This is a genomic window from Stomatobaculum sp., from assembly GCF_057248925.1.
Genome location: NZ_DBHIHF010000016.1, coordinates 1 through 57,671 on the forward strand (window position 1 = coordinate 1; position 57,671 = coordinate 57,671).

Annotated in this window: 52 protein-coding genes and 2 tRNA genes (1 of these 54 running past the window's edge); 3 read left to right on the forward strand and 51 right to left on the reverse strand. The window is 57.1% G+C overall.

The window, feature by feature from the left end; translation table 11 throughout:
• Nucleotides 1–79: 79 nt before the first annotated feature.
• The 7 genes from ACO4XG_RS07010 to ACO4XG_RS07040 form a co-directional block, all read right to left on the reverse strand.
• Nucleotides 80–168 (reverse strand) — tRNA-Ser (locus tag ACO4XG_RS07010).
• 321 nt (nt 169–489) lie between these two features.
• Complete coding sequence (locus ACO4XG_RS07015) at nt 490–1,038, reverse strand: hypothetical protein (RefSeq protein WP_308509278.1); 549 nt, start codon at nt 1,036–1,038, stop codon at nt 490–492.
• Nucleotides 1,039–1,486: 448 nt separating this feature from the next.
• Entirely contained in the window at nt 1,487–3,166 is a 1,680-nt protein-coding gene (gene ptsP, locus ACO4XG_RS07020; RefSeq protein ID WP_308509279.1) for a phosphoenolpyruvate--protein phosphotransferase, read from the reverse strand.
• Nucleotides 3,167–3,182: 16 nt separating this feature from the next.
• The gene (locus tag ACO4XG_RS07025; RefSeq protein WP_009533487.1) at nt 3,183–3,440 is read right to left on the reverse strand and encodes an HPr family phosphocarrier protein; all 258 of its coding nucleotides are present in this window, start codon (nt 3,438–3,440) and stop codon (nt 3,183–3,185) included.
• Nucleotides 3,441–3,479: 39 nt separating this feature from the next.
• The gene (locus ACO4XG_RS07030) at nt 3,480–5,348 is read right to left on the reverse strand and encodes a PTS sucrose transporter subunit IIABC (RefSeq protein ID WP_308509280.1); all 1,869 of its coding nucleotides are present in this window, start codon (nt 5,346–5,348) and stop codon (nt 3,480–3,482) included.
• Nucleotides 5,349–5,560: 212 nt separating this feature from the next.
• Nucleotides 5,561–6,382: an HAD family hydrolase gene (locus tag ACO4XG_RS07035; protein WP_308509281.1), complete on the reverse strand. Its 822-nt coding sequence runs from the start codon at nt 6,380–6,382 to the stop codon at nt 5,561–5,563.
• A complete protein-coding gene (locus ACO4XG_RS07040; RefSeq protein WP_308509282.1) occupies nt 6,379–8,688 on the reverse strand; it encodes an alpha-amylase family protein in 2,310 nt (769 codons plus the stop codon). The genes ACO4XG_RS07035 and ACO4XG_RS07040 overlap by 4 nt, the downstream gene beginning before the upstream one ends.
• A gap of 129 nt (nt 8,689–8,817) precedes the next feature.
• Here ACO4XG_RS07040 and ACO4XG_RS07045 point away from each other — a divergent pair.
• A tRNA-Ser gene (locus ACO4XG_RS07045) sits at nt 8,818–8,903 on the forward strand.
• Between the two features lie 235 nt (nt 8,904–9,138).
• On the opposite strand, the gene ACO4XG_RS07050 is transcribed toward ACO4XG_RS07045, so the two are convergent.
• From ACO4XG_RS07050 to secA, 14 genes are all read right to left on the reverse strand, one after another.
• On the reverse strand, nt 9,139–9,384 hold the full coding sequence (locus ACO4XG_RS07050) for a hypothetical protein (RefSeq protein WP_308509283.1): 246 nt from the start codon (nt 9,382–9,384) through the stop codon (nt 9,139–9,141).
• Between the two features lie 53 nt (nt 9,385–9,437).
• Nucleotides 9,438–9,899 carry a uridine kinase gene (locus ACO4XG_RS07055; RefSeq protein ID WP_308509284.1) on the reverse strand — a complete coding sequence of 154 codons (462 nt, stop codon included), beginning with the start codon at nt 9,897–9,899 and terminating at the stop codon, nt 9,438–9,440.
• 91 nt (nt 9,900–9,990) lie between these two features.
• Nucleotides 9,991–10,557: an ECF transporter S component gene (locus ACO4XG_RS07060; RefSeq protein WP_308509285.1), complete on the reverse strand. Its 567-nt coding sequence runs from the start codon at nt 10,555–10,557 to the stop codon at nt 9,991–9,993.
• 41 nt (nt 10,558–10,598) lie between these two features.
• Nucleotides 10,599–11,735: an aldo/keto reductase gene (locus tag ACO4XG_RS07065; protein WP_308509286.1), complete on the reverse strand. Its 1,137-nt coding sequence runs from the start codon at nt 11,733–11,735 to the stop codon at nt 10,599–10,601.
• The gene (gene ispD / locus ACO4XG_RS07070; RefSeq protein ID WP_308509287.1) at nt 11,732–12,481 is read right to left on the reverse strand and encodes a 2-C-methyl-D-erythritol 4-phosphate cytidylyltransferase; all 750 of its coding nucleotides are present in this window, start codon (nt 12,479–12,481) and stop codon (nt 11,732–11,734) included. The genes ACO4XG_RS07065 and ispD overlap by 4 nt, the downstream gene beginning before the upstream one ends.
• Nucleotide 12,482: 1 nt before the next feature.
• A complete protein-coding gene (gene tsaD, locus ACO4XG_RS07075; RefSeq protein ID WP_308509288.1) occupies nt 12,483–13,523 on the reverse strand; it encodes a tRNA (adenosine(37)-N6)-threonylcarbamoyltransferase complex transferase subunit TsaD in 1,041 nt (346 codons plus the stop codon).
• Between the two features lie 5 nt (nt 13,524–13,528).
• Complete coding sequence (locus ACO4XG_RS07080; protein WP_308509289.1) at nt 13,529–14,443, reverse strand: ribonuclease Z; 915 nt, start codon at nt 14,441–14,443, stop codon at nt 13,529–13,531.
• The gene (gene rimI, locus ACO4XG_RS07085) at nt 14,436–14,915 is read right to left on the reverse strand and encodes a ribosomal protein S18-alanine N-acetyltransferase (RefSeq protein ID WP_308509290.1); all 480 of its coding nucleotides are present in this window, start codon (nt 14,913–14,915) and stop codon (nt 14,436–14,438) included. Before rimI ends, ACO4XG_RS07080 begins: the two co-directional genes overlap by 8 nt.
• Nucleotides 14,912–15,697: a tRNA (adenosine(37)-N6)-threonylcarbamoyltransferase complex dimerization subunit type 1 TsaB gene (tsaB, locus tag ACO4XG_RS07090; RefSeq protein WP_308509291.1), complete on the reverse strand. Its 786-nt coding sequence runs from the start codon at nt 15,695–15,697 to the stop codon at nt 14,912–14,914. Before tsaB ends, rimI begins: the two co-directional genes overlap by 4 nt.
• A complete protein-coding gene (gene tsaE / locus ACO4XG_RS07095; protein WP_308509292.1) occupies nt 15,678–16,145 on the reverse strand; it encodes a tRNA (adenosine(37)-N6)-threonylcarbamoyltransferase complex ATPase subunit type 1 TsaE in 468 nt (155 codons plus the stop codon). The genes tsaB and tsaE overlap by 20 nt, the downstream gene beginning before the upstream one ends.
• Nucleotides 16,142–17,362, reverse strand: a complete 1,221-nt coding sequence (locus ACO4XG_RS07100) for a homoserine dehydrogenase (protein ID WP_308509293.1) — start codon at nt 17,360–17,362, stop codon at nt 16,142–16,144. The genes tsaE and ACO4XG_RS07100 overlap by 4 nt, the downstream gene beginning before the upstream one ends.
• Nucleotides 17,363–17,369: 7 nt before the next feature.
• On the reverse strand, nt 17,370–17,813 hold the full coding sequence (locus tag ACO4XG_RS07105; protein ID WP_009533472.1) for an ACT domain-containing protein: 444 nt from the start codon (nt 17,811–17,813) through the stop codon (nt 17,370–17,372).
• A 134-nt stretch (nt 17,814–17,947) separates the two neighbouring features.
• Nucleotides 17,948–19,087: a peptide chain release factor 2 gene (gene prfB / locus ACO4XG_RS07110; protein ID WP_308509294.1), complete on the reverse strand. Its 1,140-nt coding sequence runs from the start codon at nt 19,085–19,087 to the stop codon at nt 17,948–17,950.
• A 15-nt stretch (nt 19,088–19,102) separates the two neighbouring features.
• Complete coding sequence (secA, locus tag ACO4XG_RS07115; protein WP_308509295.1) at nt 19,103–21,904, reverse strand: preprotein translocase subunit SecA; 2,802 nt, start codon at nt 21,902–21,904, stop codon at nt 19,103–19,105.
• Nucleotides 21,905–22,162: 258 nt separating this feature from the next.
• On the opposite strand from secA, the gene hpf reads away from it, so the two are divergent.
• On the forward strand, nt 22,163–22,693 hold the full coding sequence (gene hpf, locus ACO4XG_RS07120) for a ribosome hibernation-promoting factor, HPF/YfiA family (RefSeq protein WP_308509296.1): 531 nt from the start codon (nt 22,163–22,165) through the stop codon (nt 22,691–22,693).
• Between the two features lie 113 nt (nt 22,694–22,806).
• Here the strand turns inward: hpf and cooS are convergent, their stop codons facing one another.
• The 16 genes from cooS to ACO4XG_RS07200 form a co-directional block, all read right to left on the reverse strand.
• A complete protein-coding gene (gene cooS / locus ACO4XG_RS07125) occupies nt 22,807–25,038 on the reverse strand; it encodes an anaerobic carbon-monoxide dehydrogenase catalytic subunit (protein ID WP_308509297.1) in 2,232 nt (743 codons plus the stop codon).
• A 152-nt stretch (nt 25,039–25,190) separates the two neighbouring features.
• Entirely contained in the window at nt 25,191–26,681 is a 1,491-nt protein-coding gene (thrC, locus tag ACO4XG_RS07130) for a threonine synthase (protein WP_308509298.1), read from the reverse strand.
• A 41-nt stretch (nt 26,682–26,722) separates the two neighbouring features.
• A complete protein-coding gene (locus ACO4XG_RS07135; RefSeq protein ID WP_308509299.1) occupies nt 26,723–27,598 on the reverse strand; it encodes a TPM domain-containing protein in 876 nt (291 codons plus the stop codon).
• A gap of 9 nt (nt 27,599–27,607) precedes the next feature.
• Nucleotides 27,608–28,678: a TFIIB-type zinc ribbon-containing protein gene (locus tag ACO4XG_RS07140; RefSeq protein ID WP_308509300.1), complete on the reverse strand. Its 1,071-nt coding sequence runs from the start codon at nt 28,676–28,678 to the stop codon at nt 27,608–27,610.
• A gap of 15 nt (nt 28,679–28,693) precedes the next feature.
• A complete protein-coding gene (locus ACO4XG_RS07145; RefSeq protein WP_308509301.1) occupies nt 28,694–29,929 on the reverse strand; it encodes an SPFH domain-containing protein in 1,236 nt (411 codons plus the stop codon).
• 50 nt (nt 29,930–29,979) lie between these two features.
• Nucleotides 29,980–30,834, reverse strand: a complete 855-nt coding sequence (locus ACO4XG_RS07150) for an ABC transporter permease (protein WP_308509302.1) — start codon at nt 30,832–30,834, stop codon at nt 29,980–29,982.
• On the reverse strand, nt 30,809–31,771 hold the full coding sequence (locus ACO4XG_RS07155) for an ABC transporter ATP-binding protein (protein ID WP_308509303.1): 963 nt from the start codon (nt 31,769–31,771) through the stop codon (nt 30,809–30,811). The genes ACO4XG_RS07150 and ACO4XG_RS07155 overlap by 26 nt, the downstream gene beginning before the upstream one ends.
• The gene (locus ACO4XG_RS07160; protein WP_308509304.1) at nt 31,771–34,119 is read right to left on the reverse strand and encodes a hypothetical protein; all 2,349 of its coding nucleotides are present in this window, start codon (nt 34,117–34,119) and stop codon (nt 31,771–31,773) included. The genes ACO4XG_RS07155 and ACO4XG_RS07160 overlap by 1 nt, the downstream gene beginning before the upstream one ends.
• Nucleotides 34,106–35,257: a sensor histidine kinase gene (locus tag ACO4XG_RS07165; protein WP_308509305.1), complete on the reverse strand. Its 1,152-nt coding sequence runs from the start codon at nt 35,255–35,257 to the stop codon at nt 34,106–34,108. The genes ACO4XG_RS07160 and ACO4XG_RS07165 overlap by 14 nt, the downstream gene beginning before the upstream one ends.
• A gap of 54 nt (nt 35,258–35,311) precedes the next feature.
• Complete coding sequence (locus tag ACO4XG_RS07170; protein WP_308509306.1) at nt 35,312–35,470, reverse strand: hypothetical protein; 159 nt, start codon at nt 35,468–35,470, stop codon at nt 35,312–35,314.
• Nucleotides 35,471–35,531: 61 nt separating this feature from the next.
• Nucleotides 35,532–36,248 (reverse strand): response regulator transcription factor, encoded by a 717-nt coding sequence (locus tag ACO4XG_RS07175; protein WP_009533458.1) that lies wholly within the window; start codon nt 36,246–36,248, stop codon nt 35,532–35,534.
• A gap of 18 nt (nt 36,249–36,266) precedes the next feature.
• Nucleotides 36,267–36,950, reverse strand: a complete 684-nt coding sequence (locus ACO4XG_RS07180; RefSeq protein ID WP_308509307.1) for a response regulator transcription factor — start codon at nt 36,948–36,950, stop codon at nt 36,267–36,269.
• Entirely contained in the window at nt 36,947–38,002 is a 1,056-nt protein-coding gene (locus ACO4XG_RS07185) for a sensor histidine kinase (protein WP_308509308.1), read from the reverse strand. Before ACO4XG_RS07185 ends, ACO4XG_RS07180 begins: the two co-directional genes overlap by 4 nt.
• A gap of 33 nt (nt 38,003–38,035) precedes the next feature.
• Entirely contained in the window at nt 38,036–39,220 is a 1,185-nt protein-coding gene (metK, locus tag ACO4XG_RS07190; RefSeq protein ID WP_308509309.1) for a methionine adenosyltransferase, read from the reverse strand.
• A 23-nt stretch (nt 39,221–39,243) separates the two neighbouring features.
• Nucleotides 39,244–40,536 carry a UDP-N-acetylglucosamine 1-carboxyvinyltransferase gene (locus ACO4XG_RS07195; RefSeq protein WP_308509310.1) on the reverse strand — a complete coding sequence of 431 codons (1,293 nt, stop codon included), beginning with the start codon at nt 40,534–40,536 and terminating at the stop codon, nt 39,244–39,246.
• A gap of 72 nt (nt 40,537–40,608) precedes the next feature.
• Nucleotides 40,609–43,077: a hypothetical protein gene (locus ACO4XG_RS07200; RefSeq protein WP_308509311.1), complete on the reverse strand. Its 2,469-nt coding sequence runs from the start codon at nt 43,075–43,077 to the stop codon at nt 40,609–40,611.
• Nucleotides 43,078–43,174: 97 nt separating this feature from the next.
• On the opposite strand from ACO4XG_RS07200, the gene ACO4XG_RS07205 reads away from it, so the two are divergent.
• Nucleotides 43,175–43,777, forward strand: coding sequence for a TetR/AcrR family transcriptional regulator (locus ACO4XG_RS07205; protein WP_308509312.1), 603 nt, complete (start codon nt 43,175–43,177; stop codon nt 43,775–43,777).
• A 55-nt stretch (nt 43,778–43,832) separates the two neighbouring features.
• On the opposite strand, the gene yajC is transcribed toward ACO4XG_RS07205, so the two are convergent.
• The 14 genes from yajC to cls form a co-directional block, all read right to left on the reverse strand.
• Nucleotides 43,833–44,138, reverse strand: coding sequence for a preprotein translocase subunit YajC (gene yajC, locus ACO4XG_RS07210; protein ID WP_009533451.1), 306 nt, complete (start codon nt 44,136–44,138; stop codon nt 43,833–43,835).
• Nucleotides 44,135–45,238, reverse strand: a complete 1,104-nt coding sequence (tgt, locus tag ACO4XG_RS07215) for a tRNA guanosine(34) transglycosylase Tgt (protein ID WP_485129674.1) — start codon at nt 45,236–45,238, stop codon at nt 44,135–44,137. The genes yajC and tgt overlap by 4 nt, the downstream gene beginning before the upstream one ends.
• A 134-nt stretch (nt 45,239–45,372) precedes the next feature.
• The gene (gene secD, locus ACO4XG_RS07220; RefSeq protein WP_308509314.1) at nt 45,373–47,568 is read right to left on the reverse strand and encodes a protein translocase subunit SecD; all 2,196 of its coding nucleotides are present in this window, start codon (nt 47,566–47,568) and stop codon (nt 45,373–45,375) included.
• 22 nt (nt 47,569–47,590) lie between these two features.
• Complete coding sequence (scfB, locus tag ACO4XG_RS07225; RefSeq protein WP_308509315.1) at nt 47,591–49,021, reverse strand: thioether cross-link-forming SCIFF peptide maturase; 1,431 nt, start codon at nt 49,019–49,021, stop codon at nt 47,591–47,593.
• Between the two features lie 151 nt (nt 49,022–49,172).
• Nucleotides 49,173–49,319 carry a six-cysteine ranthipeptide SCIFF gene (gene scfA, locus ACO4XG_RS07230; RefSeq protein ID WP_009533447.1) on the reverse strand — a complete coding sequence of 49 codons (147 nt, stop codon included), beginning with the start codon at nt 49,317–49,319 and terminating at the stop codon, nt 49,173–49,175.
• A gap of 51 nt (nt 49,320–49,370) precedes the next feature.
• On the reverse strand, nt 49,371–50,639 hold the full coding sequence (locus tag ACO4XG_RS07235) for an HlyC/CorC family transporter (protein WP_308509316.1): 1,269 nt from the start codon (nt 50,637–50,639) through the stop codon (nt 49,371–49,373).
• A complete protein-coding gene (locus ACO4XG_RS07240; RefSeq protein WP_308509317.1) occupies nt 50,636–51,124 on the reverse strand; it encodes a signal peptidase II in 489 nt (162 codons plus the stop codon). Before ACO4XG_RS07240 ends, ACO4XG_RS07235 begins: the two co-directional genes overlap by 4 nt.
• Entirely contained in the window at nt 51,124–51,984 is an 861-nt protein-coding gene (locus ACO4XG_RS07245; protein WP_308509318.1) for an undecaprenyl-diphosphate phosphatase, read from the reverse strand. The genes ACO4XG_RS07240 and ACO4XG_RS07245 overlap by 1 nt, the downstream gene beginning before the upstream one ends.
• 44 nt (nt 51,985–52,028) lie before the next feature.
• The gene (locus ACO4XG_RS07250) at nt 52,029–52,706 is read right to left on the reverse strand and encodes a uracil-DNA glycosylase (protein WP_308509319.1); all 678 of its coding nucleotides are present in this window, start codon (nt 52,704–52,706) and stop codon (nt 52,029–52,031) included.
• Between the two features lie 122 nt (nt 52,707–52,828).
• A complete protein-coding gene (gene rpmG, locus ACO4XG_RS07255; protein ID WP_009533442.1) occupies nt 52,829–52,990 on the reverse strand; it encodes a 50S ribosomal protein L33 in 162 nt (53 codons plus the stop codon).
• 158 nt (nt 52,991–53,148) lie between these two features.
• A complete protein-coding gene (locus ACO4XG_RS07260; RefSeq protein ID WP_308509320.1) occupies nt 53,149–54,351 on the reverse strand; it encodes a class I SAM-dependent rRNA methyltransferase in 1,203 nt (400 codons plus the stop codon).
• Nucleotides 54,352–54,364: 13 nt separating this feature from the next.
• Nucleotides 54,365–55,237 carry a DegV family protein gene (locus ACO4XG_RS07265; protein ID WP_308509321.1) on the reverse strand — a complete coding sequence of 291 codons (873 nt, stop codon included), beginning with the start codon at nt 55,235–55,237 and terminating at the stop codon, nt 54,365–54,367.
• Nucleotides 55,238–55,240: 3 nt separating this feature from the next.
• Entirely contained in the window at nt 55,241–56,161 is a 921-nt protein-coding gene (locus tag ACO4XG_RS07270) for a mechanosensitive ion channel family protein (protein WP_308509322.1), read from the reverse strand.
• Nucleotides 56,162–56,171: 10 nt separating this feature from the next.
• A protein-coding gene (cls, locus tag ACO4XG_RS07275; protein WP_308509323.1) for a cardiolipin synthase crosses the window boundary here: on the reverse strand, nt 56,172–57,671 show its 3' portion. Its footprint extends 63 nt past the window's final position; 1,500 of the gene's 1,563 nt are visible here — the last part of the coding sequence; its start codon lies beyond the right edge, outside the window — the gene reads right to left on this strand; the stop codon is at nt 56,172–56,174.

Sequence of the window (57,671 nt, forward strand, 5' to 3'; positions counted from 1 at the left end):
TCTGTTTTCACAGAGATTTCAGGGTTGTTTGTACTGTCTGATCTTTGATTTTCAAAGTTCTTGCCGACCGAGTCGGCGACGCAGAAGGAGGGATTTGAACCCTCGCGCCGCTATTAACGACCTACTCCCTTTCCAGGGGAGCCCCTTCAACCACTTGGGTACTTCTGCAAAAGTACTGTGCCTGAATCAAAACGCTCTTCAGTTGTCGCGGCTCTCTCGCTTGCCGCTCGATACAGCTTAGTTAGTATAGCCACTGTACCGACAAATGTCAACGACTTTTTCAATCCTTTTTTGACTTTGTCTTCTCATTCCTTGGTTTCGAAGCGTAGCTCTCAGAAGTGACTCGAAGAATGTACCTGTTATAGTATAACATATATCTTAGGCTCTTTCCAAGCTCTGATTTGCAAAATTCACCTACCTACAGTTGTATCGGTGCAAAGCAGGGTTCCTGCTATCACGCAAGCATTCGGCGAGGTGCCTCGCCTCGGCTTAGAGATAGTGCGGCAGGAGTATACCCCACATCACAAGCATGATGCCCAAAACATTGCCGAAGGTATAGGCAAACCAAAGCGCAAAGGAACCGTGCGGATACACCCGGAAGGAGAAGCGCTCATAGTCAACCGGTTTTCTGCTCACGATCTTTCCGACATTTGAGAGCAGTCTGTCACCGAGGTTTGCCCCATCGGTCCGCGTTAAGGTATAGTTTCCCACATCCGCATGAAAGGTATAGAGCTCAATCCGTGCGGTTCCGATGCCGCTTACGGTGGTGCGCATCAGAGGTCTGTTCAGCGGAATCATCTCCCCTGTCTCTTTGATTGAGAGTTGCAAGTCGAACTCCCCATAAGGGGATTTGCTGTACTGCTTTCCGTTTAACCAAATGCCGTAATTCCCCGGCTCCGTGACAGTAAAGCTGCCGCTCTCTTCGATGTAGGCTTGCTCATAGAGCAGCTTCGCCTTCACGGCTCTTATCAACCCGCGTATGCTGAAAATAAGGATTGCTGCCCCGAGCGGAACCAAGAGATACCATAATTGTTTCATACTCTGACTCCTCGACTGCCGAATTGCGGTCTGTGTAGCGCACTATTTGTTCTATTTTAGCATATTACATTTCTGTGCGGTAGAAGCACACTCCTTTCTGCACTATTCTCCCCAATCCTAAGGGCTATCCCCGTACATGAAACTCTTCCCACACGCAAGGCTTTGACTTTCCGCTCTGCGAGAGGCAGTACTTCGATCCCCATTTCCCCCACTCCCGAGGCTTGACTTCTCCGTGTCACTCTCCGCATGGAATCCGCCAACCTTTTCCCCACGCAAGAGGTTTGACTGCCGCCTGTGCGGCGGTTTCCCTGCGCAGCAGCTTTTCCCTCGCGCACATAGGCTTCTTCCAAAAAAAGAGTGCCGCCTTGCGCCTTGTTCTCGGCGCCTTGGGCGGACACTCTCTCCCCTTCTATGATGCCGTGAAGTCGCTTTCACGGCTTAACTTGCCTTACTCCGTTGTCGTATGCTCCGCTTCCGGTTCGTCCGTGAGACCCGAGCCCGGCTCCTTCCGGAGGTCGATGCCGCGGATAACCTTTCTGAGCGGTAGAACCGAAACCGGATTCACCGAAAGCTCGTCAACGCCCATGCGGAGAAAGGTCTCCGTGAGCGCGAGATCCGCGCCGAGCTCTCCGCAAATACCGACCCAGGTGCCGTGACGGTGTCCCGCATCAATGGTCATCTTAATCTGCCGAAGCACAGCCGGGTGATGTTTTACGAGGAAGGGATCCAGCGCCGCATTCTGCCGGTCAATGGCCAGGGTGTACTGCGTGAGGTCATTGGTGCCGATGGAGAAGAAGTCGCACTCTTCCGCAAGTTCATCGGCAATCAGTACGGCCGCCGGCGTCTCGATCATGATGCCGACCGCATACTTGCCGAGTTTCACACCCTGCTTTTTCAGCTCTTCGGCGCACTCCGCGAGCAACTCCTTGCATTCTCGGAGCTCTCGCATGGAGATGATCATCGGGAACATGATGCCGAGATTACCGTAGGCGGAAGCCCGAAGCAAGGCGCGCAACTGGGTCTTAAAGAAAGCCTTCCGCGTCAGACAGATGCGGATTGCGCGGAGTCCGAGTGCCGGATTCTCCTCTTTCTCCATGCCCATGTACTCAACCTGCTTATCCGCGCCGATGTCACAGGTGCGGATGATAACCTGCTTCGGCGCGAGTGTCTCGATTGCGAGGCGGTAGGCGTTAAACTGCTCCTCTTCGCTCGGATAATCTCTCGCATTGAGATAGACAAACTCCGAGCGGAACAGCCCCACGCCGCCCGCATCGTTCTGCTGGACGAGGCCGATGTCGGAGGGGCCGCCGATATTCGCATAGACCTGAATGGTCTTGCCGTCGATGGTCGTATTGCTCTTGCCCTTCAACTCCTGCAAGAGCGCCCTCTGCTTCGCATCCTTTTCCTTCCGCTTCCGGAGGGTCTTCTCGAGATCGCCTGTCGGCTCAATGTAGGCGCAGGAGTTGTAGCCGTCAATGATCGCAGGCTTCCCTTCCCAATCCTCGTTGACATCCTTGCACTGTACAAGTGCCGGAATGCCCATGGAGCGTGCAAGGATGGCCGTGTGACTGTTGAGCGAGCCTTCCCGCGTGATGATGCCGAGTAAGAGCGACTTGTTGAGACGCACCGTCTCGGACGGCGTCAAGTCATTTGCAACCAGAATGCAGGGTTCCGTGCCCTGCAGAATGTCTCCGCTGATGCCGAAGAGATAACTGAGCACCGCGTGCTCGATGTCGTAGATGTCTGCCGCTCTCTCCTTCATATACGGGTCATCCATCTCGGCGAAGACCTTCGCCTGGTTGTCAAACGCAACCTTGACCGCATATTCCGCCGTGTGCTTCTGTGTTTTGATAATCTCATTGGTCGCATCAATCAGATCATCGTCCTCGAGCATCATCGCGTGCACCGAGAACACCTCCGCGCTGTCCTCGCCTGCGTCAATGACAGCCTTTTCGTAAAGCGCATTCTGCTGCTCGATGGCGCGCTCCCTTGCGTCGTCAAAGCGAGCGAGTTCGTCCTCGACGTCATCGATCATGCTGTCATCAATTTCAAGTTTCGGCGCCTTATGCACCTTGATCTTTCCGATCGAGATACCGTTTAAGACGCTCTTTCCGGTAGCTACCTGCATTCTGTGCCTCCTAAAATCAGAACGTCTCCTTCAGGAACTTCTCGAGTGCAGCTGCGCAGGCTTCCTCGTCCTCTCCCTCGACCTTGATCGTCACCGCATCACCCTGCTTCACACCAAGTCCCATCAGCGCGAGCAGCTTCTTCATATCCACGTTCTTATCACCCTTAAAGATGGTCACAGTGCTCTTGAAGGCCTTGAGCTGCTTGACCAAGAGGCCAGCCGGGCGCGCGTGAATTCCGTTCGGGTCAGTGATGGTGTAGGTGAATTCTTTCATGGTGTTTGCTCCTTCTCTTGTTGTAGTTTACGGGTTCTGTCAACGAACTTCCACGTCGGTATAGTCATCCGAGTTGGTCAGCAGCACGACGACCAGGTCCGGATGCCCCGCTGCCTTGATCTTCTCGCGAGAGAAGCGGAGTATCGGCTGTCCCAGCTTTACGCTGTCGCCCTCGGAAACCAACGGCTCAAAGCCGTCTCCATTCATTGCCACGGTGTCAACGCCCACATGAATCAGCAGTTCCATATCACCGGCGCCGCTGATGCCGATTGCGTGCTTTGACTCTGCCACAGAGGAAATCGTACCGTCAAACGGCGCATACACCACGCCCTCCTCCGGCTGAATTCCGAGCCCTGCGCCGAGTATGCCCTGCGCAAAAGTCTCGTCCGGAATATCCTCCTGCTTGACAAACTGTCCCTTCACCGGTGCCGCAATCGTGCCCGCCTCGCAGCGGATGACTGTCTCGCCGACAAAAGTCTCTTCCTTTTCTTCTTTCTTCTCCTCCGGCTTTGCCGCCGCTGTCGGCTGCTCTTCCTTGAAGACGAACCAGGTCAGGACAAAGGCAATGCCGCCGGCAATTGCGAGCATCACCGTATAAAGCAACGGCTTGTTGACGGTGAGATAGCCCGGGAGACCTGTCACGCCGTAGGCTGTCGCACCAAGTCCCATCAGCGCTCCGACCAGAGCGCCGACCGCGCCGCCCGCCATGCCTGCCGCAAACGGCTTAAAGAAGCGCATGTTGACGCCGAAGATTGCCGGCTCGGTAATGCCGAGGGAAGCCGAGAGTGCGGAGGGAACCGCAATACTCTTGGTCTTCTGGCTTCGGGTCTTGATGCCGACCGCGAGGCAGGCACCGAACTGTGCGAAGTTTGCCGCACTTGCAATCGGCATCCAGGTGTTTAAGCCCACAGAGCCGAGCATACCGGCCTCAATCACGTTGTACATGTGGTGGAGACCCATAACGACGGTCGCCGGGTAAATCGCTCCCATGACCATTGCACCGAGCGGGTTATGCACCAGCATCTCAGCCGCGCGTAAGACCACCGTCTCGAGGCCGGAGAAAATCGGTCCGATAATCATAAAGGTGAGGAGCGCCGTAATCATCACGGTGCAGAGCGGCGTGATAAAGAGATCCAGCATCTCCGGCACATGGTCGTGGAACCACTTCTCGATTTTGCTCATGCAGAAGACCGAGAGGATGACCGGAATTACATGGCCCTGATAGCCGAGCTGATTAATCTGGCCGAGTGCATAGTTCGGGAAAATCTCGATGTGGCCGAACAGATACCAGACATTATATCCCTGTGACGCGTTCCAACCGTTCGTCAGCGAGGAGTGAATCATCAGAAGACCGATCACGGCGCCGAGGAAAATGTTGCCGCCGAACACGCGCGCCGCCGAGATTGCGACAATGACCGGCAGATAGGCAAAGGCCGTATTCGCAACCATGTCGAGAAACGCAAACCAGTCGGAACCCGCAAACCCGAGTCCTGGAATCTTGGCGAGCGCCTCTACCAGTCCCATCATGAGACCCGAGGCGACAATCGCCGGTAAAATCGGCACAAAGACATCGCCGATTGGCTTTAACAGGCGCTTCCAGAGCGGCTGTTGCGCTGCCGCCGCTGCCTTCACGTCGTCCTTCGTCGCCGCCGTCATACCCGTGATGCTCAGGAACTCGTCATAGACCTTATTGACTGTTCCCGTGCCGATGATGAGCTGCAACTGCCCGTTCGACTCAAACATGCCCTTGACGCCCTCGACATTGTCGAGGTAAGTCTTGTCGACTTTGCTGTTATCCTTGATAACGAGCCGAAGCCGTGTTGCGCAGTGCGCAGCCTGTGCGACATTGTCACGCCCGCCGATGTGGTCGACGATTTCCTGTGCGCACTTCCTGTAATCCAGTGCCATAAGCCTTCCCCCTTTTCGGAGACTCTCCCGCGACAAGCGAGAGCCCTCACTGTATCATTCGTTTCTGCCTTCGGCAGGAAACTTCGAAAAATGATTGCGCACGCCCATGACACATATGGTACCTTGATTCCGCATATCCATTTGTATCCGACACCCGTTTCTTTCGAACAGTGTGATCAGCGCCCGCTGTTCTATTCTTACAACCACCGCAGTTACAATAAATTCAGTTTTTCAAAAGCCCGGTAGAGGCCGTCGTCCGTGACCGCCGGGCAGATCCAGTCCGCGCGCTCTTTGAGCGCCGGAGAACCGTTTTCCATGCAGACCGCATAACCGACGGTCTCTATCATCTCAAGATCGTTCATACTGTCGCCGAAACCGACGGTATCGCTCATCTTCGCGCCGAAGTAGTCGACAATACGGCGCACGCCCTTGCCCTTGTCAAAGTCGTGGCTCACAATTTCGCCGTTCACACAGCCATGCGCCGGGACATCCTGAATGATAAAGTGAAAATCCTTCTCGAGCAGTCGCTTGCACTCTTCGAGCTGAGATACTTCTCGCGCCATAATCACGATTTTATGGATCGGCTGCCCCGCATATTCTTCCATCGGGCGAATGCCGAGGCTCTCGGAGAGTGCCTTGCGCCATCTCTCGATTTCGGAGTTGCCGCCCTCGGTGCTGTCGAGAAAATCCTTTAAATTCGCATCGCCGAAAGATCCCTCCGTGCCTTCGATGGTGCAGAAGACACCGTTCCGGTGCAGGGCATCCAGTGCGATTTTCAGCGTCTCCGGCGCAATCGGATGGTCATAGAGCACCTTGTCGTCGGCCTTCACGTAGCCGCCGGAACTCGCGACCATGCCGTCGAAGGGATAACGAAGCAGGGGCTTTAACATATCCGGATTTCTGCCGGTGCAGAGAAACAGTTTGTGCCCCCTCTCCCGCGCCTTTGCCATGGCGCACACCGCGGAATCCGGAGGCGTATTGGTGCCTGCTTCCGTCAAGGTTCCGTCAATGTCCAGAAAAATCAGCTTGCTCATTTCTTTGACCCTTTTTTCTTTGCTGTGCGCTTTGTCTTTGCAGCTCGCTCTGTCTTCATAATCGCTTCGACCGTCTTTCGCGCTGCCTCTTCGGCCGCCGCTCTTGCCTCTGCTTCCTTGGCCGCTGCCTCTTCGGCTGCCGCCTTTGCCGCTGCTTCCTCAGCCGCCTGCTTTGCCTCTGCTTCCTTGGCTGCTGCCTCTTCAGCTGCTGCCTCTTCAGCCGCCGCTCTTTCCGCCGCTTCCTCAGCCGCCGCTCTTTCCGCCGCCTCCTCAGCCGCCGCCTTTGCCGCCGCTTCTTCGGCCGCTGCCTTTGCCGCTGCCTCTTCGGCTGCCGCCTTTGCCGCCTTCTTTTCTTCCGCGGCTTTCTTTCGCGCTTCGGCTTTTATCTCTTTTTCCGCCTGCTTCGCTGCCGCTTCGCGTGCGGCCTCTGCCTGCTTCGCCGCTTCGATTTCCTCTTCCTTGCTCCAGAAGAGCCACACGAAACCGAAGGCCGGAAGACCATAGGACGTAGCGCGGCAACGGTCGCCGTTCAAGAGATTCCGATACTCCTCCGGCTCGTTAATCCAGGCCGTACCGTCCTGCACATCGAAGTTAAAGAGCGCCACCAGTTTCTCGCCGTTATAGTAGCGACCTATGCCGAGAATATGGTCGTTATAGGTTTCCATAATCCAGGTATCGGCCTCGGCGCGGAACACCTCATGTGTGGCGCGTATCGTCTCGAGCTCCCGAAGCGCCGTAAAGATTCTCCCCTCCCGGGTCGTCGGGTCTTTCCGCTTTTTTGCATCCTCCCAAGAGAAATTCCCCCGGTGCAGATAGCGCGAATCGTCCCACTTATAGGGATCTTCGTGATAGCTGTAGTCGTTTCGCTGTCCGATTTCGTCGCCCGAATAGATAACCGGAATGCCGGACAAGGTGAACAAAAAGGCGTGAAGCATGATGTCGAGGCTGATTGCGCGGTCCAGCTTCCACTGATTGCCCTCATATTCCGCCGCCTCAATGCCGCAGAGCGAGGCTGTCGTACCGCAAAGTCTTGCATCGCCGATGCGGGGATCGTCATTGTAAAGCTCACCCCGCGCGTCGGAGCCGTAGAAGTAGCCCCTGAAAAAATCGTTCAGGAAGTGCTTGTGTCCAACCTCATCGACGCCGAACTGCTTCAAAAAGTCGTAGTCGAGACCCCAGCCGATGTCATCGTGGCAACGCAGATAGTTGAGGAATAAATACTGCTTCGGCAGCGCGAAAATCTGTCCGAGCTGGTGTTTCATGAGCCGCACATCCCGGGTCGCGACCGTGTGCCAGGTTGTCGCCATCGTCGTGACATTGTAGAGTATACTGCACCCCGGCTTCTCGAGCGTGCCGAAATACGGGACGACTTTCGAGGGCTCCATGACCACTTCGCCGAGCAGCTGCGTTGCGGGGCACACAATTTCAACGGCCATCCGCATAATGCGGATCAGCGTGTGTACCTGCGGCAAATTCCGGCAGGTGGTGCCGAGCGCCTTCCAGATGTAAGGCACCGCATCGAGGCGGATGATGTCCGCACCCTGGTTGCAGAGGAAGAACAAATTCTCGGTCATGTCATTGAAGACCGTCGGATTCGCGTAGTTCAAATCCCACTGATAGGGATAGAAGGTCGTCATGACCACCTTCTGCACCGCATCGCACCAGCTGAAGTTTCCCGGCGCAGTCGTCGGGAACACCTGCGGCACCGTGCGGTCAAAGTCATTCGGGATATTCCAGTTGTCAAAGAAAAAGTAGCGGTCCTGAAACTCCTTCTCGCCGGCACGGGCGCGTCTCGCCCACTCGTGATCCTCCGAGGTGTGGTTCATCGCAAAATCAAGGCAAACGCTCATGCCGTTCTTGTGGCACTCCGCCGCCAGCGACGCGAAGTCCTCCATGGTGCCGAGCTCCGGCTCTACCGTGCGGAAATCCGCAACCGCATACCCGCCGTCGGAACGCCCTTTCGGACTGGCGAACAGCGGCATCAGGTGAATGTAGGTCGCCCCCGATTCCTTCAGGTAGGAGAGATGTTCCTGCACCCCGCGAAGCGTGCCGCCGAAACAGTTTGTATACAGCATCACGCCAAGAACCTGATTGCTCTTGTACCAGCCCGGATTCGCCTCCCGCTCGCGGTCCAGTTTTTTCATCAGTTCCGGTCTGGCCTCATACATCCGATAGAGCATCGAGAGAAAGTACTGAAAGGCATTTTCGTCATTGTGATACAATTCCGAGTATAGCCACTTCAGTTCATCCAGCCTTTTACCAAGGCGCGCTCTAAATTCCTCTGTCTGCCCCTCTGTTTTTCCCATAAAAATGCCCTCTCGTTTTTTCTTAACATTATAAAGAGTTTTCGGAATTCTAGCAATAAAATGCACTCCCAAATTCTCCGGAGATTGACAAATCTCTTTCGTTTCATGTATACTCTGCTTTGTTATCTTGGAGAGGTGTCGGAGCGGTCATAACGAGGCGGTCTTGAAAACCGTTAGTCCTACGGGGCACATGGGTTCGAATCCCATCCTCTCCGCGAAGGCAAAAGCACGCAAATAGGCCAAAGATGGCTTAAATGCGTGCTTTTTCTATGTTTGCCGCGTTGAAAAACAGGCCGCGGCCGATGGGAAAGCAGCCAAAATTAGGAACACCTGCAACACGAATGCAACACAAGAAATGCCCGCTATGCAACACGATTCCGTCCTCACCGCGGCAAAAAGCGCGTATCCGAGCCAAAAAACGGCTCGGATACGCGCTTTTTTCGATTATTTTCAACCAATCTCATAGGAAATTTTCTTGTCAAATATCCCTTGCTTAAACTTTTTCCGCTCTTTACCGTACAAACGCATCACATGTACTTCCCAGGGAGAAGCCTTTTCAGGCTCTTTTATGATTTCAAATCCCTCTTCTCCCTCCGAAAAACGGAATCCGAGAAGCCCTGTGATATCATCCACCCGGGCTCCGTATTGATAGGTCACAGTACGATCGGTATTGGACACATAATTACAGTAGACCATCAAGTCTCTCCCTTTTCGGCCTCTGCGCCGTTCGACCGCTGCCGCGGGCGATGCTACTCCGCCGTCAGGACGAAATCGCAGTGCTTCCGAATCTCACAGTGTTTGAAATAATATTCTTCCCTGGGAATCCACATCGTTTTGAAGGCCTCAAGGCTCTCCGGATTTCGACGGAGCAGCCGCTCCCGCTGATGCTCTGGCGTGATATCCAGAAACACACAACAGTCATAAAGTGCCCGCAGCGCCGGATGGCAGCTGTAAGAGCCCTCAATCAGCGTCGGCTGCGTCGGGACAAGCTTTCGCAACGGCAAAAACCGGTCGGCATGGCAGTCGTAGGGAAGATAACGAATCTTTTTGCCCGCGCGAAGCGGCTCCAATACCTCCGTCCGGAGGCGCTCAACCCAGATATGTCCGCCCGGCTCTGCCATCCGTTCCGCTGCTCTCTGCGAAAAAGGCAGGTAAAAATCGTCCATGTGAATCACGTTGCAAGGCAAAACACGCTGCAGTCTCTCAGACATGGTTGTCTTCCCGGAAGCACAGCGCCCGTCGAGCGCGAGCAGAAATCCGCCCCGCGGGTGCGCGGACAGCAGATCAAAAAGACGCGTAAAATTATCCATTGGCAGCGCGCACACCGGCATCGGCGCCAAACAAACCGCTGATCCCCGTTCGATGCAACGCAAGCATCACACTCGGAATCAGGATAAGCTGGAGGAGGATACCGGGGACAGCGTTAAAAAACGCCCCCGCGAGGAACATCTGCCAGGTAAAGGCTTTCCCCGTCATGCCGAGCAGAGCGACTTCCGCAAGGCCCCAGACTGCGCGTCCCGCAAACATTGCGAAAAGCAGTGCGCGGTACAGCGCCCGCAGGCACTTCCACGGCGAGCGCCGATAGAGTGCCCCCGCCACGGCGCCGTAGGTCGCGAGCTCAAAGGTCATTGCGAGCGCGACCGGATAGAGCGGCGGCATCCCGAAGAGGAGCGACCGCATCAGCGGCAAAACAGCGCCGAGAAGCAGTCCGTACTGCCAGCCGAGCAGCAGCCCGCCGAGGAATACCGGCAGGTGCATCGGGAGCAGCAGGTTGCCGACGCGGGGAATGTTGCCTGTCACCAGGGGCAGAACAAGCCCCAGTGCCAGTAACATCGCCGCCAGTGTCAAATTTCTGATTTGTCTCTGCATTTTACTTCTCTCATTCTCTGAATCTTAAACCGTTGCTGCATTCACTGCCGGTCAAATACCGCCGCTATCTTCGCAAGGAGCTCCCTGATTTCGAGGTGCTGGGGACATACCTTCTCACATTTGCCGCAACGAATGCAGTCGGCCGCCCGACCGTGATCCCCGGCAATCATGAAGTTCCGATAGTCATTGATTGTATTCGGATTACGGAACGACTCGTACGCATTCGAAGCGCCTAAAATTTCGGGAATCCGGATGTTCTTCGGACAGGTATTCTCCTCGACGCAGTAATGACAGGCCGTGCAGGGAATCAGATCCAGACGGTCGAATACTGCGCAGACCTTGCGGAGCGCTTCCGTCTCGGTTTCCGAAAGCGGCTGAAAGTCACACATCGCGGCGAGATTGTCCTCCATCTGTTCCATATTGCTCATGCCGGAGAGCACTACCGCAATCTGCGGAAAGCTCGCCGCAAAGCGGATTGCATAGCTCGCATTGCTGCCCCCGTTCAAATCCCGGAGAATCCGGTCCGCCTCTTCCGGCAGCTTCACGAGGCTGCCGCCCTTCACGGGCTCCATGACCATCACGGGTTTCTGATGTTTCTCGCAGACCTCATAGACCTTGCGCCCCTCGACCTCATCGCTCTCATAGTCCAGATAGTTGAACTGAATCTGTACGAATTCGATTTCCGGGTGCTCGTTTAAAATCATATCCAGCACTTCCGCCTTGTCGTGGAACGAGAGGCCTAAGTGGCGGATATAGCCCTCCTGCTTGAGCTCCCACGCTGTCTCATAGGCGCGACAGCGCTTGAACTTCTGATAATTCTTTTTGTTCTGCGCGTGCATCAGGTAAAAGTCGAAGTAGTCGACCTTGCAAAGCGCAAGCTGCTGCATCAGAAACGGGCGAATGTCCTCCTGCTTCTCGAAATACGGCTCAGTTAGCTTATTCGTCAGGAGAAAGCGCTCGCGCGGATAGCGGGATGACACGCACGCCGCGATTGCCGTCTCCGATTTGCCTTTGATATAGCCGTGTGCCGTGTCAAAATAATGAAAGCCTGCCGCGATAAAAGCATCGGCCATACGGCAGAACTCCGCCCGGTCAACTTCCTCGCCGTTCATCGGAAGACGCATGCAGCCGAAGCCGAAATTTCCGCGAATCTCCGGAAAAAACCGATTCTGTTTCATTCTTCTGTCTCCTTCCTGTGCAGCCCCTGCCGCTCCCGCAGCCACTGCTCTGCCCTCGCCATATCCGCCGGCGTTGTGAGCTTCTGATTTTGTTCTTCGCCCTCCACCAGCTTCACGGGACAGGCGCCGAAGCGTTCCATAACCTGCGCGTCATCGGTCGCGAGCAGGGCGCGCGCATCCGGCGCTTTGCGCGCCCTGTCATAGGCTTCATAGGCGGCGCAAATCGCTGTATAAGAAAAGACCTGCGGGGTCTGCGCCGCAAAGAGCAAGGCGCGCGGCGGCGTATCCTGCACAAAACCCTCCGGATTACCGAGCTTTATCGTGTCCTTGACCGGGATCGCCGGAATCGCCGCACCGTAGCGCTCTCCCGCATCCCGCATGCGCCGAAGGAGTTCCTGCGACACAAACGGGCGCGCGGCATCGTGGATAAAAACCAGCTCTGTCCCGCGTTCCCGAAGCGCAGCAAGTCCCGCGACAACCGAGTCGCAGCGCTCTGCGCCGCCCTCTACGGCGGCGACTATTTTGGCAAAGCCGTAATTTTCCCGGTAAGTTCGATAGAGAGCTTCCGCTTCGCCCTGCGGTGTGACCAGCACGATTTCATCAATCTCGCTCTGCGAAAGTGCCTGCAGTGCGTGCCAAAGCACGGTATGCCCATCGAGCAGTAAAAACTGCTTCGGAACCTTGCTCCGCATCCGCGCGCCATGTCCGCCCGCGAGCAGAACAGCCGCCGTCTTTTTCCCTGTCATCTCAGCGCTCTCCGAGTTTCAGATTCGGAACGGCGTTCAGATCCCAGCCGCTTCTTCTGCCCGCACAATACTCATAGTAAGCCGCAGAGCCTATCATGGCCGCATTGTCCGTACAGAGTCCGAGTTCTGGGTAAGTAAGCGTATACCCCGCGGCTTCGCAGGCAAGCCGCATGGTCTCGCGAAGCGCTGCGTTCGCCGCGACCCCGCCAGCCATTGCAATCGTCTTGCAATGAAAATCCCGCGCGGCCTCCATCGTGTGGGAGACCAGCACCTCGACGACCGCCTTCTGGAACGAGGCGACAAGGTCGGCGACCGGAATCTCCTCTCCCGTCATCTTTGCGTGATTCTGATAATTTAACACCGCACTCTTTAAGCCGCTGAAGCTGAAGTCATAGGGCGAGTCTGCGACTTTGGCGCGCGGAAAGCTGATGGCATCGGGGTTACCCTCCCGCGCCTTTTTGTCGATTTTCGGCCCGCCGGGGTACCCGAGTCCCACCGAGCGCGCCACCTTGTCGAAGGCCTCGCCCGCCGCATCGTCCCGGGTCTGTCCGAGAATGCGGAACTTGCCGTAGTCCTCGACCATCACGAGATTCGTGTGACCGCCCGACACAATGAGACAGAGGAAGGGCGGCTTTAAATCCGGATTTGCGATAAAGTTCGCCGAGACATGCCCCTCGATGTGGTTTACACCGATTAAGGGCTTGCCCGCCGCCCAGGCCATGGCCTTTGCCGCAGAGACGCCGATTAAGAGCGGTCCCACGAGTCCGGGACCGTAGGTCACCGCGACGGCATCTACCTCCCGAAGCGTCATCTCTGCCTGTTCAAGCGCCTGCGCTACGACCTGGTTTATTTTTTCGATGTGCGCACGCGATGCAATCTCCGGGACCACGCCGCCGTAGAGCGTGTGCGTCGCAATCTGAGAGTAAATCACATTCGACCGCACGGTTCTGCCGTTTTCCACGACCGCCGCCGCCGTCTCGTCGCAGGAGCTCTCGATTGCGAGTATGCGAATGTCTTTTTGTTCCGCTGCTGTCTGTTCCATCCCTGTCATGCCTCCTCCGGGAAAACGAGCTCCATGGTCCAGCCGTCCTTTGCCGCCTTTGCCGCCGGAAAAATTTTCCGGATTTCCGCCATATATTCTTCCGGATAATTGAGCGACGGGCTGTAATGCGTGAGCCAGAGTTCCTTCGGCTTCGCTTCCGCCGCGAGTTTTGCCGCCTCCTGCATGGTCATGTGCTTATGCTCCCGCGCTTTCTGTTGCTTGTCGGCCTCCCCGTACATGCCCTCGCAAATCATGAGATCCGCATTGTTTGCATATTCCGCAATGGCCGGAACCGGGCGCGTGTCGGTGCAGTAGCTCACCTTGAGGCCGCGGCGCGCGCCGCCGAGCACCATATCCGGCGTATAGACCTTGTCGCCGTCCGTGATGGTCTGTCCCTTCTGCAGCGGATTCCAGAATTTCAGCGGGATGCCTTGCTCTTTGGCCCGCGCCGCGTCAAAGCGGCCGATGCGGGGAATGCTGATGCAGTAGCCGTAGCAGAGCACATTGTGATTCACACGGTAAGCATCGATCACATAGGGGCCCACCGTCCGCTGCTCTCTCGCCTCCGTGAGTTCCGAAAAGACAATCGGAAACGGAAGCTCCGGCGCAATGCTCCGGAGCGCTGTCACCACGCGCTCCAGCCCCTTCGGGCCTATCATGAGGAGCGGCTCGGTGCGCTCGGCATTTCCCATCGTGAGGAGCAGACCCGGCAGGCCGCTGATATGGTCCGCATGGTAGTGCGTAAAACAGATTACATCGATGGGGCGCGGACTCCAGCCCTTCTCCCGGAGCGCAATCTGGGTACCCTCGCCGCAGTCAATGAGCAGCGAAGAGCCGTTACAGCGCGCCATCATCGACGTGAGCCAGCGATAGGGCAGCGGCATCATGCCGCCTGTCCCAAGGAGACAAATATCAAGCATCCGTAACCTCTTCTTTCCAAACAGATAAAGTCCGATTCCAGTAGATGAGCGCATCCTCTACCGGTTTTTCATAGTAGTTCTTTCTTCTGCCCGCAAGCAGAAAACCGTGTTTCTCATAGAGTTGAATCGCAGCTGTGTTTCCCGCTCTCACCTCAAGCGTAGCCGCCTCCGCGCCCCGCGCGCACATTTCCCGTAAGCCTGCGCGAAGCAGAAGCAGCCCGAGGTGTTGTCCCCGCGCTTTTGGCAAAACGGCAATGCGCATGAGTTCCGCTTCATCGCCGAGCACACGCACATTTACATAGCCGAGCAGTGTGTCCTCGGCGATCAGCACAAAGACACTGTCATACGAAGAGCTTAACAAATCCGAGAGTAGCCGAAAAGACCAAGGATCCGGAAAACAACGGCGCTCCGCTTCCGCCATTGCCTCCAGATCCGCCGCGACCGCGCGTCGCACTTCGGGCAAGCCGCTCAACGCTCTGCCCTCGCTTTTTTCGGACTCACGCCTGCCGCGAGTTCCCGCTCCAAATCGTATTGTATCGCTTCCTCGCGCTCGCGCTCCGCCTGGCTCTTTCTCAGGTATTCGGGCGCAAAGGCCTCCGGGGAAACGGTTTTCCCCGCCGCCGCATAAATCTCTCCGAGCGCTGCGACCGAGGCGGCCCGCGCGCGGCTGTTATTCGGCGCCGCGACCGCATACGGCACGGTGAGGGTCGCCGCAAGGCGCGATAGCACCGGGATGCCGTCGCCGACAAATATCACCGCTTCTCCCCGCGCATTCAGCTCTTCGACGAGCGCCTCTGCCGAAACGGCGCGCGGCGCTGCGACTGTCTCGAGCAAACCGCCGGGCGAAAAATCACTGCCCTCTGTCGCCTTCCGGCGATACAAACCGTTGTACACCTGACTGCGCCGTGCATCCATGACCGGGCAGAGCAGGCGCTCACTTCCCGCCAGATTATAGGCGAGCGCTTCGAGCGTCGAGACAGCGACGAGCGGTTTTTGCAGCACCAGACCGAGGCCCTTTGCCGTCGCCGCGCCGATCCTAAGTCCCGTGAACGAACCCGGCCCCGCCGAAATCGCAATCGCATCGAGCGTCCCGAGCTCCAGGCCGAGCGAGCGCTTCAGCTCGTCCAGCATGGGCAGCAAGGTCTGCGAATGCGTCTTTTTATCGGTCACGGTATATTCCGCGGTCAGCATCCCATCGGTCACGAGTGCAACCGAAGCGGTCAGCGCCGCGCTCTCAATTCCCAGAATTTTCATGCCTGTCTTCCTTTGCCGGAAAGCCGGAGACGCGGATGATGCGAACATCATCCCCCTTCTCCGGCGCTCGAGTAATCTCTACTTTTGCCGCATCCCGCGGTAAAAAGTCCGGCATGCGGGACGCCCACTCGACGAGGCTCACGCCGTCGCCGTAAAAGCAGTCCTCGTAGCCGAGCTCATCCATCTCGCTCTCGTCCTCGAGGCGATATAAGTCAAAGTGCCAGAGCGCCAGGCGGCCGCCCTCATAGCCCTGCAGAATCGTGAAGGTCGGGCTGGTCACCGGCTCCGTTATGCCGAGTCCGCGCGCAAACCCGCGCGCAAAGGCAGTCTTTCCGGCACCGAGATCCCCCTCGAGCCGTATGACAGTCCCCCCGGGGACCTCCCGCGCGAGTTCCGCCGCAAAGCGCTCGGTCTCTTCCTCCGAGCGGCTCTCCCGCGTGACGTTCATCGCTCCGAAAGCTCCGCGCGAATCATCGCGAGAATATTCGGCACCTTGGCCGCCCTCTCACGGTAGGTAAACTCTGTCATCGGCGCGCTGACAATCGCGACCTCCTCGAGGTCCGGAAGCTGAATCACGCGCTCCGCCTCAAACTGCTCCTTTGCGGCCGCGAGCGAAGCCGCATCGCCCGAAAGACGCACAAAGTAGCGGTGCTTTTCGCTCTCGTGCGAGGTGACTGCCTGCTTCTCCGCCGTCCAGCCGAAACGGACATTCTCGTTCTTGTGCTTTGCCGCCTCCATCATGTCGGCGAGCACTGCACTTGCGGTCGGGAGCTTACCCGCGCCGCTGCCGTAGAGCATGGTCGTGCCGAGGAGATTGCCCTTGATCACAATGCCGTTGTAGACACCCTGTACCGCGTAGAGCGGATTCTCATCGCTCACAAGCAGCGGGAACACGCTGACCGTGACCTGATTGCCCGCAAACTGCGCTGCGCCGACCAGCTTGATCGAAGCCTTGAGTTCCAGCGCATAGCGGAAGTCCGTGCTGTCAATCTTCGAGATACCCTCAGTGTAGACATCCTCGAAATTCACCTCTTTGCCCGTCACGAGCGAAGAGAGAATCGCAATCTTCCGGCAGGTGTCATGGCCCTCGATATCTGCCTCCGGATTCCGCTCCGCATAGCCGAGGCGCTGCGCATCCGCGAGCACATCGCCGAACTCCGCACCCTCGCGGTCCATCCGCGTCAGGATATAGTTGGTCGTGCCGTTCAAAATGCCGGTGATTTCGGTGATCACCTGTCCCTGATAACCCGTGCCGAGGGTCCGAATCACCGGGATGCCGCCGCCGACCGCCGCCTCAAAGAAGAAGTTGACCTTCCGATCGCGTGCAATCTGTAAGAGCTCTGTGCCGTGTGCCGCGACCAAAGCCTTATTGCTCGTCACGACGTGCTTGCCTTTTAAGAGAGCCGCCTTGACAAACTCGTAGGCCGGCGTCGTGCCGCCCATGGTCTCGACAACCAAAGAAATCTCCTCATCCTCTTCGATGTCCGAAAACTTGTCGGTAATCAGCTGCTCCGCCGGATCGCCCGGGAACTTCCGAAGATCCAGAATGCGCTTCACCTCGAGCGCCTCGCCGATCTCCGCGGCGATGACCTTCTGATTGGTCACAACCGCCTCGTAAACACCCGCACCGACAGTGCCGTATCCCATAATTGCTGCTTTGATCATTTCTCTTTTACTCCCTCGATAAAATCGTGACTTCGCGGACACCGCGCATTCCTTCCATCTGCTCCACCAGACCGGTGAGATCTTCGGTCTCCTGCCGCACCTCGAGCGAGAGCGAGACCGTTGCCATACCGTTTAACGGGATGGACTGGTGTATCGTGATGATATTCGCGTGAAAGCGCGCCACTGCTCCGAGAAGATCGGCGAGCAGTCCCGGCTCATCCAGAATTTCAATGGAAAGCGTGATTTTCTGTCCGCTCACCGTATCGCCGAACGGAAAGATGTCCTCTTTGTACTTATAGAATGAGCTTCTGCTGATTCCGGTCTGTCCGGTCGCCTCGCTGACCGACATGCCCCGGTTCGCCCGGAGCAGCCGCTTGGTCTCGACGACGCGGAGCAGAACATCCGGCACCGCCTTGCGGCGAACCACATAGTATCTACCCTCTTCTTCCATCTGTGCGCCCTCCGGATACAACTGTTTCTCACAGGGCGCATTCTAACACGCGGCGGCGGGAAGTGCAAGTTATCGCACGCAAATCCCGCTGTTTCCATCAAAAAATCCCGGCGCATCCGCCGGGATTCGTTGCATTAATCGTCGCTGCCGGCGCCCTTCATGTCCGGCTTGCCGAGGCTCACCCAGGTGAGATAAGCCGTCATAAAGTCGTCGAGATCGCCGTCGAGTACAGCGTCCACATTACCTGTCGAAAAGCCCGTGCGGTGATCCTTGACCATCGTATAGGGTTGTAACACATAAGAGCGAATCTGGCTACCCCAGCCGTTGTCCTTCACAACACCGCGAATCTCATCCGCCTTCTCCGCCTGCTGCTGCTGCTCGAGCATGTAGAGCTTGGCCTCGAGCATCTGCATCGCCTTGTCCTTGTTCTGGAACTGGCTGCGCTCGTTCTGGCAAGTCACGACAATACCGGTCGGCAGGTGGGTGATGCGGATGGCCGAGGAGGTCTTATTGATGTGCTGACCGCCTGCGCCGCTCGAACGGTAGGTGTCGACGCGAATATCGTCGGGGTTGATGTCGACATGAATCTCGTTCGAGAGCTCCGGCATAATATCGCAGGAAACGAACGAAGTCTGACGCTTGCCCGCCGCGTTGAAGGGCGAGATGCGCACCAGGCGGTGCACGCCGTGTTCGCTCCGGAGTCTTCCGTAGGCATTCTCGCCGTTAATCTGAATGGTCACGGACTTGATGCCCGCGACATCGCCGTCGAGGTAATCGAGCACCTCGATCGAATAGCCGTGACTCTCGGCCCAGCGCGTATACATGCGGTAGAGCATCGAGCACCAGTCCGAGGACTCCGTGCCGCCCGCGCCCGCATTCAGGCGGAGAATCGCATTGTTCGCGTCGTACTCGCCCGTGAGCAGCGTCTCCGCCTTCAGTGCCTCCAAATCGTGAATGAAGCCGTCCAGCATCTCCCGAATCTCCGGAATCAGCTCTTCATCGCCCTCTTCGTTGCCGAGCTCAATCATGTCCGCAATATCCTGATAGGCGCTCGAAAGCTTGTGAAAGCGCTCCACGGTGTCCTTCAGGCTCTTGTTTTCCCGCACGATTTTAGTCGACTGCTCCGGGTTCTCCCAGAAATTCGGCTCTTCCATCATGCGGTCAAGCTCTGCGATGCGTTTCTCCTTGTTCTCAAGGTCCAGGGAGCCCTCCACCTCCTGAAGCGGCTTCTGATAGGTGGAGAGGGTGTATTTCATATTATCTAATTCGACCAAAGCTGCCTCCTGTTATTAAAGCTGCACCGGTGTGGGGCCCTGCTCTCCGTTCTGCTGGAAGAGCTTCCGGCCGCAGCACTGCTTGAACTTCTTGCCGCTGCCGCAGGGGCAGGGATCGTTCGGCATAATCTTCTTCTGCTCGTTGACAATCGGCGCCTTCCGGAGGCCGCCCTCGTCCTTGTTCGTTCCGGTGATGACCGGTGCCTGGCGGCGCTCTAACTCATCCTGCCGCTCTAAGCGGAGATGGCAGAGCAGACGGACCGTGTCGTCCTCAATGCCGGCAATCATCTCCTCGAACATGTTATAAGCTTCCATCTTGTATTCGACCAGCGGATCTCTCTGGCCGTAAGCCTGGAGACCGATGCCCTGGCGAAGCTGCTCCATGTCATCGATGTGGTTCATCCACTTCGCGTCGATTGCGCGGAGCAGCACGACGCGCTCCACCTCGCGCGCATCCTCGGGTCTCGGGAACTCCTGCTCCTTCTTCTCGTAGAATGCAAGCGCCTGCTTCTGCAATTCGTCGAGCAGTTCCTTCTTCGTCATACCGACCTTGTCCTCGGTATACACGACAGGCTGCAGCGGGATAATCGAGAGCAGCAGATGGTTCAGCTCCTGGTAGTCCCAGTCCTTCGCGGGCGTGTCCTCGCCGATTGCGCGGTTCACGGCTCTCTCGACCACATGAGAGACCATGCTGAGAATGGTCTCCCGCATGTTCTCGCCGGTCAGCACCTTCTCGCGCTCTGCGTAAATCACTTCGCGCTGATCGTTGTTGACCTCGTCGTACTTTAAGAGCTGCTCGCGGATGCCGTAGTTGTTGGTCTCGATCTTCATCTGCGCCTTCTCGATTGCATTCGTGAGCATCTTGTGCTCAATGCGCTCGCCCTCCGGCACGCCGAGAGCATTAAACATACCGATCAGGTGCTCGGAGCCGAAGAGACGCATCAAATCGTCCTCGAGGGAGATGTAGAAGCAGGACGAACCCGGGTCGCCCTGACGGCCGGAACGACCGCGCAGCTGGTTGTCAATGCGGCGTGCCTCGTGGCGCTCGGTGCCGATGACGCGGAGACCGCCGAGACCTCTGACCTCTGCCTGGAGCTCCTTCGACTTCTCGCGTGCGCGCTCATCCATCACCGCGAACGCATCGGCATCATAGTTCTCGCTCTCGGGGTCGTACTTCTCTCTCTCTTCCTTCGGGAGCTCGTCAATCAAATCCTTCCGGATTGCCTCGAGGCTGCCGCCGAGCAGAATATCGGTACCGCGACCTGCCATGTTCGTCGCAATCGTGACCGCGCCCTTCTTACCTGCCTGGGCGATGATTGCCGCCTCTTTCTCGTGGTACTTCGCATTCAGGACTTCGTGCCGAATCCCCTCTCTCTTTAAGAGCTTCGAGAGCATCTCCGAGGTCTCGATTGTAATGGTACCGACCAGCAAGGGCTGTCCCGTCGCATGGTGCTCGCGGATGTCCTCGACGACCGCGTCAAACTTCTCTTTCTTGGTCTTAAAGACAGCGTCCGACTCATCCTTTCTCGCAACCGGCGTGTTGGTCGGAATCTCGATGACGTCCATGCCGTAGGTGTTGCGGAACTCCTTCTCCTCGGTCAATGCGGTACCGGTCATGCCGGCCTTCTTCTTGAACTTATTAAAGAAGTTCTGGAAGGTGATGGTCGCAAGGGTCTTCGACTCCTGGCGCACATCCACATGCTCCTTCGCCTCAATCGCCTGGTGCAGGCCGTCGGAGAAACGTCTGCCCGGCATGATACGACCCGTGAACTCGTCGACAATCAGAACCTCGCCGTCTTTCACGACATAGTCCTTGTCGCGGTGCATGAGCTCCTTCGCGCGGAGCGCCAGAATAACGCAGTGCTGAATCTCAAGGTTTTCCGGATCCGAGAAGTTCTCGAGGCCGAAGAACTTCTCGACTTTCGCGACGCCGTCCTCGGTCAGGTTCACAACCTTGTCCTTCTCATCGACCACATAGTCGCCGGTCTCGGTGATTTCCTCGCCCATAATCGCGTTCATCTTCGTGAACTCGCCCGAAGCCTCACCGCGCTCCAGCATATTGGCGAGCGTCGTGCAGGCATCGTAAATCTGCGTCGACTTACCGGACTGGCCGGAGATGATAAGCGGCGTTCTCGCCTCATCGATTAAAACAGAGTCCACCTCGTCGATGATGCAGTAGTCGAGGTTCCGGAGCACCTGCTGGTTCTTGTAGATGGCCATGTTGTCGCGCAGATAGTCAAAGCCGAGCTCGTTGTTCGTCACATAGGTGATGTCGCAGGCATAGGCTTTCTGTCTCTGCTCGGAATTCATCGCGTTGGTGACGACCCCGACCGTGAGGCCGAGGAAGCGGTGGATGCGTCCCATCCACTCCGCGTCACGCGAAGCGAGGTAGTCGTTGACCGTGACAATCAACACGCCCTTGCCCGCAAGTGCGTTCAGGTACGCCGGTGCGGTCGAGACCAGAGTCTTACCTTCACCGGTCTTCATCTCGGCAATGCGGCCCTGGTGCAACACAATACCGCCGGTCAGCTGTACCGGATAGTGCTCCATGCCGCCCTCATACGTTCCGTCCGCGCGCTTCACGCCGGTCGCGCGGCGCGCACCCTCGCGCACGGTCGCAAACGCTTCCGGCAGAATATCGTCGAGGGTCTCGCCCGCCGCGAGGCGATCTTTGAACTTTCCGGTCTGTGCCTTCAGTTCTTCATCGCTCATCGCGACCATCGTGTCGCGGAGCGATAAAATCTTGTCGACTTGCGGCTTAATCATCTTCAGTTCGCGCTGGCTGTGTGTTCCAAAAATACTCTCAATTAAATTCATGTTCCCGCTCTCTCCCGCTGTTCGCAGAAATAAAGTTTTGTTCGTCTTTTCCGTCCTGTAAAATCCCGTATATCCGTTCTATTCTATCACCTCTGTTTCTATTGCGCAATGGAGCGACTCTGCGTTATTTTTGTAGCTTTTTACTTCTCTTTTTCATGATTTATGCTATACTGAAATCAGCAACATCGCAGCATTTTCCGTCAAAGTGTCGGAAAATAAGCTGTGCATTCGCATCAAACTTGAAAGGAGCAGAACAGTATGCGTATCACCATTAGCGGAAGAAACGTGGATTTGGGCGACAGACTGAAGAATCAGGTGAACAAAAAGCTCGGGAAACTCGAGAAGTATTTTGCTCCCGATACCGAGGCGCGCGTTGTTCTGAGCCGCCGGAAGGATGCCGAGATTATCGAGGTCACGATTCCGACCCGCAACGGTTTTATCCGCGCCGAAGAGGCAACCGATGACTTCTTTGCCTCGATTGATCTCGCGGAAGAGACCATTGAGCGCCAGATTAAGAAATACAAGACGAAGCTCGCGGACAAAAAACAGTCCGCACTCGCCTTCTCCGATCTCTTCCTCGACGAGACGGAGGATGAGGCCGAGGCCGATCTTCGCATCGTGAAGAACAAGAAGTTTGAGCTTCACCCGATGACGCCCGAGGAGGCCTGCCTCCAGATGGAACTGCTCGGCCACGCCTTTTTTGTCTTCCTGAACGGAGACAGCGGCAATGTGGAGGTTGTCTACAAGCGCCGCGACGGCAGCTACGGTCTGATTGAGCCGCGTGTCTGAGCTTCCGCTCACCGTTCCACTTGTTTTTCCATTCCATCAGAAGCGAAAGAGGCCGCGCAGATGCGCGACCTCTTTTTTTTTGTTTGCGACTCGTTTTTCCTTGCGCCTTTCGCTTACGGCGCAGCTGCCTTCCGCTTATCGCCCGGAACGACCCAGCCGAGCGCGCGGCGCTTTGCCTTGATGTCCTCGACCAGCTTCTCCGCGAGTGCCTTCGGATCGGTGTCGACCACCATGACGGAACCGAGCGTCTCGCGGGTTCCCTCTTTCAGGAACTCAATCACATTCTTCGAGCCGTGAATCTGCGCTTCGACACAGTGATAGGAGTTGATCCCCATCAGGCGGAAGCCGAGCGAAGCGTCAATGCCCTTCTCGTTACTCCACTCCGGCGAGGTGAAGGCAAACGGCATCTCCGGCAGGGTCTTACCGAGCTCGTTTGCGATACCCGCAAAAATACCGGAGGAACGGGTATTGTCAATGCACTCACCGACATGCCAGACCGGCGGGAGGTCGGGCGAGAGGAATTTCCGGAGCGACTCGCCTGCCTTCGGCAGTCCGTCCTTCATATTGCAGTAGCCCATCTTCATGAGCGGGAAGGAGGCACAACCGTTCGTCAGAATCAGAATGTTATTCTTCAGGAGAATGTCCGCGACATCCAGCGCGGTCTTCTCGTAGAGCACCTTCGGGTTGTTGCAGCCGACCATGTTCACAATGCCGAGAATTTTACCCGACTTCACGGCCTCCGCGAGCGGTGCCATGCTACCGAAACGCTTGTGGACATACTCGACCGAGAAGCCGACCTCGGCATCCACCTCGTAAGGCGGAATGTAGACCGGAACACCCTTTCTGTTTTCAAAGCTCTCGATGGCGCGCTTCACAATGCGCTCCGCGAGCTCCCTAGTCTCACCGATGTTCGAATGATGATGATCGTACTCAAAGCGCTCCGCACCGGGCAGACGCGCCGACTCGGAAGTCGTGATAACGGTCGTTTGGAAGCACTTTGCAACCTCCATGATGGACGGGAACACGTCCTGCACGTCCGCAATCCAGAGATCCAGCGCGCCGGTTCCGAGCACCAGTTCCGCGGAGACCGCATTGCTGAGCGGAATCACACCGGCGTAGCGGTACATTGCAGAGAGACCGGAGCAGCAAATGCCGTAGAAGCGTATGCCCTTTGCGCCTGCCTTCTTTGCGAGCTCAATGAATTCTTCCTCCTGGCCGACCTTGACAATCTGACTGACCAGCGTGGGCAGATGACCGTGCACCGCGATGTTCACATAGCCCTTTTTGAGCGCGCCGATATTGACCTTCGAGGTCACGCGGTCGCCGACACCGAAGAGGCTGTCGGTCGCAATCGCGGTCGAGACAACGCCCGAGAAGGTAAAGGCAAGACCGCAGCGAAGGAACTGCTGCATAATGCTTCTCCAGTCGCCGTCCGTGCCGACACCGCTCTTATGATAGGCCTCAAAGACCTCGTGGTAGGCGCTGATCGGAATGATGTCCAAATCCTTCCAGACCTTTTGGCGCTCTGCCGGGGCACAGGCCTTGATGACCTCGTAGTCGTCCGGAACGGTTCTGGACATATCCGCGAGCAGCTTGTCCGCGAGTTCGGAGGCAATGCGCTTAATGCTTCTTCTCTCGGTCTTGATGCCGAAGGCCTTCGCCGTGTCGCGAATCTTCTGCTGACCGAGAATCGGAATATCGAGCTTGCCTTCCGCCGCCCACTTGAGCGACAGAATGACCTCTCTGCCGTGCATGCCGTGTTGCGCCGCACCGGCCGCCGCAGAGCGGAGCAGATTTCTCGCAACAATCAGGTCCGCATCCGCGCCGCAGATGCCCTTCGGGCTCTTCGGCGTAATCTTACATGGCCCCATGTTGCAGATTTTGCAGCAGATGCCGGCAAGACCGAAGCTACACTGCGGCTTCTGCTTGTCAAAGCGGTCAAAAGTCGTGTCGATGCCAAGCTGTTCCGCGCGGAGCAACATTTCGCGAACCGCCGGATCCGGCGTGTTGTCGATGACATCCTGCTTCGACGGGAAGGTTTTCTTGTACTCGGCGACCGCGTTCATGTAGTCGTGGATAAACTCGTTCTCATCCTGCTCATCCTGATGGTCCGCCTTCACAACCACCGTCGGCACACCGTGCTTGTCAAAGCCTATGATGTTTCTGTGGCTGTGGATGTGCGCGGGCCCCTCGTCATCGTGCACATGGCCGTGCGCATGCGTGTGCTCGTGCGCATGCGTGTGCTCGTGTGTATGCGTGTGCTCGTGTGTATGCGTGTGCTCGTGGCTGTGCGCATGTTCCTGCGCTGCCTCGTGACTGTGTTGTTCTCTGTTCTCTCCGCTCATGCTATCCTCATTTCCGTGGGCAAAACCTTTAAACCCTAACTACATACCTAATTACTAGGTAAGTGGTTTTCAACATTGTAAAGAAAAAGGGCACCGTTGTCAATTCAACGGTGCCCTTTTCGCAATTCATTTTATGAATGGATCGTTATCACTTACTCGAATAAGATAGACCGAACCATTGATTCCATGTCAGCCGGCTTGCAGCTCCGATTGTGCCGGATCTCCGCATGCTGTATTTCTTCGACCGCCGGCGGGAACGGAACCCCCGCCTTGTCGCGGAGCAGTTCGAGTACCGCAAAGTCATCGAGCTTGCTCACATCGCCCGCGATGGCTTCCATGACAGCCCGGGAGAACTTAAACGGGCTTGCCGTGCTCGCAATGACGGTCGGCGTCTTGTCGCCGCTCTCATTCCGGTAGTCCTCGTAGACCTTGGAGGCCACCGCCGTGTGCGTGTCGATCACATAGCCGGTCTTTTCATAGAGCGAACGAATGCGTGCCGCGACTTCTTCCTGTGTCGCATAGCCGCCCACAAAATCGCGGGTCGCCTGTCGCATTTCCTCGGTCACCGCATATTTTCCGCTCGTCTTGAGTGCTTCCATGAGTTCCCGGGGCTTTGCCGCATCGCAGCCCGCGCTTAAGTAGAGAAGACGCTCCAGATTGCTCGAAACCAGAATGTCCATCGAGGGCGAAGTCGTCAGAATAAAGTCGCGGTTTTTGTCGTAGACGCCGGTCTCAAAAAAGTCAAAGAGCACCTTGTTGTCGTTCGACGCGCAGATCAGCTTGTCAATCGGCAGACCCATGCGCTTTGCAAAGTAAGCCGCGAGGATATTGCCGAAGTTGCCGGTCGGCACGCAGACATTAATCTTCTCGCCTTCGGAAATCTTTTCCTCCTTCAGGAGCTCGAGATACGCGTGGACATAGTAAACAATCTGCGGCACCAGGCGGCCGATGTTAATCGAGTTTGCGCTGGAGAGCTGTACCTGTCTTTCCGCGAGCTCCGCCTCAAACGCGCGGTCGCCGAAAATCTGCTTGACCGCGGTCTGCGCATCGTCAAAGTTACCCTCGATGCTCACAACTGCCGTGTTATCGCCCTTCTGCGTGAGCATCTGGAGTTCCTGGAAGCGGCTCACACCGCCCTTCGGATAAAAGACCACAATGCCGGTGCCCGGGACATCCGCAAAGCCCGCCATCGCGGCCTTGCCGGTGTCGCCGCTGGTCGCGGTCAGAATCTCAATCTTGTTCGTGACGCCGTTCTTCTTCGCCGCCGTGGTCATGAGATAGGGCAGAATCGAGAGCGCCATATCCTTGAACGCAATGGTCTTTCCGTGGAAAAGCTCGAGGTAGTAGGCATCGTCCGCGTAGGTCAGCGGCGCAATTTCCGGCGTGTCGAACTTCTCATCGTAAGCGCCCTCGATGCAGGCGCGGAGTTCCTCCTCGGTATAGTCGGTGAGCAGAAGACGCATCACGCGATAGGCAACCTCCTGATACGAGGCATCCTTTAACGCCGAGAGCGCAAAATCAAACGCCGGGATCCGGTCGGGCATAAAGAGTCCGCCGTCCTTTGCGAGTCCTTTCAGCACTGCCTGTGACGCTGTGCAGCCGGTCTCGCCGCCCCGCGTGCTGTTATAAAGCAATTCACCCATTCTTCTGTCTCCTTACTTTCCAAAGATACGCGTATATCCGTTTAAAAACTTCTGCCGCCGCCGCCGTGCGAGCTACCGCCCGAACTCGTGTGTGTCGAGCTGCTGCCGTGCGGTCCGCTGCTGCGCCCGCCGCCGGAACCGCCGCTGCTGCGGCGTATGCGCCGCTCAACACGGTTTCGGTCAAGCAACCGGTCGCTGAGTTCGCCGAAATCGAAGGCAGCGCCGCTTGCCGCAATGATGCCCGCGACGGTCGAGGCGCGGCGCGCTTCTCCGTCCTGCATCTTATAGTTCCGCTTGACACCGGTTACCGCGCCGAGCGCCGCGACCAGAGAGGCCGCCAGAGACCCGAGCGCCGCGAGCGGCGACAGGTGTTTCTTTTTGGTCCAGACACCGCTCTCGGCGTCATACGCCCAGCCCTTCCGCTGCGCTCTGCGATACGAATCCTGAATGCCGTTTAGCACCCGGGAGGCGCTCTCCGCATAGTTACCCGACTTGACGCCCGGCGTGCCGAGATCCAGTAACTTCTCGATTTCACTGTCCGAGAGGAGCTGAATGCCGCCGCCCGCCGTGCTGACATGAATGCGGCGGTTGTCCATATCGATGAGATACAGAACACCGGATTTCTTTGCGCCGTAGCCGTAGCCGCCCTGATCGTAAAAATCGTCCGCATAGGCCTCGGCGCTCTTGCCCTCCGCCTGATTCGTGGTCACAACCACGAGATCCAGCTTCATTTTTTCCCGTTCCGTCGCAATCTGCCGCTCGAGCTCCTGCTTTTCCGTTGCGGTGAAGAGATTTGCCTGATCAAAGACGCGCGTCTCGGCCGCATCGGCCCTTGCCGGGGCAAGAAGCGCAAAAAACAGGAACAGCCAGGCGAACAGGACGCCGACCGGAATATGTCGTATGGTTTTTTCTCTCATGCCGCCTCCTCACGAAATGAAGTACATCAGCGCGAGCAGCGCGATAAACAGCGGTATGAAAATTGTCAGAAAATAGCGGAACAACTTACCGTTGTCCACCGGCAGCTCGCCGACCACCTTGCCGCTCTGCCCGTTCAGCGAAAAATAGTAGAGTTTGGAGGAACCGGGCTCGCGATAGGTCATGGTCCAGACCGGCATCAGCGCGTACTCGAGCTTCTCGTGGTCAAGGCTTACATTCCCGGCGTCGACCGGAAGTCCCTGGTACATCGAGACCGAATTCCTGAGGCTCGCAAGCGCGTAGCGCGACACCTCCTCGCGGGTCTCTGCCTGAATCGCGTCGCTCTCCATGTCCCGCCGCTCCGCGACGAAACCGGAGAGATAGCTCGGCGAAAACGGCTTCAGGTTCTCGGTCGCAAACGGCTGCACGCTCTCGGCCAGCACGCGGTTTGCCTTTTTCAGGGCATTTCGCGCGACCATCTTCACCGGCAAATCGCCGTGCCGCTCAATCTGATACTTGCTGGTCACAATTTCCTCGATATCGCCGCGCTCGTGATGTTCCACGCGCGTGCCGACGCCTTGGAGGTTCGAATGCGCCTCACAGCTATACAGCAGATAGGGGAAGTAGACCCCCGTAAATTTCTCAATCTGCTTCTCATCGTAGAAGGCGCGCGGCACAAATTTTTTCTTCTTGATCCAGGCACCGAAAATGTCAAGCGCTTTCTTCCGGTCAATCGCAAAGGGCAGCACATACTGCGGCTGCTCCGCACCGGAGAGACGTCCGACCAAAACCACCGGATTGTGGCAGTAATAGCAAAATGTCGCCGCCGTGCTCTCTTCTGTCACAATCACAGCGCCGCAGTTCGGGCAGTTGTACTGAACCAGCTCATCGCGCGCGGCAGCCTTTTCCTCGGCTGCCTGCCCCTTTGCGGCCTCTGTCGCCTCCCGCTGTTCATAGAGCGCCTTAATCTTCTCTTCCGTAAAATCCGAGCTGCAATACGGACAATGAAAGCCGCCCTTTTCGGGGGCGTAGACGAGCTCGCCCCCGCAGTTCGGGCACTTATAGGATATGCTTCCTGCCATGATCTGCCTCAGTCCTTACGGGCGCGGATTGCCGCATTCCGTGCAGAACTTACCGCTGTTCTCCGCGCCGCAGTTCGGGCACTTCCAGGCGCTGCTCTCCGGGCGCTTCGCGCCGCACTCGGTGCAGAACTTGCCGGTGTTGTCCGCGCCGCAACTCGGGCACTTCCAGCCGCCGGCCGCAACCTGCGAAGCCGCCTGCATCTGCTGTGCCTGTGCGGCAGCCTGAGCCTGCGCCTGTTGCTGCGCCTGCTGCTGCATCTGCATCTGCTGGTAGTTGGTATTGCTCGCCTGCCCCATGAAGCCCATGCCGGCGTTCATGCCCATGCCGACACCCATCATGCCGACAGCGCCGCCGTTCGGATTCTCGCCCGCGGAGCGAATGCCCTGTGCGATCTGCCCCTGCACAAAGCCCTCGCGAATCGTCGCGTCGGAGAGCATGGCACCCTGGTTCCGCATGTTGATGAGCTCCTGCGACTGATCGTCATAGGAGAGACCGTCGACACCGATCTCGACCAGCTCGAAACCGCGGGGACCCCATTTCTCATCGAGCTCGGCATCGACCTCGGCGTTCAGTCTGTCCTTGATCTTCGACTGAATGAAGGAGATGCGCTCGCCCTCCGCGGAGAGCTTGTTGACCGAAATCTGGAAAGCCTGCAGGAACTCCGCGAGATACTGCTCCGCAACCTCGGAGAACTGCAGATGCGTCGCGTCGCGCGGAATGACCTCCGCATAGAACTGCAGCGGATTCGTGATGCGAATCGAGTAGTGACCGTGTGCGCGGAGAAAGAGCTCTGCGTTGTAGAAGGTATCAAAGTAGTTCATCGGCGTCGGTGTGCCGAAACGATTTCCCTTGATCTCCTGGAGGTTGATGAAGAACACCTGCTGCTTGCCGGACGGCACACCGCCGAACTTGATACGATTGAACGCATCACCGAGCGACTCACCGAACTGTCCGTTGAAAAGCGAGGGGGCACTCGAATTGTTGACGGTATAGTAGCCCTCTTCCGCCGTGTAGTCGACAATCTTTCCGCCGTCCACCAGCATCATGAACTGATTCTTCTGGACGACAATGCGGCTTCCGTTGCTCACATAGTCCGCACTGCCCTTCGTGTTGGAGCCTTTGCCCGGGCGAACCGCCTTCGCACCGGTAAAAACGGTGCCTTCGCCCATCTCGTCCGCTTCGAGGAACTCAAGCCACTGATCCGCAAGACCGCTGCCGATTGCGGAAACTGCTGCTTTGATAAGACCCATATCACACCTCCTGTATTGTTATGCCTTTGCTTTCGGTTACAAATACCTATTCATTTTATCAAATTCTGTTCCGTTGTAAACTTACGTTTTCTGCGGCGCGGCGAGATGGCGCGCACCGCGGCCAGAAAGAGCAATGCCATCAAAAGGCATTCGAGGAGCGCCGCCGGGATTAAGCCTTGCTGTAAGAGCGGATTCTCGGCGAGCGCCGCAAAGTCGTGCAGCCCGGTCGCGTGAAACAGAAGATTCTCCATCAGGCTGATCGGAGAAAAGAGAATCAGCCAGGAAACCGCGGTTCCCGCGCTGCCGAAGCTCTTCGTGAGCAGGAGAATGCCGAAGGGCGCCAGAAAGAGCAATGCTTCCGCCGCATAGGTCTCGACAATCGCGACCGCGGTCGTGCGGTTTGTCGCCGAGAAGAAGAGTCCGAGACTTCCCGAGAGCGCCGCCGAGAATAAGATACCGAGAAAGAGCAGTGCCACATCCGCGAGGGAAACACCGCCGAACAGCAGCGCCGTGAGCAGCACCGGCAGGCCCGAGAGCGCAAAAATGCCGGCGCTCACGAGATTCTGCAACAGGTTTCCGAGGATGATGCGCCGCGGCGACAGGGCAGTCCCGAGCAAAAGATCCAGCGTCCGCTGCTCTCTCTCGCCGCTCACGGCACCGGCCGCCCGCGCCGGCACTAGGAGCGCGGCCAGGATGAGTTCCGCCCAGACCAGCGTGTGGAAGATGCGGAGCATTTCCACATAGCGCAGTTCGCCGGTCTCACCGGCGCGCTGAAACACCAGTCCCAGCATAAAGAGCGCCAGCGCGGCGAGCAGCGCGTTGCCGCCGAACAGCGCGGCGCTGAAGCGCGGGGTCCTGGCAGCCGCGCGGGCGGCTCTCTCACATATCGGATTCATCTTCATCATGTACGATAATCCTCTCTTCTCGGCCGACTGTCATGTTCAGGAAAAAGGATTCCAGGGTGCCCGGCTCACGCACAAAGCTCTTGACCGGAACTTCGGCGTCGATGAGCTGCTGTAAGAGCGAGGCCTCATCCTCCGGACTCCCGATAAATTCCAGATGAAACTGCTTCCCCTCCTGCATTACGGCGCGGACGCAGGGATTTGTGCGGAACATCCGGAGCGCTGTCTTCTCGCCGTTCAACACAGCGACCCGCAGCGGGTTGGAGTTCGCAATCTGCCGCAGAATTTCCTGCACCTCGCCGGTCGCGCGCACCCGTCCCTTGTCGAGTACCGCAATGTCGGTACAGATTTCCGAGAGCTCCGAGAGCACATGGGAGCTTAAAAGAATGGTCTTTCCGCTCTCCGAGAGCTCGCCCAGCAGTTCGCGGAGCGAAAAGCGGCTGCCCGGATCCAGACCGTTGGTCGGCTCGTCGAGTACCAGGAGTTCCGGGTCGTGAATCAGCGCGCGTGCCAGCGAGAGTCGCTGCTGCATGCCCTTCGAGAGCTCGGTGACCAGACTGTCCTGCCGCGCCGAGAGGCCGACGCGCTGCAGGAGATCTTCTGTCCTAAGCCGCGCGCTCCGGCCGTACAGGCCGAAACAGCTCGCAAAAAAACTCATGTACTCGACAACCGACATATTGTCATAGGCGCCGAAGCCGTCCGGCACAAAGCCGATGAGCCGCTTTGCGCGCGCCGGGTCGCGGCGCACGTCGATACCGCCCACCAGGAGTTCACCCGAATCCGGTGCGAGAAGCCCTGCCGCAATGCGGAGCAGCGTCGTCTTACCGGCGCCGTTCTGCCCCATGAGCCCGAAGAGAGAGCCCCGCGGCACCGAGAGTGTGAGCCCTTTCAGCACTTCCAGATTCCGGTACGACTTCCGGACATCAGAAAATACGAGCATTATGTGTCCTCCCCTATGACCGTGAGCCAGGGCAGCGCAATGTCGAGCCGCTCCGAATTCTCGCTCTTCTCCTCGGCGTAGCGCACCGTGAGAGTATGGTCGAGCGCAAAATACGGCGCAAGCTCCTCTGCCGTGAAGTGTGTCTTGCCCGATGCAATGTCATCAAAATTGCCGGTCCGGTAATTGTAAAAAGAAATCACACCGCGGAACTCCGCCGTGCCGACGCCCCGGTCGTTGCTCTCAAACATCGCATCCGGCGCCTCGATTAACAGCTCCTCCGTGCGGAAATTTTTGCCGAGTTTATAGCTCAGCACAACGGGATCGCCCCGGTAGAACGAATTGGTCGAGGCAATGTAATCGCCGCTCAGCACTTCCGGCGAACGCATCAGCGCCGAGCGACTGATGAGATCACCCTCTCTTGCCTCGACAGTCAGAACCGTCGTCAGCAGATTCATGCCAAAGTGCCGGAGTCCTTTCGTCTCAACCGCCTTTCCGGCATTTTCCTCCGTCGAGAAAGCGACGACGCGCGCGTCCGGCGTATAGTTGCCCGCTGTCTCTGAGAGGTAAAACGAGAGAAATCCCGCCCGCTCCATCGCGCGAAGGCGCTCTGCCTCTGTCTTGCCGCCGTCATAGACGCCGGTTAAAAAGGCCGCGATCGTCTGCTTGTTGTTAATCGGAATGTTATATACCGTTCGCTCCGAGACATCCACGGTCTCGTTTGTATCCATGTGACCGAGCGCGACCACCTTTCCGTAAAACAGCAAAAAGGCATCGCTCACGGCATAGGGATAGCGGTTTGTGACCGTGCCGCTGACCTTGTCGCCAAAGAGGGACAGCTCTCCCTGAAAGCCGAGCGCCTCCTCATTCGGGACACTCTTCTCGAGCCGGAATAATTTTTCGCTGAAGGCCGGCGGATTTTTGACCGACACTTCCCGCGCATCGCCGCGCTCGGTGATGGTGAGTTCCGCTTCCTCCCGCCCCGTCAGCGCGGTCTTGCCGACTGCCTTTTGCGCGGACGCGAGCGGCACAATCTCGCTCCCCGGTTCGAGCGCGAGATGATAACTCTTATGCCGCGGATTTCTTAAGTTCAGATAGACCGTCTCCGACAGCGTGTCCGAGCCGGCCTCCTGGATGCTCGCATAGCTGTAAAAGGTGGTGCGAAACCGCGTTCTGCCTGTCATCAGCCAGAGCAGTGCCGCAAAGAAGAGGCTCACAAAGACCGCTGCCCGGCGATACAGTCTCTCTGCCTTCCGATGGCGCAGCGCATAGTAGAGCGCAGGCCCCATCAGCAGGAGATAGAGAAAGAGGACGGCACCGTAACCGAGAAGATTCGGCAAAAGAGGCGCACTGCCGTTATCCACCAGTGTCTCGGCCGACCAGTCGTCGCCGTAGCGCGTGACATAGGACTCCGAGGCAAGACGCTCCAGCCTCGCGCTGCCCAGCACACGCGTGAGCAACTGATCGGTGTAGAGCGTATGCGCGGATGCATAGTCGCGGAGTGCCGTCAGATCGATCGAAGCGACGGCAAGCGTGCCGCTTCCCTTATTTGCAGCCGTGATCAGCGGATTGTCACCGGCCGAGAAGATCACACTGCCGCCGTGCAGATTGATGTGCACATAGGGCAGCGAGACCGGTGCCTCGGCCTCATTTTCCGTGCCCGGCGTCTGTACCGTCAAACCGTCGGTTGCGGCAAGCGGCAAATCGCGCTTCTCCGGCTGATTGTACATATCGTCGAGAAACTCCGGCGCGAATATCCCGAGGGTATCGTTGACGCGCTCGCCGGTTCCGAAAAGCAGTACGCCGCCGTTTCGCATCCACTGCATCAGCGCCCGCACCTGCTGCACACCGAGTTTCGAGACCTGATAGTTGCTGATGACAATGAGATCGAACGAGTCAAGCTGCCGCCTGTCCTCCGGAAAATTGTTCTCCGAGAGTGTGAAGGTTCGCGTCTTCATCTGCCCGTAATTCACCGAGACGCCGTTCAGGTAAGAGAGCAGTTCCGGCGTGTCCGAGAGAATGCCGACAAAGAGTTCGGGTTCTCCGCTGTTCTGCGTGAGGTCCACTTGCTGTACCTCGGTGATCTCTCCGGCCTCATTCTTAAGGCGCACCCAGAACGCGTCCGCTCCCGCGCTGAGCGGCACAACGTAAGAGCTCTGCTTATTTTCGCCTGCCGAGAGCTGCAACGGATACGCATAGGCATAGCGTTCGCCGTCTGCCTGGCGGAACAAAAACTCGACACTGCCCTCCATCGCAGACCCGTCCCGGTTGTCTATGGTCAAGGTGACCGGCATGTTCCGGCCGCCCTTTACACGGTTCTCATAACCGTATTGCACTTCAATGGTACGCATTGGCAAAATTTTCCCTTGTGAAATCCAGTGTTCGCGGCAGCCGCACGATAAAGGCCGTGCCGGTGAGATCGCTCGTCACGGAAATCTCGCCGCGGTGCATCTCCACAATGTTTTTGGCAATCGTGAGCCCGAGCCCCGTGCCGCCCGTCTTGGTATTTCTGGACTGTTCGACGCGGTAAAAGCGGTCAAACACATGGGGCAGCTCCTCCGCCGGAATCACCTTGCCGTAGTTTACGACCCGCACGGTCACAAACTGTTCCGCCGTATTCAAAAAGACGCGAAGCTGCTTGCCCTCGGCGCCGTACTTGATTGCGTTTCCGATCAGATTTTCAAAGACCCGCGCCAGGAGTTCCGGGTCGCCCTCCAGCAAAAGGCTCTCCCGGTCCGCAATCAGCTCATAGTGAAGTCCCGCCTTCGAAAAACTCGGATAAAACTCTTCGAGGAGCTGGGCGAGAAGCTGCACGAGATCCAGAGTTCTCACATGCATGACCAGCTCGCCGCCCGAGAGTTTCGTAAAACCGAAGAGCTCGTTAATCAGTTTCTCGAGCTTTTTTGACTTCTCATAGGCAATCTCCGTGTAGTGCACGGCAGTCTCCGCATCCAGACCGTCCCACTTGGTCCGAAGAATATCGAGATAGCCGACGATTGAGGTGAGCGGCGTCCGGAGATCGTGTGCGATGTTTGTGACCAGCTCCGACTTACTCTTTTCCGCCTCCCGCTCCCGCTCCATGAGAGATTGCAGCTCTTCGCCGAGCCGGTTCAGATTTGCGCCCATCTCCGAGAACTCATCATCTCCCTCGATGTGCACCGCAGCCCGCAAATCGCCCTCCGCCATGTTCCGCATGGCCGCTGAGAGCGCGCCGATATAGGCAAAGGACTTTCGCTGCAGAATGCAAAAGACCAGGCAGAAAAAGAGAATGCCGCCGCCAAGGAGCAAAAGCAAAGTCAACAGACGGAAATCCGCAATCGGCTGAAACAGTGCCGCATGGGAACCGCTTTGCACCTCGTAGTCGGCGACGGCGAGCAGATTCCTTGCCGCAAAATATTCGACCGTCAAAGTGAGCAAAAGGCTATAAAGCAGAGAGGAGAAAACCTTCCGCTGAAAGCTCTCCCCTGCATTTGTCTTTTTCTGTTTCACGCTGCACTCTACCTCCTAAGACTCTGGCCTCTTTCCTGTATCCGTACCGCTTTTTCAGAGCAACCTGTTTTTCGTCCCGCTGCGCGCTGTATCCCCCGCTGACGTCACCGAAACAATTATAGCCGTCGCCAAAAGACTTAGGGACAGCGAAACAAAAAATCGTTTCCAAAAGCCTTTTTCCGCCGCCACTCCTGTCCGTCTGCTCTTCTTCATGCGCATGACCTCCTCTGTCATTTCGACAAAACCAGTTTCACACTTGTCGTGATACAGGCACTTATTTCTCAATCTTATAACCGACACCCCAGACTGTCGTGATAATCTTGTCCTCGCGGCTGTCTTCTTTTAACTTGCCGCGGAGGCGCCGAATGTGCACCATGACCGTGTTGGTCGCCTCGTAGACACGTTCGTTCCAGACATTCTGGAAAATCTCATCGGTCGAGAAAACGCGCCCCGTGTTGCTTGCGAGCAGATAGAGAATGTCAAATTCAATCGGCGTCAGGCGAATCTCCTTGCCGTCGACCGAGACCTTGTGATTGTCGCGGTTGATGATGAGCCCGCGCACCGAAATCTCGCCCTTTTTCTTCGGACTTACCTCTTCTTCGCTGCTCCGCGGATTGAACTGCGTGTAGCGGCGCAGCTGGCTCTTGACGCGCGCCGTGAGCTCAAGCGGATTAAAGGGCTTCGTGACATAGTCGTCGGCACCGGTGCCGAGGCCCTTGATTTTGTCGATATCCGCGCTCTTTGCCGAGAGCATGATAATCGGAATATTTCTGGTCTCCCGGATTTTTGCGCACATCTCGAGACCGTCCATGCCCGGCATCATGATGTCCAGCAGCACAAGCTGTACCTCGTACTCGTTTAAGAGCCGGAGCCCCTCCTCGGCATCGTTTGCCTTGACCACCTGATAGCCGTCGCTGACCAGGTAGATTTCGACCAGATCCGCAATCTCCTTCTCATCATCCACAACCAGTATCGTTGTCTCCGTTGCCATAGCTCCTCTTCCTCCTTGTCATACGCGAAAGCGATAGCCGACACCCCAGATGGTCTCAATGTACTGCGGCTTTGCGCTGTCCACCTCTATCTTTTCCCGTATCTTTTTGATGTGCACTGTAATCGTCGCAATTTCACCGATACTCTCTTCGCCCCAGATTTCACGAAACAATTCGTCCCGCTTAAACACGCGGTTCGGGTTCGAGGCGAGGAAGTTCAGAAGATCGAATTCCTTTGCCGTGAGCGTCCGCTCCTCGCCGTTCACAAAGACGCGGTGCGCGCTCCGGTCTATTTTCAGCCCCCGGATCACGAGGACATCGCCCTGTTTCGCGGAGACCAGACGCTCATAGCGACTCAAATGCGCCCGCACGCGCGCCACAAGCTCCCGCGGCGAGAAGGGCTTCGTGATATAGTCATCGGCACCGAGCCCGAGGCCCTGCACCTTGTCGATATCGTCCCGCTTTGCACTCACAATCAGAATCGGGGTGTTAAAACGCTCTCTGACCTCACGGCAAATCTCAAATCCGCTCTCCCCCGGCAGCATCAAATCCAGAATCATCAAATCATAGGTGCCGCCAAGCGCCTCCTGCATGCCCTCGCGCCCGTTGAAGCAGAGTTTCGTCTCAAAGCCGCTCGCCTGCAGATAGTCGCGCTCCAGCTCCGCAATGCTCTCATCGTCCTCGACAATCAATATGCGTTTCAAGTCATATCCTCCATATGTTTTCTGAGCGAGAATAGTATCGTCATGCCCTTCCCGGATTCCGAGCGCGCCCAGACCCTGCCGCCGTGATCCTCTATGATTTTCTTCACAATCGAGAGGCCTATGCCGCTGCCGCCCTTAAAGCTCCGTGCCTCGTCCGCGCGAAAGAAGCGCTCAAACACATAGGGCAACTGCTGCTTCGAAATGCCGGGGCCGTTGTCGGACAGTTCCACGCGCACAAAATCGCCGTCGTCCATCACGCGCATCCGGATTTGTCCCGGCTTCTTGTCGCAGTACTTAATCGAATTGCTGATGATGTTGTTGATGACACGCCGCATCTGCTCGGCGTCGGCGATGATTCTGACCTCGCTGCCGAGTGCCGCCGTATAAGAAAAGAGAAAGCCCTGCGCTTCGGTCTCGAGCCGCAAGTCCTCGGCACAGTCCGCAAAGAACTGAGCCGCCGGCAGAATCGCGAAGTGATAGGGGATGCGATTCGCATCGATTTTGGTATAAAAGGTGAGTTCGTCGATCAGATGATCCATCTCGTTTGCCTTGTTATAGATGGTGCGGATATAGCGGTCCATCTGCGCGGGACTGCTCGCGACGCCGTCCTGAATTCCCTCCACATAACCCTTGATTGAGGTAATCGGGGTCTTTAAGTCGTGGGTGATGTTGCTTAAAAATTCCTTTGCGTCGCTGTCTGCCTTCTGCTTCTCCTCCTGATTCTCCTTCAGGCGAAGCCGCATCTCCTCAAAGTCATCCATGAGGCCGCGCATCTCGCTCGACACGTCCTCGGTGTTCAGCGGCACGTCAAAATTTCCGTTTTTAATTTCCCGCATCGCCTGCTCGAGACGCTCGAGCGGCAATATCATCGCACCGTAAAACCAGAACGCCATCGAAAAAGCCACTATAACAAGAACAGCAATTCCCGAGATGAACACTTGCGTGGTCAGATAGGAATCGCTGTTCTTCCAAACGCCCAAAATGAAAAGTGCCATGGGAATGATGCTAATCATCAGGACCGAACCGAATAACCTGATTCTGGTCTGCTTCACAGACAGTCCCTCCGAGCAAAACTATTCAAAATCTCAGGCGAGATATTTCTTCAACTGTTCCGCGCGATCCGTCTTCTCCCACGGAAGAGAAAGGTCCTCTCTGCCGAAATGGCCGTACGCTGCGGTCTGCCGGTAAATGGGACGCTTCAGGTCGAGCATGCGGATGATGCCGGCCGGCCGGAGATCGAACTCCTTCCGCACAATATCGCAGAGCTGCTCGTCCGAGAGCTTGCCGGTTCCGAAGGAATTCACCGAGACCGACGTCGGCGTCGCGACGCCGATCGCATAGGAGAGCTGAATCTCGACACTGTCCGCGAGACCCGCGGCCACCAGATTCTTTGCGACATAACGCGCCGCATACGCTGCCGAGCGGTCCACCTTGGACGGATCCTTGCCCGAGAATGCGCCGCCGCCGTGGCGCGCATAACCGCCGTAGGTGTCGACAATAATCTTTCTGCCGGTGAGACCCGCATCGCCGTTCGGTCCGCCGATTACAAAGCGGCCGGTCGGATTGATATAAAAGCGCGTGTGCTCGTCGACCAGTTCCGCCGGCAGCACCTCGTCGAAAATATATTTCTTGATGTCCGCGTGAATCTTCTCTTGGCTCACATCCGGATCATGCTGGGTCGAGAGCACGACAGCGTCGAGACGCGCCGGCTTTCCGTTCTCATCGTACTCAACCGTGACCTGGCTCTTGCCGTCCGGGCGGAGATACGGGAGTCTCTTTGTCTTTCTGAGCTCGGTCAGCTTGCGGCAGAGCTTGTGCGCGAGGCTGATCGGATAGGGCATGAGCTCCTCCGTCTCCCGGCAGGCATAGCCGAACATGAGACCCTGATCGCCGGCTCCCTGGTTCAAATCCCACTCCTTCTCACCCTCGCGCTCCTCGAGCGCATGGTTCACGCCCTGCGCGATGTCCGGCGACTGCTCGTGGAGTGCGGTCAGCACGGCACAGGTATCACAGTCAAACCCGTACTTACCTCTCGTATAGCCGATCTCCCGGATGGTGTCGCGCACCAGCTGCTGATAGTCAATCCGCGCCGTTGTGGAAATTTCTCCCATCAGCACCACGAGACCGGTCGTCGTCGAGGTCTCGCAGGCCACCCGGCTCTCCGGATCCTCGGCGAGCAGGGCGTCCAGAACCGCGTCCGAAATCTGGTCGCAAATTTTATCCGGATGTCCCTCGGTCACGGACTCCGAAGTGAATAATCTTCTCTCCATTCTTTCTCTCCTCTACTGCTTGCTCATCCGGCGACCAGTTTGAACTTCCGGACCTCCCGCTCGTTCTCCGCCAATTCAATCATAGCGCCGAGCGCGCGGAGCTTTTCCTCGAAATGTTCATAGCCGCGCTGGATAAAATGGATATCTGAAATTGTTGTGATGCCTTCGGCCGCAAGGCCCGCGAGCACCAGTGCCGCGCCTGCCCGAAGGTCGCAGGCTTTGATCTCCGCGCCGCTTAGTTTTTCAACACCGCTGATAATGGCCGTATTGCCTTCCACCTTGTTACAGGCGCCCATGCGCCGGAGTTCCTGCAAATAGCGGTAGCGGCTCTCAAAAATCGACTCCGTCAATACGCTGGTGCCACGCGCCAGAGACATCGCCGTGCCGACCTGCGGCTGCATGTCGGTCGGAAAGCCCGGATAGGGCAGTGTCTTTACATTGACGGCGCGAAGCCGCGGCGTCCCGATGACGCGAATCTCGTCGTCGGACTCGACCAGCTCGCAGCCCATCTCATAGAGCTTTGCGCTGATTGCCTCCATATGCTTCGGAATCAGGTTTTTCACACGGATATCGCCCCGCGTAATCGCTGCCGCGAACATGAAGGTGCCCGCCTCAATCTGATCCGGGATAATCGAATAAGTGGTCCCGTGAAACCGCGGCACACCGACAATGCGAATCACATCGGTGCCGGCGCCCTTGATATTCGCGCCCATGCTGTTCAGAAAGTTTGCGACATCGACGATGTGCGGTTCCTTCGCCGCATTCTCGAGTATGGTTCTCCCCTCCGAGAGCGCCGCCGCCATCATCACATTGATGGTGGCACCGACCGAGACGACATCGAAAAAGATATGCTCACCGCGCAATCTCTTCGCCGCAACGCAGATTCTTCCGTTGACAAGCTCCGCCTCTCCGCCGAGTGCCGTGAAGCCTTTCAAATGCTGGTCTATGGGACGCTGCCCGATATCACAACCGCCCGGCATCGGCACATCCGCCCGCCGGTACTTGCCGAGCAGGGCGCCGATCAGATAGTACGAGGCGCGAATCCGCTTCATATTCTCCGATTCCACCGAGAGCGCCGAGATGGATTTGCCGTTGATGCGCACGGTGTGCGTGTCAAGGCGCGTCACTTCCGCCCCGATCTCCCGGATTGCCTCCAGCATCATATTGATATCCCGGACATCCGGTAAGTTTTCAATCAACACATCCTCATCGGCCATGACGGATGCTGCGAGTATGCCAAGCGCCGCGTTCTTTGCGCCGCTGATCGTGACTTCACCGACCAGCGGATTTCCGCCTTTCATGATATATTGTGCCATTTCACTCCTTTTGGCGTATTGTCGCCAGAACATGGTCAGTGCTACTATATCACAGCTTTCTTGGTTCGTAAATCAGCGCGCGGCCGGGAGCGCCGTAAAGTCACATCTTCCGTTCTCAAACATGCGCTCTGCCTCTTCCATTGTGAGCTTAAAGTAAGTGCCGTCGTCAATCCGGTACAGCGAAACGGTCGCGCGGTCGTAACCGTAGAGAATGAGTGGCGCGCCGCCGTCCGAGTAGGCGAGCAAAGGCATGCCGTTTGCGACAAAGTAGAGCGCCGCGCGCAGATCGGTGCCGTAGAGATCCAGCGCCGTGCCGTTCTGCCGCGCTGACAAAAGGGCATCCTTACTCTGCTCCGGGCTCTTGATATTGCGCGCGCTCGCCGTGCCCGCGCGGCAGTAGAGCATGCTGCCGTCGGCGCGCACATAGCCCCGGCTCTCATAGGCCGCATTGATGGCCTCGCCCGCGGTCTGAAAACGCCCCAGATATTTGCCCTGGCCGTACGCCTCGTAGCGCGCGCCGTCATCGCTCTGCTTGTCAACCTGCATCCGCGGCGCACTGTCAAAGCTCACGGCGTCCGAGGCCGCCGCGCGGGCTCTTCTGTCCTGGAAGCCACGCGGTGTCGCCGTGTAATAAACCTTCTCCTTCTCCGCGCTGTTCTCCGTCAACACCCGCGGTGCCACCTCTTCGAGCGAATTCGAGACGATGGTATCGCTGCCGATCACGCGAAAACTGTGGTCTCCTGTCTTCGACAGCTTCTCGAGGTGCACGCGCGAACCGGTCACATTGATGTCCGAGAGCAGTACACCGTTCTCCTCGTAGCGCGTCGGATCCGGTGTCTTCGCATAGTTGTCCGTGATTTCGAGCGCCGAGAGCGGGAGCTCCCGCGTGATGCCGTTCAAATCCCAGGTATTTCCCTCTTCGGCGAGACCGACCGTCAAGTCGTGTCCGAGGTAGCCGAGCGGGCGAAGTAACTGCCCTGCGCCGGCGTTGATATTGGTCCGGCTCCGGTTGGCAACCTGCATTTGCACCAGTGTCGAAGCGCCGAACCGGTTTGCCGTGTCTTGCCAGGCGAGTTCCTCCTGTGAGGCGCTGACCTGCAGGTTACTCTGTGCCGCATCGGCACAGAGCACAATGTACTCCTTGCTCTGCAGATCGAGGCCGTAGACCGCATTGCCGAGCTTGAAATAAAACATCGAGCCACCGCTCTCCGCCGAGAGCGTTTCCATGTCCGCCCAGAGTTCCTCAAAGCTCTCCGTGCTCGGAATAAACGCCTGTTCCGTGACCGCGCTCTTTGCGCTGTCATAGTGCATCAGCGAGATGCCGACCTCACCCTCGTGTTCTCCGCGGTTCATATAGCCCGCGAGCACAAAGTCAATGTCTCCCTTGTCGGAGAGCGAGAGAATTTTCAGGCGGTGCTTCCGGTACCCCGCGCGGATACCGCTGTCCACACCGCTCCGGAACGAAAAGATGCGCGTGTAGAGACTGCGCGCACCGTCAAGCAGCCAGAGATCGCCGCTCGACACCACGGCTTTCCAGCGCTTGCCCTTGCTGCTCTCCGCCTGTACGCTGCCGTCCTCGCTGATGCCGAGGTACATCTTATTGCCGGAAAAGCCGGACTGATCGCCGAGAAAAATCTCGTGCATCGTGCGGGTGTAGTCCATCAGGTAAATGCGCTCCGGCCCCTTCCGCATCACGAAATTCTCCTCGATTTCAAACTGCATCTGGCTCTGGTCCTCGCTGTCCCGCGACGCAAGAAAACTCCGCGACACAATGGCCGTGTTCCCGTTGTACTCGAGGAGACGAAGATCCGCCTCTCCCGTAATCGTGAGTTTGAGTCCCCCGTAGGTCAGCTGATTAAAGCTGGACTTCAAATCGACATGCCCGAGGCTCGTATTGTCGCCGCCGTCGCCGCTCTCGAGGAAGACAGCATTTTCCTTCGCGCTGTCATAGTCGAAATTCCGATTGCTGAAGCCCTCCGCAAGTGCCACAAAGTCGCCTGCCCGGCCTGCGGCGTCCTGCAGAATGCGCGCGTAGTAATGCAGCTCTCCGGCCTCCGCGGTTTTTACCGTGAGATCCAGGCGATACTCCGTCCCCGGCTGCACGAGATTCTGAATCGGCAACACCACTTTTACGTTTTTATCCTGTGTCTCCCAGTCCGTAATCTCGGTCCGCTCAATCAGATCCTTTAAGTCGGTCGAACGAATTTCGTAGCGGATGCCCGTCACGGTCACCGCACCGCTCTCCACCGAGAGCGGTAGCTTCCGATCCTCCGGCAGGATAATCAGGCTGTCATAGGCGATATCGGCATCGGTCGGATTCTTGTAGGCGCGCAGCACATCCATGCGGCGCGACAGGGTCTCCGTCCAGACCACCGGCAGTGCCGGCTCCGCGAGATAGGTTCTCTCGCCCTCGCGCTGCTTCCGCTGCTCCCGCAGAGAGAGCGCGAACCAGACCGTAAGTGCCACCGCAAAGAGCAGGAAAAAAAGCAGCAAACGGAAGCGCAATCTTCTTTTTGGCACATGATTCATCGTAATTGACATAACTTCTCTCTTCTTTCAGGCTCTGTGATTGTAAAACGACAAGCGAAATGTTATTCTATAGGTTAGCAGATTTGTAGCAGAGGAGGCAGCTTTTTTTATGAACGAAGACAGACCAGACCGAAGAATCCGAAAGACACGTGCGGCACTGCGCCGCTGTCTCAGTGCGCTTCTCCTGAAAAAGCCTGTCAAGGATATCAGCGTACGGGAGCTCACCGAGCTCGCCGACATCAACCGCGGCACCTTTTATCTGCACTATCACGATGTCTTTGACCTCCTGAAAAATCTGGAGGAGGAGATGTTTCTTCAGTTCACCGCGCTCCTCGAGCGCCACGACGCCCAGGAGGTCAAGGGCAGTCCCCGGAAGCTTCTGATTGACCTGCTCTACTTTGTCCAGAAGAACGCAGACCTGTTCCGGATTCTGCTCGGGGTGAACGGCGACCCGCATTTTCTCGACCAGCTTCGCGCGGTCTTTCAGGAGAAAATTCTGGTGCCGTGGTGGGCTGCCATCGACGGCAAATCTTCCTACGAGTATGAATATTTCTACTCCTATGTCATCGACGGCGCAATCGGCATGATACGCCGCTGGGTTGAAAACGACACCGATTTATCGCCGGAGGATATGTCCGCACTCGCGGAGCGCTTTGTTGTTTTCGGCTCCTCCACCCTGTTACCGCCGGACTGGACTCTGACCCGGTCCTGACCCTTGAGATAGTAAAAGAGCGTCGGCACAGCGCCGACGCTCTTTTTGTCTCTCGTCAATTTTCGCCCGGCTTCTCCACCTGGACAATCGCAGACTTCTGCATCGGGATCCGGCAATTCTTGTTGTTGCCAAACTCAACGATCACGGTGTCATCGGTCATGTCGATGATAACGCCATAAAAACCCGCCGTCGTGAGCACCGAATCGCCGATTGCGATGCTCGCAAACAACTCTTCCTGCTGCTTCTTCTGCTTCTGCTGCGGGCGGTATGCCATGAAATAAATCAGCGCACCGAAAAACACAATGTAAACACCCCAGAACAGGATGTTGTTCGTCCCGCCTGCCAGTAAGACTCCGCTCATGCTTTTGCCTCCATACCTTTTATTTTTCTCTCTTTATATGCCCGGAACTCACCTTTTTCGATGGCGTCACGGATTTCCTGCATCATTGTATTATAGAAGTAAAGATTATGCAAGACGCAAAGCCGCATTCCGAGCATCTCCCCTGCCTTTAAGAGGTGGCGGATATACGCGCGGGAATAGGAGCGGCAGGCCGGACAGCCGCAGCCTTCTTCAATCGGCCTCGGATCCAGTTCGTATTTTTTATTGAAGAGATTAATCTTGCCGCTGTTTGTATATGCATGGCCGTGGCGGCCGTTTCTGGACGGATACACGCAGTCAAAGAAGTCCACGCCGCGCTCCACTGCCTCTAGGATGTTCTGCGGTGTCCCGACACCCATCAGGTAAGTCGGCTTTTCGCGCGGCAGCTCCGGCACCACGGTATCCAGAATGCGATACATCTCTTCGGCGCTCTCGCCGACCGCAAGGCCGCCGACCGCGTAGCCGTCGAGATCCAGTTCGCGTATCTCTCTCGCGTGGCGTATGCGCACATCCTCGAGAATGCCGCCCTGGTTGATGCCGAACAAGAGCTGCGACGGATTCACGCGGTCCGGCAGGGCATTGAGCCGCGCCATCTCCGTTTTGCAGCGCTTTAACCAGCGCGTGGTCCGGTCCACACTCTGCTCGATATAGCTTCGCTCCGCGAGGCTCGGCGGACACTCGTCAAAAGCCATTGCAATCGTAGAGCCGAGATTCGACTGGATTTGCATGCTCTCCTCCGGTCCCATGAAAATCTTTCTGCCGTCGATGTGAGAGCGGAAAGTAACGCCTTCCTCCTTGATTTTCCGCATGCCCGACAGCGAAAACACCTGAAAACCGCCGGAGTCTGTGAGAATCGGTCTGTCCCAGTGCATGAAGCGGTGCAGGCCGCCGAATTCGTGTATCAGCCGGTCGCCGGAGACCTTTCCGTCACCCGGGCGCACATGGAGGTGATAGGTGTTTGAGAGCTGCACCTGTGTGCCGATTTCTTTTAAATCATCGGTCGAGACCGCGCCTTTAATGGCCGCGACCGTGCCGACATTCATAAAGACCGGCGTCTCAACGCTGCCGTGCACCGTCTCCATATGTGCGCGCTTTGCTCTTCCCTCGCTTGCCAGAATTTTGTATTTCACAACGTATCCTCTCTGCCAAGAAGAGGAGGAGCTCTGCTCCCCCTCTTCTATTCGCGTATCACCGAGAGTTCTGCTCCCGGAACGAATTACTTTTTCTTTTTCTTTGCAGCCTTTTCCGCCTTCTCCGCAGCCTTTTGCGCCGCCTCTTCCTCGGCCTTCTTCTTGTCGTGCTTGCCCTCCATGAGATCCCAAAGCGGGCTTGCGATTGCAATCGAAGAATAGGTGCCGAAGACCGTTCCCACCATGAGCGGCAGGGTGAAGTCGCGAATCGAGGACACACCGAGCAGGAAGAGAATAAAGATGGTCACAAAGGTCGTGAGCGAAGTCAGAATGGAGCGCGAGAAGGTCTCCGTGATACTCTTGTTCGCAATCTCTCTTCTGTCCATGCGCGGGAAGAGCTTCTGATTCTCGCGAATGCGGTCAAAGATAACAATCGTGTCGTTAATCGAGTAACCGACCAGCGTCAGCATGCAGGCCACGAACGAGGAGCCGATGCTCCAGCGGAACAACACGTAGAAGGCAAAGAGCACCAACACGTCGTGGCAGAGGCACATGATGGCCGAAGCCGCAAAGCGGAAATTCGAGAAACGGAAGCGGATGTAGACCAGCATGAGAAGCAGTGCAATCGTAACCGCGAGCACCGCGTCACGGCGCATCTCGCCCGAGATCGTGCCGGAGATGCTCTCCGCCGTGATCTTCTCCTGATCGACCGAGAACTTCTCCGAGAGCGCCTGGTCGAGAGACTGGCGCTCTTCGACGCTCAGCGCGCGAGTCTTGATGATGACCTCGTTGGTTCCCTGCACCTTTGCCGCCTGAATGTCGTTGTCGCCGGTCACAGCTGCGACCACCGGCTTCACTTCCGCGTCGATCTGCTCGAGCGACATGTCCTGATTGAAGGTCACGTTCGTCGAGGTGCCGCCCTTAAAGTCGAGGCCGAAATTCAGCGCGCTGCCGGTCTTTGCCCGGTAAACGCCCATGCCGATGAAACCGGAGGCGATGATGACCAGCGCAAAGCCGAAGAAGAATTTTCTCTTGCCGACAAAGTCGAAGGTCTTTCTCTCCTTGACCGCGCCGAACAGTCCCTTCTTGTCGAGGCCGAGCTCCAGGAAGGCCGTGACCCAGCTTCTCGTAATCAAAAGTGCCGTGAACATCGAGACCACAACGCCGAGTCCGAGGGTCGTCGCAAAGCCCTTGATGGTGCCGGTGCCCATGATGTAGAGGACCGCCGCCGCAATCAGCGTCGTGATATTGCCGTCGACAATCGCGGAGAGTGCCTTGTGGAAGCCGGCCTTGACCGCATCCCGCACGCTTCTGCCGAGTCCGATTTCCTCGCGGATACGGGTAAAGATGATGACATTCGCATCAACCGCCATACCGACCGAGAGAATGATACCCGCGATACCCGGAAGGGTCATCGTGATGTCAAATGCACTGATCAGGCAGACCGTGAGGCTGATGTACAGTGCGAGTGCGAGCGAAGCCGCGAGACCCGGCAGCCAGAAGATGCCGACCATAATCGCGACAATCGCGAGAAATCCGACCGCACCGGCCTTCAAGCTGGTGTGAATCGCCTGCTGGCCGAGCTGTGCGCCGACCACATTCGAGCGGAGCTCTTCGAGCTCGAGACGCAGCGAACCGATGCGGATCGTGGACGCGAGCTGATCCGCCTCATCGTAGCTCTGCATACCGTCAATCTGGCAGGTACCGCCGGTGATGGCTTCCTTGACGACGGGATTTGAATAGGTTCTGCCGTCGTAGATAATCGCAATGTGCTGACCGACCAGCTTGCTCGTCGCATCGGCAAAGGCCTTCGAGCCCTCCTCGGTGAAGACGAGCTCCACGAGATACTGGCTCTGTCCCGTGGTCTTGTTCTGCATCTGCGCAGGCTTTGCGCTCTTCACCTGATCGCCGGTCAGAATGGTATTACCGCTCGGATCCACGAAGGTCAGCGAACCCGGCCGACCGAGATCCTCGAGAATCTGATTGGCATCGGAGACGCCCGGAATATCGATGTTGATGCGGTTCCGTCCCTCCTGATAGACCTGCGCCTCGGTGGAATACGTCTCCACACGCCGCTGGAGCTTGAAGATGGTATCCTTCATGTCCTGCGAGCTCGGATTCTCTTCCTTCGCCTGATACGTGATGCTGACGCCGCCCGCCAAATCGAGGCCGAGCTTAATCTTGTTTCCGCGCATACTGTCGAATGCGAGATACAAGAAGCCGACCAGCACTGCCAGGAGCACCAGAAGGCGCAGCGCACCCTTTCCCTTTTCGCTCTTCATACTAATTACCCTCCCTAAACTGTCAGATTGCCTTTGCTTCCTCCGCCGCCGCGGCGTCCAGCATTTCAGCCGCTTTGATCATGATGGCACACTCAATCCGCTTTTTCTGCATCGCACAGCCGATCTCATAGGCATCCGTCAGATTGTGATGGAAGTTCTGAGAATTTGCCGCGCAGCCGCCACTGCAATAGAAACGCACTTCGCAATCCTTGCACTTCGGCTTTGCATAGACATTGCAAAGCTTGAACTCGTCGCAAATATCGCTGCGCTGAATGCCGGTATCGACGTTGCCGAGCAAAAATTCCTCTTTGCCGACAAACTGATGGCAGGGGTAAAAATCACCCCAGGGTGTGACCGCGAGATACTCGGTGCCCGAGCCGCAGCCGGAGAGGCGCTTCGCGACACAGGGGCCCTGCTTCAAATCAATCTGGAAGTGGAAAAAGACAAAGCCCTTGCCCTCCCGGCGACGCTTCACATACTCGGCCGCGAGCTTATCGTACTGCTCGAGAATCATCGGCAAGTCTTCTTCGCGAATCGCATAGGGCTCCGCGGGATCCGCGACCACCGGCTCCATGCTCATCTTCTTGAAGCCGAGATCCGCAAAGTGTAGCACATCCTCTGAGAACTCCAGATTGTTGTGCGTAAACGTGCCGCGAATGTAATAATCCTTGTGCTCCTTGTCCCGCTCCGCCGCAAAGCGCTGGAACTTCGGGACAATGATGTCATAGCTGCCCTGCCCGCCGCGCGTGGGGCGCATGCGGTCGTTCACTTCTTTCCGGCCGTCCAGCGAGAGGACCACATTCGACATCTCGCGGTTGCAGAACTCCGTGATCTCATCATTTAAGAGCACGCCGTTCGTGGTCAGCGTAAAGCGGAACTTTTTGTCGTGCGTCTTCTCGAGCGAACGCCCGTATTCGACAAGCTGCTTAACGACCTTCCAGTTCATGGTCGGCTCGCCGCCGAAGAAATCGACCTCGAGATTCCGTCTTGCGCCGGAATTCGCGACAAGGAAATCCAGTGCCTTCTTGCCGACTTCAAAACTCATCAGCGCTCTTCTGCCGTGATACTCACCCTCTTCCGCAAAGCAATAGCGACATGCGAGGTTGCAGTCGTGTGCAATGTGAAGACAGAGTGCCTTGACAACCGTCTTTCTTGCCTTGAAGTCGCGCACAAACATCTGGTAGCTGTCCTTGGTGAACAGCTCTTCGCCGTCAATGAGCGCCTGTATGGTCTCGATGACCTCTTCGATTTCCTCCGCCGGAAACTCACCGCCGAGTTCCTTCCGGACTGCCTCCTTGGCAGCCTCCGGAAGCGGCTCCGGCCGCTCCAGTTCTCCGACCAGAGGCTCCGTCACCTGTACGGCGCGGTAAAATGCGGGGTCTGCGACATGCACCGAGCCGGAATTTACATCCATCACGATGGCAATGCCGTTGTTAATAAACTGATGAATCAAGCCTTTACCTGCTTTCTATCTCTGCTCAAATACAAACTTCTCTCTATCTTTATGCGGTCTCCGCCGCGCGCAGACCGCAAAAATACTCTGCAAGATAAGAACCCCTACAATCCTCTTCAGACTGTAGGGGTCTCCCGACGTCTCCGGGATCTTATCTGTTCTCGTTCTCGCAGCTCTGATTTCCAACGGTGCAGGAAGTCTTGCACGCGGACTGGCAGGAAGTCTGGCACTCACCGCAACCACCGTGCGCCATGCTTGCCTTCAGAGGCTTCTCATTCAGCGTCATAACATGCTTCATCTTCTTAATCCTCCTCTCCGTGATACTGAAAAAAGTATAGCATACGAAAAATTACTTGACAACGGATTTCTCCGGTGTCAAAGAGAGCTTCACCTCGGCAATCCGGGTCTGCTCCATGCGCGTGACCGTGAAGCTGATACCGCCTTTCGTCACGCACTCTCCTTCCTTCGGAAAGTGTTCGAGCTGCTCGAGCACATAGCCGCCGATCGACTCATAGTCCTCCGAGGCGAGGTGCAACTGCAGGACCTCGTTCACATCGTCAATCTTCACATTGCCCTCGATGAGATAGGTGTTCGGGGCGATGCGCCGTATGCTCTTCTCCTCGTCGCGGTCGTATTCGTCGCGGATTTCCCCTACAATCTCCTCGAGAATATCCTCCATCGTGACCATGCCGGCCGTCACGCCGTATTCATCGAGCACAATCGCGAGATTCGTATAATTTTTCCGCATCTCGACCATGAGTTCCGAAGTCTTTTTCTGCTCATAGGTAAAGAGCGGCTTCCGCATGAGCTCCGCGATGCGGAAGGGCTTATCCTGCTCGCGGAACAAAAGATCCTTGATGTTCAGAATGCCCACGATGGTATCGGCGCTGTCTTTGTAGACCGGAATGCGCGTATACTTTTCCTCGCGCACCACTTCCATGAGCTCGTCGTAACCGGCCTCTACATCGATACAGGTCATATCGATGCGGGGAATCATGATGTCGCGCGCACTGCGGTCGCCGAAGTCAAACACATTGTCAATCATCTTCCGCTCGCTGTTCTCAAGCACACCGTCTTCATGCCCGACCTGCACAATGGTCCGCAACTCCTCCGCGGTCATGAGTTCCCGCTTGCCGGGACGATCCGCGCCGAACAGCTTCATCACGAGCCGCGCCAGATTGTTGACCACAAAGACCAGCGGCGTAAACAGCCACATCAGCATCTTGACAGGTCCTGCCGCGCGAAGTGCAAGATGCTCGGCATTGCGGCTTGCCATCGTCTTCGGCGCGACTTCACCGAAGACCAGCACGGCGAGGGTCAGGATGCCCGTCGCGACGCCGACCAGTTTGCTGCCGAAGAGCGAGAGGGTCACGGTCGTCGCGAGCGAGGAGGCATAGAGATTCACGACATTGTTGCCGATCAGAATGACCGAGAGCATTTTCTCGGGGTTCTGTAACACCGCGAGCAGGGTCATGGCACGCTTGTCCCCCTGGCCCGCAAGGGTCCGGACGCGGATGCGGTTCACCGTGGTGAGCGCGGTCTCCGAAGAAGAAAACAGCGCCGAGAGCACAAGCAGGGCAATCAGCATACATAGTTCGACAAGATCCTGATGACTCAATGTTTCACTCCTTTTGTTCCGATGCGCCGAAGGCCTCGCACAAGTTCCGTCGCCGACAGGACAGACATACCGACGGCAATGTAGAGGTCTCCCAGATTAAAGACCAGATGGCGCAATTTTTTTGGCATAAACGAAAAATAATCAACCACATAGCCCCGGAAAAAGCGGTCAAACAAATTGCTCCCGCCGCCCGCAAGCACCAGCGCGAGCGCCGTCTTTTCGCTTCTCCGCCCGCGCTTCGGCAAGAGGCGCGAGAAGCGAAGCAGCACGAGGCTCTCGACCAGCAGCGGTCCGTATTTTACCACCTCCCGGCGTTTTTCCAGAAACCCGAACGGCAGGCCGTGATTCCGAAATTTTTTGAGCAGCAACACCGGTTTCCCGTCCGGCATTTCCCGCGGAAACGAGCTATCCGGCAGGCCCTCGATTGCGCTTTTTCCGATCAGATCGAGCGCCGTCAGACAGGCAATCAGGCGATAGTACCACATCACGCCGCCCCCATGCTCCGCCCCATCAGCGTAGACATGATGTACCAGATCAGCACAATGACGCCCAGCACAATCCGGTAATAACCGAAGACCTTGAAGTCGTTTTTCTTAACCCAGCTCATCAGGAAGCGTATCGAGTACAGCGAGACCAGGAAGGCCACCGCCATGCCGAGCACGAGGTAGAGAATCTCGGCATTGCCGAAGGGGATGCCGAATTTTATAAATTTTACAAACTTCAGGAGGCTCGCGCCGAACATAATCGGGATGCCGACAAAGAAGGAAAACTCTGCCGCCACCGCGCGGGAACAGCCGAGAAGCACTGCGCCGAGTATCGTGACGCCCGAGCGCGAGGTACCGGGAATCAGCGCAAGCACCTGAAACATGCCGATGTAGAGCGCGGTCTGGTAGTTGAGCTGCCACATTTTAGTAATCTGCGGCTTGCTCGTCTGATTCCGGTTCTCAATCAGAATGAAGAGAATACCGTAAACGACCAGCATAATCGAAACCACGAGGCCGTTGTAGAGATGGGCGTCCATCCAGTCGTCGAGAAGCTTTCCGAGTATCGCCGCCGGGATGCAGGCGACTATGATTTTACTCCAGAGCGTCAGCGCTACCCATCTCTGGTCGCCTCGTTTCGAGCGACTCAAGGGATTCAGCCGCTCAAAATAGAGCAGCACGACTGCGAGAATCGCGCCGAGCTGAATCACAACGCGAAACATCTCCATGAATTCCGGCGATACATCCAGCTGAATCAATTTGTTGATCAAAATAAGGTGGCCGGTCGAACTGATGGGGAGCCACTCCGTGAACCCCTCCACCATGCCGAGCACTATGACTTTCAGGATTTCTATGATGCGCATGCGTCTTCTCTGTTCTCCTTTTTTTGTTATTCCGCCTTACGGCGTCATATATCTTCAATCTGCCAGTCAATCGGCGCTTCGCCGACCGACCGCAGGAATTCATTGGTCTTCCGGAAATGCCCGCAGCCAAAGAAACCGCGGCTCGCCGAAAGCGGCGAGGGGTGGGGCGAAGTCAATACGAGATGTCTCGACGTGTCAAGCATCGGGAGCTTTTCCTGCGCGGGGCGTCCCCAGAGCAGAAAGACCAAGCGATGGTCCGACCGATTCGCCGCGGCGAGAATGGCATCTGTAAACTGTTCCCAACCCTGATTCCGGTGGGAAAAAGCCGCGTGGGCACGCACCGTGAGAACCGTGTTCAAAAGCAGTACACCCTGTTCCGCCCATTTTTTGAGATACCCGTTGTTCGGAATATAGCAGCCCAACTCGTCGTGCAGTTCGCGATAAATGTTCTTCAGCGAAGGCGGAATTACCGGTTGCGTCGGCAACACCGAAAAGGCGAGTCCGTGCGCCTGATTCGGCTCGTGGTAGGGGTCCTGCCCCAGAATCACGACGCGGACCTTTTCAAGCGGCGTCAGCGTCAGTGCCTCAAAAATCCGATCCGCCGCCGGGTACACCGTCCCCGTCCGGTATTCCTCTTCTATAAAGTGATACAGCTTCGCATAGTACGGCTTTTTAAACTCTGCCCGAAGCGCCGGGAGCCAGTCATTCTGAATGGCTGCCACAAAACCTCACCTTCCTCTCCTCGCGGTAACTATTTGTTTTTCTTTAAAAATATGCCTAAATCATAGCATAAAACGAAACCCCCTGCGCGGCTTTTTTGCCGTGCAAGGGGTTTGTTTCGCACTCAGCGCACTTCCCGGTGCAGCGTATAGCGCCGAAGTCTCGGGCAATACTTCATTGCCTCCATGCGCTCCGGGTGGAGTTTCTTGTTCTTCGTAGTGGTATAGTTCCGATCCCCGCACTCCGTGCAGGCAAGGGTGACGCGCGTTCTTCCTGAATTTGCCATGGCTTTTCTCCTCTCAGCAAAACGCTCCGGCAGTGCGCCGGAGCGGACACAGGATGTGGAACAGGGAGGCTCTTGCGACTTTGAGGCACTCGTATTTGCATCCTGTTTGCATATTGATAGTAGCAAAGCCTTACTCGGCTGTCAATCCGTGCGCGCCTTTATTTTTCGTCGAGCACCTGGAAAATGAAAAATTTGAGGTAATAGGTTTCCCCGGCCGCCCAGAGAATCGGGTGATCCGGTGCCTGCGTGGAAAAGTACACCTGGCGAAGGCGCTTTCTTGCGCCGCGCGCCGCTTCCTGAAGGGTTCTCGCAAACAGCTCCTGATCCATGAAGTGCGAGCAGGAACAGGTCGCCAAAAAGCCGCCGTCCTTCACAAGCTTCATCCCGCGGAGGTTAATGTCCCGATAGCCCTTGACCGCGCGCTTAATCGTCTCGCGCGACTTGGTAAAGGCCGGGGGATCCAGAATTACAAGTTCAAAGCGCTCTTTCGCGGCCTCCAGTTTCGGCAGCAACTCAAACACATCCGCGGTCTCAAAGCGCACGCGCGCCGAGAGTCCGTTTAACGCAGCATTCTCGGTGGCCTGCGAAACGCCGAGCGCCGAGGCATCGACCCCCAGCACTTGCCGTGCGCCCGCAAGACCCGCGTTTAAAGCAAAGGAACCCGTGTGCGTGAAGCAGTCCAGCACTCTGGCGCCCGGCGCAAACCGCTGAATCGCGCGGCGATTCAGCTTCTGATCCAGAAAGAAACCTGTTTTCTGTCCCTCTGCGACATCCACGAGATAGCGAACGCCGTTTTCCCGAATCTCGACTTTCGTGTCAAAGGGCGCCGAGAGGAAGCCCTTATGCCGTTCCATCCCCTCTTTGAGCCGCTCCTTCGCATCGCTCCGCTCGAAGACGCCGCGTATCGGCAGTCCCTCGCCGGAGAGCACTTCGAGCAGGAGCCGGAGCACAGTCTCCTTCATCCTGTCCATGCCGAGCGCTAGGCTCTCGAGCACCAGGACATCGCCGAATTTATCGACCGTGAGTCCCGGCATAAAATCTGCCTCCCCGAAAATCAGTCGGCAGGCCGAGGTGTCAATGACCTGCTTCCGGAGGCGCACGGCGTCCAGAAGGCGCTGTCTTAAGAACGCCTCGTCAATCTGCTGCTCCGCGTGCCGCGTCATCATGCGAACACGCAGCTTGGAGTGCATGTTCAGAAAACCATTGCCGAGCGGATAGCCGTCAAAATCCAGCACAGTCACGAGATCGCCGTTTGTAAAACCGCCCTCAATCCGCTCCACTTCGTTGTCATAAATCCAGGCGCCGCCGCTCTTAAAACTCCGGGCCGCTCCCTTTTTCACCGTTACCTTGCAGGGATACATGTTCCGTTCCTCCTCAGTTTCGCATGCCGGGTTCCCAGCGCACCGAGACCCCCATGCCGAAAGCGTTCGGCCCCGTGTGGCAGGCGACGCTGTAGGACAGCGGGTCGTAGGTCACGGTCTCCTCCGGAAAGGCCGCCTTTCCGAGCGCCTGCCAGTCGGCGACATCGGCCGCCTCCAAGAAACTTCCGGTCTGGCCGACCCATATCTTTCTGCCCTCCGCGCGGAATTCCGCGGCTGCCTTGACAATCTCCTCGACTTCCCGCTTCTTGCAGTGCTTTGTGCCGCGGACCGTCGCAAACGGCTCGACCTTCTCTCCCTTGATGACCAGGAGCGGCTTAATGTTCAGAATACTGCCGACCGTGGCAGCCGCCCCCGAAATCCGGCCGCCGCGCTTCAGATATTTCAGATCCTCCACGCCGACATAGACAATCGAGAGAAAAGCGAGTTTTTCAATCTCTTCCTTCATCTCCTGCGCCGAGAGTCCTGCCTCCCGCATCGCGAGCGCATCCCGGATACTGTGCCGCATCGTAATCGAAATGCGGTGCGCATCCGCAACCGCAACCCGGCCGTCGTACTCCTCGGCCAGCAGACACGCGGAAGCATAGGAGGCGCTGAGCCCCGAGGACATCGGAATAAAGAGCAGTTCCTCATAGTCCTCGAGCACGCGGTCCCAGAGCGCCGCCATCTCGCCCGGTGAAGGCTGCGAAGTACGAAGCACCGTATCGCTCTGCAAAAGTTCGTAGAAGCGATCCGGTGTGAGGTTCTTTCCCTCGTGATACACTTCCTCGCCCGCAATAAAGGGCATGGGCAGCACAAAAATACCGAGCTGCTCGGCCTCCGCCTGGGAAATACCGCTGTTGGAATCTGTCACTATCGCTGTCTTCATGATTTACCTCTCCTCATTCTCGCCCACGGCGCGGTAGGGCTGTGCGGGCGGGGAAATGTGTTCCTGTTGAAACGCTTTCGCAATGCGCTCCGTGAGCGCAAAGTTTAAGTTCCAGTAATCCGGGTTCTTACACCAGACCCGAAGTGTAAAGAGCAGGCCCTTTTCCTGCAGTTCCGTGAGTGCGACAAAGGGCGCCGCGACGGCGTCCGGCGGCTGTAGAACCGCGCTCTCCGCCGCAATCGCCGCCCGTAAAATCTCTTTGACGTGTTCGGGATCCTCGTTCCGCCCGACCAGAAAGGTGAGATCCAGACGGCGCTTTGCCATGGAGCTGTAGTTCGTGATGTTCGCATTCATCAGGCTGCCGTTCGGCACCGTGATCTTCTTGTTATCGATGCCGACCAGAATCGTGTAAAAGAGTCCGATTTCTTCAACCGTACCGCCGACCTGCGCTGCCTCGATATAATCGCCGATTGCAAACGGACGCGTGAGCGTCAGCATAATGCCACCCGCGAGGTTCGAGAGCGCGCCCTGCATCGCGAGCCCTAAGGTCACACCGGTCGAAGCGACGACCGCCGTGACCGAAGCCATCGGGATGCCGAGCACCGCAATGACCGCGAGCACCAGCAGTGCGTAGAGCGCCGTCCGGGTCGCATTCAGGAGGAAGCGCCGCATGGTTCTGTCCATCGGCAGCTGCATCTTCGATCTGAGCGAGAGTCCCAGAATCTTCCGGATGAGGCGCGTGCCGATCCACCAGAGCAGCGCGGCAAAGACTACGCGGAGCAGCATCCCCCAGAGCATTTCCCCCGTTCCGGGTTTCCAGAGCACATTGTGCCAGAACCACTGCACAAAGGTCACATGCTCGGTCACCTTCTCCGTGACCGCCTCCGAGACCGCATTCGAAACTTGTCCGACTTGATCTGTCATGATTGCCTCCTCAAAGTAGCGGCGAAATCAGGCGGAGCAGACAGTGCTCTGCCCGCTGAAACAGCGTTCTGCCGTGGAGATACCGCTCCGTGACCTCGCGGCACTGCGGGAAGGTATCCAGAAAACACTGCTTGATGTCGAGAACCGCATGATAGCGATAAAAGAGGACGCCGTTCTCAAAGTGGTGGTAGAGCGAACGGAAGTCTAAGTTGATGGTCCCGCAGGTCGCAATTTCATCGTCCGCGACACATTGCTTCGCGTGCATGAAGCCCGGTGTGTATTCGTAAATCCGGACACCCGCGCGCGAGAGCACATTGTAGTAGGAGCGCGTCGCCTGGTAGACCATCTTCTTGTCCGGAATGCCGGGCGTTATGATGCGCACATCCACGCCCCGCTTTGCCGCGAGGCAGAAAGCCTGACTCATCTCGTCCGTGATAATGAGATACGGTGTCATGAAGTAGACATAGCGCTTCGCGTGGTTTACGAGGTTCATGTACACATTTTCGCCCGTCTGCTCGTGGTCCAGCGGCGAATCCGCATAAGGCTGGCAGTAGCCGGGTTCCGCCGCGCAGTAGTCCGGCAGCGCGAGGTATTCCTCGAACTTCTCAACCTCTCCCCCGCCCTTCCGAATCGCATTCCAGTTCTCGAGGAAGATGCCGGTCAGGCTGCGCACCGCCTCTCCGGTCAGGCGTATGCCCGTGTCAAACCAGTGCCCGTAAGGATGCGTGATGTTAAAATATTCTTCGGCCAGATTGTAGCCGCCGGTAAAGCCTACCTTTCCGTCGATCACCGTAATTTTCCGGTGATCCCGGTGATCCAGAAACGCATTGAAAAAGGGGGTCATCGGATTAAAGACTCTCGTATGGATGCCGGCCGCCTCCATGCGCCGGATAAAATCGTGGTCGATGAACCAGATGCTGCCGATGTCGTCATAGAAAAGCCGGACCTCCACCCCTGCGGCCGCGCGCGCCGAGAGGACCTCGAAGAGGCGCTCAAACGCGCTCTTCTCCTCAATCGCGTGGTACTCCATGAAGATGAAACGCTCTGCCTTTTTGAGCGCCTCCAGTTGCGCCGCAAAGGCTTCCTCCGCCGTCGGATAAAAACAGATGTCGGTGTCGCGGTACACCGGATAGCCGAGCCGGTCCGAGAGGTAGCGGAACTGGTTTGCGATGCCGTAGTCCACAGTCTCGAGTTCCTCTAAAATACCGCCCTGCTGCGGCATGGCCGGAAACAAGCGCTCCTCGATTTTCTCATAGCGCAGCCGCATGCGGTGGGTCGCGCCGTTAAAGCCGATTAAGAGATACAGCGGAACGCCGAAAAACGGCGCCGCGGCGATCAGCAAAATCCAGGGCATTTTCATCGCGGCGTTGATATGCCGCCCGTAAATTCCGAGCACCAGAATGAACGCGAGGGTGTGAATCAGAACCGGAATCCAGGGGTAATCGCCCGTCAGATCCCGAATCATCACATAGAGCCAGATTAACTCAAGCAGAATTGCGAAGACCGCAAA

Excerpts from the sequence above, each read along its gene's own strand:
- ACO4XG_RS07015 (WP_308509278.1), bottom strand. The coding sequence starts at position 1,038 with ATGAAACAATTATGGTATCTCTTGGTTCCGCTCGGGGCAGCAATCCTT.
- ptsP (WP_308509279.1), bottom strand. The coding sequence starts at position 3,166 with ATGCAGGTAGCTACCGGAAAGAGCGTCTTAAACGGTATCTCGATCGGA.
- ACO4XG_RS07025 (WP_009533487.1), bottom strand. The coding sequence starts at position 3,440 with ATGAAAGAATTCACCTACACCATCACTGACCCGAACGGAATTCACGCG.
- ACO4XG_RS07030 (WP_308509280.1), bottom strand. The coding sequence starts at position 5,348 with ATGGCACTGGATTACAGGAAGTGCGCACAGGAAATCGTCGACCACATC.
- ACO4XG_RS07035 (WP_308509281.1), bottom strand. The coding sequence starts at position 6,382 with ATGAGCAAGCTGATTTTTCTGGACATTGACGGAACCTTGACGGAAGCA.
- ACO4XG_RS07040 (WP_308509282.1), bottom strand. The coding sequence starts at position 8,688 with ATGGGAAAAACAGAGGGGCAGACAGAGGAATTTAGAGCGCGCCTTGGT.
- ACO4XG_RS07050 (WP_308509283.1), bottom strand. The coding sequence starts at position 9,384 with ATGGTCTACTGTAATTATGTGTCCAATACCGATCGTACTGTGACCTAT.
- ACO4XG_RS07055 (WP_308509284.1), bottom strand. The coding sequence starts at position 9,899 with ATGTCTGAGAGACTGCAGCGTGTTTTGCCTTGCAACGTGATTCACATG.
- ACO4XG_RS07060 (WP_308509285.1), bottom strand. The coding sequence starts at position 10,557 with ATGCAGAGACAAATCAGAAATTTGACACTGGCGGCGATGTTACTGGCA.
- ACO4XG_RS07065 (WP_308509286.1), bottom strand. The coding sequence starts at position 11,735 with ATGAAACAGAATCGGTTTTTTCCGGAGATTCGCGGAAATTTCGGCTTC.
- ispD (WP_308509287.1), bottom strand. The coding sequence starts at position 12,481 with ATGACAGGGAAAAAGACGGCGGCTGTTCTGCTCGCGGGCGGACATGGC.
- tsaD (WP_308509288.1), bottom strand. The coding sequence starts at position 13,523 with ATGGAACAGACAGCAGCGGAACAAAAAGACATTCGCATACTCGCAATC.
- ACO4XG_RS07080 (WP_308509289.1), bottom strand. The coding sequence starts at position 14,443 with ATGCTTGATATTTGTCTCCTTGGGACAGGCGGCATGATGCCGCTGCCC.
- tsaB (WP_308509291.1), bottom strand. The coding sequence starts at position 15,697 with ATGAAAATTCTGGGAATTGAGAGCGCGGCGCTGACCGCTTCGGTTGCA.
- tsaE (WP_308509292.1), bottom strand. The coding sequence starts at position 16,145 with ATGAACGTCACGCGGGAGAGCCGCTCGGAGGAAGAGACCGAGCGCTTT.
- ACO4XG_RS07100 (WP_308509293.1), bottom strand. The coding sequence starts at position 17,362 with ATGATCAAAGCAGCAATTATGGGATACGGCACTGTCGGTGCGGGTGTT.
- ACO4XG_RS07105 (WP_009533472.1), bottom strand. The coding sequence starts at position 17,813 with ATGGAAGAAGAGGGTAGATACTATGTGGTTCGCCGCAAGGCGGTGCCG.
- secA (WP_308509295.1), bottom strand. The coding sequence starts at position 21,904 with ATGAATTTAATTGAGAGTATTTTTGGAACACACAGCCAGCGCGAACTG.
- hpf (WP_308509296.1), top strand. The coding sequence starts at position 22,163 with ATGCGTATCACCATTAGCGGAAGAAACGTGGATTTGGGCGACAGACTG.
- cooS (WP_308509297.1), bottom strand. The coding sequence starts at position 25,038 with ATGAGCGGAGAGAACAGAGAACAACACAGTCACGAGGCAGCGCAGGAA.
- thrC (WP_308509298.1), bottom strand. The coding sequence starts at position 26,681 with ATGGGTGAATTGCTTTATAACAGCACGCGGGGCGGCGAGACCGGCTGC.
- ACO4XG_RS07135 (WP_308509299.1), bottom strand. The coding sequence starts at position 27,598 with ATGAGAGAAAAAACCATACGACATATTCCGGTCGGCGTCCTGTTCGCC.
- ACO4XG_RS07140 (WP_308509300.1), bottom strand. The coding sequence starts at position 28,678 with ATGGCAGGAAGCATATCCTATAAGTGCCCGAACTGCGGGGGCGAGCTC.
- ACO4XG_RS07145 (WP_308509301.1), bottom strand. The coding sequence starts at position 29,929 with ATGGGTCTTATCAAAGCAGCAGTTTCCGCAATCGGCAGCGGTCTTGCG.
- ACO4XG_RS07150 (WP_308509302.1), bottom strand. The coding sequence starts at position 30,834 with ATGATGAAGATGAATCCGATATGTGAGAGAGCCGCCCGCGCGGCTGCC.
- ACO4XG_RS07155 (WP_308509303.1), bottom strand. The coding sequence starts at position 31,771 with ATGCTCGTATTTTCTGATGTCCGGAAGTCGTACCGGAATCTGGAAGTG.
- ACO4XG_RS07160 (WP_308509304.1), bottom strand. The coding sequence starts at position 34,119 with ATGCGTACCATTGAAGTGCAATACGGTTATGAGAACCGTGTAAAGGGC.
- ACO4XG_RS07170 (WP_308509306.1), bottom strand. The coding sequence starts at position 35,470 with ATGAAGAAGAGCAGACGGACAGGAGTGGCGGCGGAAAAAGGCTTTTGG.
- ACO4XG_RS07175 (WP_009533458.1), bottom strand. The coding sequence starts at position 36,248 with ATGGCAACGGAGACAACGATACTGGTTGTGGATGATGAGAAGGAGATT.
- metK (WP_308509309.1), bottom strand. The coding sequence starts at position 39,220 with ATGGAGAGAAGATTATTCACTTCGGAGTCCGTGACCGAGGGACATCCG.
- ACO4XG_RS07195 (WP_308509310.1), bottom strand. The coding sequence starts at position 40,536 with ATGGCACAATATATCATGAAAGGCGGAAATCCGCTGGTCGGTGAAGTC.
- ACO4XG_RS07200 (WP_308509311.1), bottom strand. The coding sequence starts at position 43,077 with ATGTCAATTACGATGAATCATGTGCCAAAAAGAAGATTGCGCTTCCGT.
- ACO4XG_RS07205 (WP_308509312.1), top strand. The coding sequence starts at position 43,175 with ATGAACGAAGACAGACCAGACCGAAGAATCCGAAAGACACGTGCGGCA.
- yajC (WP_009533451.1), bottom strand. The coding sequence starts at position 44,138 with ATGAGCGGAGTCTTACTGGCAGGCGGGACGAACAACATCCTGTTCTGG.
- tgt (WP_485129674.1), bottom strand. The coding sequence starts at position 45,238 with ATGGAGACGGTGCACGGCAGCGTTGAGACGCCGGTCTTTATGAATGTC.
- secD (WP_308509314.1), bottom strand. The coding sequence starts at position 47,568 with ATGAAGAGCGAAAAGGGAAAGGGTGCGCTGCGCCTTCTGGTGCTCCTG.
- scfA (WP_009533447.1), bottom strand. The coding sequence starts at position 49,319 with ATGAAGCATGTTATGACGCTGAATGAGAAGCCTCTGAAGGCAAGCATG.
- ACO4XG_RS07240 (WP_308509317.1), bottom strand. The coding sequence starts at position 51,124 with ATGTGGTACTATCGCCTGATTGCCTGTCTGACGGCGCTCGATCTGATC.
- ACO4XG_RS07245 (WP_308509318.1), bottom strand. The coding sequence starts at position 51,984 with ATGCGCATCATAGAAATCCTGAAAGTCATAGTGCTCGGCATGGTGGAG.
- rpmG (WP_009533442.1), bottom strand. The coding sequence starts at position 52,990 with ATGGCAAATTCAGGAAGAACGCGCGTCACCCTTGCCTGCACGGAGTGC.
- ACO4XG_RS07260 (WP_308509320.1), bottom strand. The coding sequence starts at position 54,351 with ATGTATCCCTGCAAGGTAACGGTGAAAAAGGGAGCGGCCCGGAGTTTT.
- ACO4XG_RS07265 (WP_308509321.1), bottom strand. The coding sequence starts at position 55,237 with ATGAAGACAGCGATAGTGACAGATTCCAACAGCGGTATTTCCCAGGCG.
- ACO4XG_RS07270 (WP_308509322.1), bottom strand. The coding sequence starts at position 56,161 with ATGACAGATCAAGTCGGACAAGTTTCGAATGCGGTCTCGGAGGCGGTC.